Origin of the sequence: Cellulomonas rhizosphaerae (genome assembly GCF_003470205.1) — a bacterium.
Taxonomy (GTDB): Bacteria; Actinomycetota; Actinomycetes; order Actinomycetales; family Cellulomonadaceae; genus Cellulomonas; species Cellulomonas rhizosphaerae.
Genome location: NZ_QWKP01000217.1, coordinates 1 through 57,671, shown reverse-complemented (window position 1 = coordinate 57,671; position 57,671 = coordinate 1). Strand labels below are relative to the sequence as shown.

The 57,671-nt window shown below is 72.7% G+C and carries 52 protein-coding genes and 1 tRNA gene (1 of these 53 running past the window's edge); 9 read left to right on the top strand and 44 right to left on the bottom strand.

Translation table 11 applies throughout. The annotated features are described in order from the left end of the window. From D1825_RS15290 to rpmE, 22 genes are all read right to left on the bottom strand, one after another. Positions 1 to 436: the start of an N-acetylglucosamine-6-phosphate deacetylase gene (locus D1825_RS15290; protein WP_233549931.1), read on the bottom strand. It extends 785 nt beyond the left edge of the window; only the first 436 of its 1,221 coding nucleotides appear in the window; it begins with the start codon at positions 434 to 436; its stop codon lies off the left edge, out of view. Between the two features lie 10 nt (positions 437 to 446). Next, complete coding sequence (locus D1825_RS15285; RefSeq protein ID WP_138067695.1) at positions 447 to 953, bottom strand: hypothetical protein; 507 nt, start codon at positions 951 to 953, stop codon at positions 447 to 449. Beyond that, the gene (locus D1825_RS15280; RefSeq protein ID WP_147356275.1) at positions 940 to 1,293 is read right to left on the bottom strand and encodes a hypothetical protein; all 354 of its coding nucleotides are present in this window, start codon (positions 1,291 to 1,293) and stop codon (positions 940 to 942) included. Before D1825_RS15280 ends, D1825_RS15285 begins: the two co-directional genes overlap by 14 nt. A gap of 83 nt (positions 1,294 to 1,376) precedes the next feature. After that, positions 1,377 to 1,925, bottom strand: coding sequence for a hypothetical protein (locus tag D1825_RS15275; protein ID WP_118768271.1), 549 nt, complete (start codon positions 1,923 to 1,925; stop codon positions 1,377 to 1,379). Beyond that, complete coding sequence (locus D1825_RS15270; RefSeq protein ID WP_199721619.1) at positions 1,922 to 3,253, bottom strand: YndJ family transporter; 1,332 nt, start codon at positions 3,251 to 3,253, stop codon at positions 1,922 to 1,924. Before D1825_RS15270 ends, D1825_RS15275 begins: the two co-directional genes overlap by 4 nt. Beyond that, a complete protein-coding gene (locus D1825_RS15265) occupies positions 3,250 to 3,897 on the bottom strand; it encodes a TetR/AcrR family transcriptional regulator (RefSeq protein ID WP_118768270.1) in 648 nt (215 codons plus the stop codon). The genes D1825_RS15270 and D1825_RS15265 overlap by 4 nt, the downstream gene beginning before the upstream one ends. A 68-nt stretch (positions 3,898 to 3,965) precedes the next feature. Beyond that, complete coding sequence (nucS, locus tag D1825_RS15260; RefSeq protein WP_118768269.1) at positions 3,966 to 4,661, bottom strand: endonuclease NucS; 696 nt, start codon at positions 4,659 to 4,661, stop codon at positions 3,966 to 3,968. Positions 4,662 to 4,668: 7 nt separating this feature from the next. Then, positions 4,669 to 5,073 (bottom strand): DUF2550 family protein, encoded by a 405-nt coding sequence (locus D1825_RS15255; protein ID WP_158580750.1) that lies wholly within the window; start codon positions 5,071 to 5,073, stop codon positions 4,669 to 4,671. 13 nt (positions 5,074 to 5,086) lie between these two features. Then, positions 5,087 to 5,371, bottom strand: coding sequence for a F0F1 ATP synthase subunit epsilon (locus D1825_RS15250; protein WP_118768267.1), 285 nt, complete (start codon positions 5,369 to 5,371; stop codon positions 5,087 to 5,089). Positions 5,372 to 5,471: 100 nt separating this feature from the next. Further along, positions 5,472 to 6,953, bottom strand: a complete 1,482-nt coding sequence (gene atpD, locus D1825_RS15245; RefSeq protein ID WP_118768266.1) for a F0F1 ATP synthase subunit beta — start codon at positions 6,951 to 6,953, stop codon at positions 5,472 to 5,474. A 48-nt stretch (positions 6,954 to 7,001) separates the two neighbouring features. Next, entirely contained in the window at positions 7,002 to 7,895 is an 894-nt protein-coding gene (locus D1825_RS15240; RefSeq protein WP_118768265.1) for a F0F1 ATP synthase subunit gamma, read from the bottom strand. Between the two features lie 3 nt (positions 7,896 to 7,898). After that, the gene (gene atpA / locus D1825_RS15235; RefSeq protein WP_118768264.1) at positions 7,899 to 9,527 is read right to left on the bottom strand and encodes a F0F1 ATP synthase subunit alpha; all 1,629 of its coding nucleotides are present in this window, start codon (positions 9,525 to 9,527) and stop codon (positions 7,899 to 7,901) included. A gap of 88 nt (positions 9,528 to 9,615) precedes the next feature. Then, positions 9,616 to 10,428: a F0F1 ATP synthase subunit delta gene (locus D1825_RS15230; RefSeq protein ID WP_118768263.1), complete on the bottom strand. Its 813-nt coding sequence runs from the start codon at positions 10,426 to 10,428 to the stop codon at positions 9,616 to 9,618. Then, positions 10,428 to 11,000: a F0F1 ATP synthase subunit B gene (locus D1825_RS15225; RefSeq protein ID WP_118768289.1), complete on the bottom strand. Its 573-nt coding sequence runs from the start codon at positions 10,998 to 11,000 to the stop codon at positions 10,428 to 10,430. Before D1825_RS15225 ends, D1825_RS15230 begins: the two co-directional genes overlap by 1 nt. After that, positions 11,000 to 11,230, bottom strand: coding sequence for an ATP synthase F0 subunit C (atpE, locus tag D1825_RS15220; RefSeq protein ID WP_118768262.1), 231 nt, complete (start codon positions 11,228 to 11,230; stop codon positions 11,000 to 11,002). The genes D1825_RS15225 and atpE overlap by 1 nt, the downstream gene beginning before the upstream one ends. A gap of 74 nt (positions 11,231 to 11,304) precedes the next feature. Beyond that, the gene (atpB, locus tag D1825_RS15215; RefSeq protein WP_233549930.1) at positions 11,305 to 12,126 is read right to left on the bottom strand and encodes a F0F1 ATP synthase subunit A; all 822 of its coding nucleotides are present in this window, start codon (positions 12,124 to 12,126) and stop codon (positions 11,305 to 11,307) included. Positions 12,127 to 12,200: 74 nt separating this feature from the next. Further along, a complete protein-coding gene (locus tag D1825_RS15210) occupies positions 12,201 to 12,689 on the bottom strand; it encodes a hypothetical protein (protein WP_118768261.1) in 489 nt (162 codons plus the stop codon). Next, positions 12,686 to 13,831, bottom strand: coding sequence for an MraY family glycosyltransferase (locus tag D1825_RS15205; RefSeq protein ID WP_118768260.1), 1,146 nt, complete (start codon positions 13,829 to 13,831; stop codon positions 12,686 to 12,688). The genes D1825_RS15210 and D1825_RS15205 overlap by 4 nt, the downstream gene beginning before the upstream one ends. Continuing rightward, entirely contained in the window at positions 13,828 to 14,496 is a 669-nt protein-coding gene (locus tag D1825_RS15200) for an L-threonylcarbamoyladenylate synthase (RefSeq protein ID WP_118768259.1), read from the bottom strand. Before D1825_RS15200 ends, D1825_RS15205 begins: the two co-directional genes overlap by 4 nt. Continuing rightward, positions 14,493 to 15,371 (bottom strand): peptide chain release factor N(5)-glutamine methyltransferase, encoded by an 879-nt coding sequence (gene prmC, locus D1825_RS15195; protein WP_233549929.1) that lies wholly within the window; start codon positions 15,369 to 15,371, stop codon positions 14,493 to 14,495. Before prmC ends, D1825_RS15200 begins: the two co-directional genes overlap by 4 nt. Before the next feature lie 20 nt (positions 15,372 to 15,391). Continuing rightward, positions 15,392 to 16,477 carry a peptide chain release factor 1 gene (gene prfA / locus D1825_RS15190; protein WP_118768258.1) on the bottom strand — a complete coding sequence of 362 codons (1,086 nt, stop codon included), beginning with the start codon at positions 16,475 to 16,477 and terminating at the stop codon, positions 15,392 to 15,394. 147 nt (positions 16,478 to 16,624) lie between these two features. Then, positions 16,625 to 16,837, bottom strand: a complete 213-nt coding sequence (gene rpmE, locus D1825_RS15185) for a 50S ribosomal protein L31 (protein ID WP_118768257.1) — start codon at positions 16,835 to 16,837, stop codon at positions 16,625 to 16,627. Between the two features lie 328 nt (positions 16,838 to 17,165). On the opposite strand from rpmE, the gene D1825_RS15180 reads away from it, so the two are divergent. Then, entirely contained in the window at positions 17,166 to 18,296 is a 1,131-nt protein-coding gene (locus tag D1825_RS15180) for a glycosyltransferase family 4 protein (RefSeq protein ID WP_118768256.1), read from the top strand. A gap of 341 nt (positions 18,297 to 18,637) precedes the next feature. Here the strand turns inward: D1825_RS15180 and D1825_RS15170 are convergent, their stop codons facing one another. The 19 genes from D1825_RS15170 to D1825_RS15080 form a co-directional block, all read right to left on the bottom strand. Beyond that, on the bottom strand, positions 18,638 to 18,961 hold the full coding sequence (locus tag D1825_RS15170; protein WP_118768254.1) for a TfoX/Sxy family protein: 324 nt from the start codon (positions 18,959 to 18,961) through the stop codon (positions 18,638 to 18,640). Positions 18,962 to 19,060: 99 nt separating this feature from the next. After that, on the bottom strand, positions 19,061 to 21,133 hold the full coding sequence (gene rho, locus D1825_RS15165) for a transcription termination factor Rho (RefSeq protein ID WP_118768253.1): 2,073 nt from the start codon (positions 21,131 to 21,133) through the stop codon (positions 19,061 to 19,063). A 279-nt stretch (positions 21,134 to 21,412) separates the two neighbouring features. Continuing rightward, complete coding sequence (gene thrB / locus D1825_RS15160) at positions 21,413 to 22,348, bottom strand: homoserine kinase (RefSeq protein WP_118768252.1); 936 nt, start codon at positions 22,346 to 22,348, stop codon at positions 21,413 to 21,415. 5 nt (positions 22,349 to 22,353) lie between these two features. Beyond that, positions 22,354 to 23,424 (bottom strand): threonine synthase, encoded by a 1,071-nt coding sequence (thrC, locus tag D1825_RS15155; RefSeq protein WP_118768251.1) that lies wholly within the window; start codon positions 23,422 to 23,424, stop codon positions 22,354 to 22,356. Continuing rightward, a complete protein-coding gene (locus D1825_RS15150; RefSeq protein WP_118768250.1) occupies positions 23,424 to 24,719 on the bottom strand; it encodes a homoserine dehydrogenase in 1,296 nt (431 codons plus the stop codon). Before D1825_RS15150 ends, thrC begins: the two co-directional genes overlap by 1 nt. 156 nt (positions 24,720 to 24,875) lie before the next feature. After that, entirely contained in the window at positions 24,876 to 27,848 is a 2,973-nt protein-coding gene (locus D1825_RS15145; protein ID WP_118768249.1) for an Ig-like domain-containing protein, read from the bottom strand. A gap of 295 nt (positions 27,849 to 28,143) precedes the next feature. Then, the gene (locus tag D1825_RS15140) at positions 28,144 to 30,576 is read right to left on the bottom strand and encodes an Ig-like domain-containing protein (RefSeq protein WP_118768248.1); all 2,433 of its coding nucleotides are present in this window, start codon (positions 30,574 to 30,576) and stop codon (positions 28,144 to 28,146) included. Positions 30,577 to 30,723: 147 nt separating this feature from the next. Further along, a complete protein-coding gene (locus D1825_RS15135; RefSeq protein ID WP_118768247.1) occupies positions 30,724 to 31,704 on the bottom strand; it encodes a WxL protein peptidoglycan domain-containing protein in 981 nt (326 codons plus the stop codon). A gap of 69 nt (positions 31,705 to 31,773) precedes the next feature. Then, positions 31,774 to 33,441 (bottom strand): HtaA domain-containing protein, encoded by a 1,668-nt coding sequence (locus D1825_RS15130; RefSeq protein ID WP_233549928.1) that lies wholly within the window; start codon positions 33,439 to 33,441, stop codon positions 31,774 to 31,776. Positions 33,442 to 33,523: 82 nt separating this feature from the next. Continuing rightward, complete coding sequence (locus D1825_RS15125) at positions 33,524 to 34,804, bottom strand: hypothetical protein (RefSeq protein ID WP_118768246.1); 1,281 nt, start codon at positions 34,802 to 34,804, stop codon at positions 33,524 to 33,526. After that, positions 34,801 to 35,928 (bottom strand): hypothetical protein, encoded by a 1,128-nt coding sequence (locus D1825_RS15120; protein WP_118768245.1) that lies wholly within the window; start codon positions 35,926 to 35,928, stop codon positions 34,801 to 34,803. Before D1825_RS15120 ends, D1825_RS15125 begins: the two co-directional genes overlap by 4 nt. Continuing rightward, positions 35,925 to 36,719: a heme ABC transporter ATP-binding protein gene (locus D1825_RS15115; RefSeq protein ID WP_118768244.1), complete on the bottom strand. Its 795-nt coding sequence runs from the start codon at positions 36,717 to 36,719 to the stop codon at positions 35,925 to 35,927. The genes D1825_RS15120 and D1825_RS15115 overlap by 4 nt, the downstream gene beginning before the upstream one ends. Further along, positions 36,716 to 37,789: a FecCD family ABC transporter permease gene (locus tag D1825_RS15110; RefSeq protein WP_118768243.1), complete on the bottom strand. Its 1,074-nt coding sequence runs from the start codon at positions 37,787 to 37,789 to the stop codon at positions 36,716 to 36,718. Before D1825_RS15110 ends, D1825_RS15115 begins: the two co-directional genes overlap by 4 nt. Then, entirely contained in the window at positions 37,786 to 38,895 is a 1,110-nt protein-coding gene (locus tag D1825_RS15105) for a heme/hemin ABC transporter substrate-binding protein (RefSeq protein ID WP_118768242.1), read from the bottom strand. The genes D1825_RS15110 and D1825_RS15105 overlap by 4 nt, the downstream gene beginning before the upstream one ends. Positions 38,896 to 39,014: 119 nt before the next feature. Next, positions 39,015 to 40,361: a diaminopimelate decarboxylase gene (lysA, locus tag D1825_RS15100; RefSeq protein WP_199721617.1), complete on the bottom strand. Its 1,347-nt coding sequence runs from the start codon at positions 40,359 to 40,361 to the stop codon at positions 39,015 to 39,017. Then, on the bottom strand, positions 40,358 to 42,037 hold the full coding sequence (argS, locus tag D1825_RS15095) for an arginine--tRNA ligase (RefSeq protein ID WP_118768240.1): 1,680 nt from the start codon (positions 42,035 to 42,037) through the stop codon (positions 40,358 to 40,360). Before argS ends, lysA begins: the two co-directional genes overlap by 4 nt. A gap of 43 nt (positions 42,038 to 42,080) precedes the next feature. Further along, complete coding sequence (locus D1825_RS15090) at positions 42,081 to 43,754, bottom strand: alpha-amylase family protein (protein WP_118768239.1); 1,674 nt, start codon at positions 43,752 to 43,754, stop codon at positions 42,081 to 42,083. Continuing rightward, a complete protein-coding gene (locus tag D1825_RS15085; protein WP_118768238.1) occupies positions 43,751 to 44,782 on the bottom strand; it encodes a TIGR03885 family FMN-dependent LLM class oxidoreductase in 1,032 nt (343 codons plus the stop codon). The genes D1825_RS15090 and D1825_RS15085 overlap by 4 nt, the downstream gene beginning before the upstream one ends. A 63-nt stretch (positions 44,783 to 44,845) precedes the next feature. Beyond that, on the bottom strand, positions 44,846 to 46,093 hold the full coding sequence (locus D1825_RS15080) for an MFS transporter (RefSeq protein ID WP_233549927.1): 1,248 nt from the start codon (positions 46,091 to 46,093) through the stop codon (positions 44,846 to 44,848). Positions 46,094 to 46,208: 115 nt separating this feature from the next. On the opposite strand from D1825_RS15080, the gene D1825_RS15075 reads away from it, so the two are divergent. The 7 genes from D1825_RS15075 to D1825_RS15045 all read left to right on the top strand — a co-directional run bounded on the left by D1825_RS15075 (position 46,209) and on the right by D1825_RS15045 (position 53,845). Next, the gene (locus tag D1825_RS15075; protein ID WP_118768236.1) at positions 46,209 to 46,913 is read left to right on the top strand and encodes a FadR/GntR family transcriptional regulator; all 705 of its coding nucleotides are present in this window, start codon (positions 46,209 to 46,211) and stop codon (positions 46,911 to 46,913) included. Further along, positions 46,904 to 46,976: transfer RNA gene (locus D1825_RS15070), tRNA-Arg, on the top strand. Before D1825_RS15075 ends, D1825_RS15070 begins: the two co-directional genes overlap by 10 nt. A 203-nt stretch (positions 46,977 to 47,179) precedes the next feature. Beyond that, positions 47,180 to 48,892 (top strand): cation:proton antiporter, encoded by a 1,713-nt coding sequence (locus D1825_RS15065; protein ID WP_118768235.1) that lies wholly within the window; start codon positions 47,180 to 47,182, stop codon positions 48,890 to 48,892. Between the two features lie 184 nt (positions 48,893 to 49,076). Beyond that, positions 49,077 to 51,728: a bifunctional acetaldehyde-CoA/alcohol dehydrogenase gene (gene adhE, locus D1825_RS15060; RefSeq protein ID WP_233549932.1), complete on the top strand. Its 2,652-nt coding sequence runs from the start codon at positions 49,077 to 49,079 to the stop codon at positions 51,726 to 51,728. A 154-nt stretch (positions 51,729 to 51,882) separates the two neighbouring features. Continuing rightward, on the top strand, positions 51,883 to 52,377 hold the full coding sequence (locus D1825_RS15055) for a hypothetical protein (RefSeq protein WP_118768233.1): 495 nt from the start codon (positions 51,883 to 51,885) through the stop codon (positions 52,375 to 52,377). A gap of 106 nt (positions 52,378 to 52,483) precedes the next feature. Beyond that, positions 52,484 to 52,603, top strand: coding sequence for a molybdopterin oxidoreductase (locus tag D1825_RS15050; protein ID WP_118768232.1), 120 nt, complete (start codon positions 52,484 to 52,486; stop codon positions 52,601 to 52,603). An 18-nt stretch (positions 52,604 to 52,621) separates the two neighbouring features. Then, positions 52,622 to 53,845 carry a pyridoxal phosphate-dependent aminotransferase gene (locus D1825_RS15045; protein ID WP_118768231.1) on the top strand — a complete coding sequence of 408 codons (1,224 nt, stop codon included), beginning with the start codon at positions 52,622 to 52,624 and terminating at the stop codon, positions 53,843 to 53,845. Here D1825_RS15045 and D1825_RS15040 read toward each other — a convergent pair. After that, the gene (locus D1825_RS15040) at positions 53,842 to 55,113 is read right to left on the bottom strand and encodes a multidrug effflux MFS transporter (RefSeq protein ID WP_118768230.1); all 1,272 of its coding nucleotides are present in this window, start codon (positions 55,111 to 55,113) and stop codon (positions 53,842 to 53,844) included. The two genes, D1825_RS15045 and D1825_RS15040, sit on opposite strands and share 4 nt — an antisense overlap. Positions 55,114 to 55,206: 93 nt before the next feature. On the opposite strand from D1825_RS15040, the gene D1825_RS15035 reads away from it, so the two are divergent. Continuing rightward, positions 55,207 to 55,929, top strand: coding sequence for an SOS response-associated peptidase (locus tag D1825_RS15035; RefSeq protein ID WP_118768229.1), 723 nt, complete (start codon positions 55,207 to 55,209; stop codon positions 55,927 to 55,929). A gap of 4 nt (positions 55,930 to 55,933) precedes the next feature. On the opposite strand, the gene D1825_RS15030 is transcribed toward D1825_RS15035, so the two are convergent. Next, the gene (locus D1825_RS15030) at positions 55,934 to 57,022 is read right to left on the bottom strand and encodes an adenylate/guanylate cyclase domain-containing protein (protein WP_233549926.1); all 1,089 of its coding nucleotides are present in this window, start codon (positions 57,020 to 57,022) and stop codon (positions 55,934 to 55,936) included. A gap of 14 nt (positions 57,023 to 57,036) precedes the next feature. Continuing rightward, positions 57,037 to 57,671, bottom strand: a 635-nt coding sequence (locus D1825_RS15025; protein WP_138067693.1) for a biotin--[acetyl-CoA-carboxylase] ligase, incomplete at its 5' end; no start/stop codon positions are given.

The window sequence follows — 57,671 nt, the reverse complement described above, 5'->3', positions numbered from 1 at the left end:
CCGGGTTCTGCGCGCCGCAGCGGGCCTCGGACAGGAACGGGCCCTCGAGGTGGATGCCCGCGATCTCGCCCGCGTCGGCGGCGTCGGCCAGCAGCGCGGTGCGAGCCAGCAGGACGTCGTGCGGGGCGGTGACCAGCGAGGCGACGAGGCTCGTCGTGCCGTGGCGCAGATGCTCGCGGGCCGCCGTGCGGACGTCGTCGGCCGTCTGCGCGTCCGGCAGGCTCGCGCCGCCGCCGCCGTGGTTGTGCAGGTCGACCAGCCCGGGGAGCAGCGTGTGCTGCGTCGCGGCGGGGAGGTCGCCCGTCACCTCGTCGGCCGGGCCGACCCAGGTGATCGTGGGGCCGTCGACGACGACGACGCCGTCCGGGATCACGCCGTGCGGCGTCACCACGCGGCCGCGGAGCAGGTGGGGGGCTGACGACGTCGTGGCGCTCACGTCGTCATTCTCACCTATCGGTGCGGTCTTCGAGCTGCGCTTCGACGAGCGCATCCTCAGGCTCGGGTCTGGGTGCGCGTGCCGGCCTCGTCGCGGCCCGGGCGTGCGCGCGCCCGCTCCACCAGCGCGCTCCGCCCGCCCCGATCGCGCCCTCGGCGACAGCCGCCGCGCCGATGTCCACACCGGAGTGCCACGCGGTCATGACCAGGGGCGCGAGCACCGCACCGACGACGGCGAACACCAGGACGTGGACCCACTCGCGCTCGCTGCGGCGCAGCACCCAGGCCGTCACCAGCCCCGCGGGGTAGCCGACGAGTGCGATCGGCACGCAGGCGACGAGAGCTGCGAGGAGCACCACGACCAGGCCCCAGCCGAGCGCGCCGGTGGCCGCGCCGAGGACGAGCGCGACCACACCGTTCACCGCCGCAAGGACGACGACGCAGCGCAGGCAGAGCATCGCGATCGCGGCCGGGCCACGCACGGGTGGGATCGGGTTCGGGTGGCTATCGGTCGGCATCTGCCCTCCTCGGCGCGGTGGCCAGGTCCTTCTTCCGACAGGCGGCCCCGGACCACCAGCGGGCACCACCCGCACCGACGGCGGCGAATGCAAGGACGTGGACCCACTCACGGGACTCACCGCGCAGCGCCCGACCGGCGACGACTCCCGCCGGGATGCCGACGCCGGCGACCACCGCGCCGACGGCCACGATGGGCACGGGCAGCTCCACGACGTGAATGGCCAGGTAGACGACCATGGCCGCGCCCGCGACGACGCCGTCCGACACGAGCACGCGGATGCCGACGACGAAGACGGCGCCCAACGCCGTCATCAGGTTCACGACGACCAGGACGACCACGCACCTCAGGTTGAGCATCCCGATCGGGCCCCACCCCCGGATCGGCGCCGCGGGCGTCACCGCTGGGCGAGCGATCGCCGCGATCACTGGTCCGCCGCTACGGCGAGGTGCGCCAGGGGCGCCGCACGCGCGACGCGCTCGCGCTCATCCCTGCGGTACGAGATGCCGGACCACCAGCGCGCACCGCCTGCGCCGACCAAGCCCTCGAGCGCGGCCCACACCGGCGCGGTGCCCATGCCGCCTGCCTGCATGAGGACGACGGCGAGCGTCGCACCCACCAGCCCGAAACTGAGGACGTGCCCCCACTCGTGCGACACCCGACGCAGCGCCCGACTCGCGAGCACGCCGGCGGGGACGCCGACCACGGCGATCGGGACGCAGGCGACCAGCAGCGCGAACACGAGGACGTCGACGGCGAAGCCCCCGGCCGAGAGGGTCGATTCCACCGCGTCGAGACCGCCGCCCGAGGCGAGCAACGCGACGCAGCTACCGGCCAGCGCGGCCGCGCCCACCGCGACGTTCGCCCCGGCGAGCACGACGAGGCACCGCACGTTCAGCATCCCGATCGCGCCCAGGCTGCGGATCTCCGCGGCCGGTATCGCCGAGGCACGTCGGATCGCTGCAGCGGTCATCGGGCCACCGCCGTGGGAGCAGGCGCCCGACGCACCGCCCGCGCGAGTCGCCCGGCGTATGCGCGCTGCGCCACGCCCGCCGCCGGGCCGACGACCCGGACCCACCCCTGCGCCGGCCGGGAGAAGACGCGGACGCGGAACCACAGCGTGCCGTCGTCGTCGAGCTCGACCACGAACGCCTCCTCCCCGACGAACAGGTGCCCCGGGAGCGTGCCGTAGGCGAACCCCACGCGCGCGGCCGAACGCTCGACCCAGACGATCTCGCACGGCTCGGACAGCCGCAGCGGCCCGACGCCGATGCCGCTCGTGACCAGCCCGCCCTCGGCCACCGGCTCCCCGTCGATGCGGACGCCGGCACGCCGGTGCGCGGTCCACGTCAGGAGGTCCTCGCCGTACGCGGCCAGGTCCTCGGTCGTCGCGGCGTCGCGGACCGGGAACCGCACGTCCATGTGGCGGTAGCCCGCGGGCAGGTCGGCGTCGCGCGTCGCCCCGATCTCGGCGTAGGTGAGTCCTGCCGGACGCGGCCGCAGCAGGCGGAGCCCGACGAGGGTTGCCAGCACGAAGCCCAGCGCGTTGGCGACGCCGTGCGTGGCGGCCATGACGGCGATGCCCGGGTGCGGGAGGTCGGTCGCCTCGCCGAGCGCCCACCACACCGCGAGCAGCATCGAGACCAGCACGGTCCCGGCGCCGAGCGCGAGCAGCCGGCGCGGAGCGTGCGCCGGTGGGAGCGTCCCCAGCGTCGCGATCGCCACGCCGTAGAGCCCGACCGTCAGGACGAGCGCGCCGACCAGCTCGGCCGCGTCGCCGACGAAGTAGCCGACCAGCACCAGCACGACACCCAGCGGCACGGTCCAGCCCGCCCACCGGGCAGCCCTGCCGTCTTCGACCCCCAGGCCCGCGACGAGGCACGCGCCGAACCCGGCGAACAGCATGTGCGGCACCGTGAGCGTGAGGTAGTCGCCCGAGTAGCCGAGCAGACCCCACCCGGCTCGCTCGGCGACCAGCGCCAGGGCGCCGACGAGGGGCGTCGCGAGCCCCACCGCGAGTCCCGGCCAGGCGGGCCGGTCGCGCCCGACGAGCACGGCGAGCCCCGCCACCGCGAGCACGCCGCACGCCACCAGCCACGGCAGCGCGACGACGGCCGCCCACCCGCCGACCGGCAGCCAGACCGACGCGGCCCCGCACGCGGCCGCGAGCAGCCACCAGGGCGACGCCGGACGCGGCACGGGACGACCCACGAGCCGGATCCCGACGGGCACCACCACGAGCATCCCGACGCCCACGCACGCGTGGACGGTGGCGAGCGTCGCCGGGTCGAGGCGACTCACGCGCGCACCGCCCGGACGAGGGCGAGCACGTCGTCGGACGCGCCGCGGAGCACGGGGAGACGCGAGAGCCGGACGAGGCGGCCGACGAGCGGCGCGACGCCGTCGATCAGCGTCCGCGTCCGCCTCTGACCGGGCGAGGAGTCGTAGACCCAGAACAGCGTCATCCCGAGCTGAGCGAGCCACAGCAGCTCGGGCAGCTCGGCACGCAGGTGCGCGGGAACGGCGGGATCGGCGCCCGCGACGACCTGCTCGTAGAGATGCAGGCCCATCGACCGCGCACCCTCGGAGTCCTCGGAGAACGGGCTCGCGGCCGAGCCCGGGCGGATCGCGACGGTCACGAACTCCGCGCCGAACCCGTGGTACTCGGAGAACGCGTCGACGCTCGCGTGCAGCACCGCGCGGAACCGGGCGGTCAGGTCGCCGCCGCCGTCGAGCACGGCCTGCGCAGCACGCGCGTGCTCGAGGTTCACGTCGAGGTAGAGCTCCTGGACGAGGTGGTCCTTCGTCGGGAAGTAGTAGTGCGCGAGGCCTGTCGCCAGGCCGGCCTCCTGGGCGATCGCGCGCATCGTCGTCTTGGCGTAGCCGCGCTCGCGGAAGAGGCGCAGCGCCGTGGATCGCACGAGCTCGCGGGTGTCGGCCGTCATGGTTCCTCCGTCGTTTGAACGTGTTCAAAATCGCAGACGTGGAGCTACGACGTCAAGTCGGGGGACGGTCAGAAGAGGCGGGAGTCCACGTCGTCGACGCCGCGCATCGCGTCGTAGTCGAGCACGAGGCAGCCGATGCCGCGGTCGGTTGCGAGGACGCGCGCCTGGGGCTTGATCTCCTGGGCGGCGAACACCCCGCGGACGGGAGCCAGGTGCGGGTCGCGGTTGAGCAGCTCGAGGTAGCGGGTCAGCTGCTCGACGCCGTCGATGTCGCCGCGGCGCTTGATCTCGATCGCGACGGTCGCGCCGCTGGCATCACGGGCCAGGATGTCGACCGGCCCGATCGCCGTGGGGAACTCGCGCCGGACCAGCGTGTGGCCGGTGCCCAGCAGGCCGATCTGCGCGGCCAGGAGCGCCTGGAGGTGCGCCTCGACGCCGTCCTTGACCAGGCCGGGGTCCACGCCGAGATCGTGCGCGGAGTCGCTCAGGACGTCGTACAGGTCGATGACCAGGCGGTCGTCGGACTTGGTGTGCTGCACGGTCCAGACCTGCGTGACGCCGGCCGCGCGCGACTCGTCGTCGGGCTCGCTGACCGCGAGCGTGCAGGGCGGGCTCATCCAGTTCAGCGGCTTGTAGGAGCCGCCGTCGGAGTGCAGCAGGACGCTGCCGTCCGCCTTGACCACCACGAGGCGGGTGGCACGGGGCAGGTGGGCGTTGAGGCGACCGCTGTAGCGCGCGGCGCAGGACGCGACGACGAGACGCACGACCGGCTCAGATCACCGAGTCGATGCGGGAGGGGGTGGCCTCGATCCACGAGGTCAGACCCTCGTACGCCTCGCGGCTCATGAGCAGCGGGACGTCGTCGTTGCCCGCGACGCGGCAGGTCACCACGACGTTCCCCTCCCCTGCGTCGACTCGCTCGAGCACCGCGAGCCCGCGGCGGTCCCAGCGGTGGCCGGGACGCGGCGCGAGCGAGACATGGCGCCACCAGTAGAGATGTTCCGCGCCGTACTGCGCGATGCCCGCGGACCACGGGCCGGAGCCGGTCCGGCCGAGCGCGCAGCGGAACGAGCCGACGCGGTGCCCGAGCGTGCGGCTGCGCGAGACCCAGAGGCCGCCCAGCACGAGCGCGACGACGAGGACCACGACCGCCGCGACGAGGACCAGCGTGGGCACCGGGCGGACGACCTCAGTGCGCCGACGAGGCCGAGGCGGTCCTGCTGACGGCGTCGACCACGATCGTGGCGCGGTTGTCGTCGAAGGACAGGAAGCCGCCCTCGACGTGCCAGCGCTCGACGGGGCCGCCACCCTCGGGGTACACGCGGATCTCGCCCTCACGAAGGATCGTGAGGACGGGGGTGTGACCGGCCAGGATGCCGATCTCACCGTCGCCGGCGGGCGCGATGAGCTGGCGGGCCGTGCCCGTCCAGACCTTGCCGTCGGTGGCGACGAGGTCGACCTCGAGCGATGCCACGGATCCTCCTAGATAGCTGTGTCGCGGCCCTTGCGGGGCGCGTGCGGTGTCCTGCACCCAGTGTGCGCCGGGCCGGGCGGCCCGGCGCACCACGGGGATGTCAGACGCCGTACTCCTTCTGGATGCGGGCCCAGTTGCGCTCGAGGTCCTCGAGGCCACCGATGTTGAAGAAGGCCTGCTCGGCGATGTGGTCGAACTCGCCCGCCGCGATCTTCTTGAACGCCTCGACGGTCTCCGCGATCGGGACGGTCGAGCCGACGACGCCCGTGAACTTCTCGGCCATGTACGTGTTCTGCGAGAGGAACTGCTGGATGCGGCGCGCACGCGCCACGACCGTCTTGTCCTCCTCGGAGAGCTCGTCGACACCGAGGATCGCGATGATGTCCTGGAGCTCCTTGTTGCGCTGCAGGATCTGCTTGACCTGCGTCGCCACGTCGTAGTGCTCCTGGCCCACGTAGCGCGGGTCGAGGATGCGGCTCGTCGACGTCAGCGGGTCCACGGCCGGGTAGAGGCCGCGCGAGGCGATCTCACGGCTGAGCTCCGTGGTGGCGTCGAGGTGCGCGAACGTCGTGGCCGGCGCGGGGTCGGTGTAGTCGTCGGCGGGGACGTAGATCGCCTGGAGCGACGTGATCGAGTGACCACGCGTCGAGGTGATGCGCTCCTGCAGGACGCCCATCTCGTCGGCCAGGTTCGGCTGGTAACCCACGGCGGACGGCATGCGGCCGAGCAGCGTGGAGACCTCGGAACCGGCCTGCGTGAAGCGGAAGATGTTGTCGATGAAGAGCAGCACGTCCTGCTTCTGCACGTCGCGGAAGTACTCCGCCATCGTCAGGGCGGACAGGGCGACGCGCAGACGCGTGCCCGGCGGCTCGTCCATCTGGCCGAAGACGAGGGCGGTCTTGTCGAATACGCCCGCCTCCTCCATCTCGACGATGAGGTCGTTGCCCTCACGGGTGCGCTCGCCGACGCCGGCGAACACGGAGACACCACCGTGGTTGAGCGCGACGCGCTGGATCATCTCCTGGATGAGGACCGTCTTGCCGACGCCCGCACCACCGAAGAGGCCGATCTTCCCGCCCGTGACGTACGGCGTCAGCAGGTCGATGACCTTGATGCCGGTCTCGAACATCTGCGTCTTGCTCTCGAGCTGGTCGAAGGCCGGGGGCTTGCGGTGGATCGGCCAGCGCTCGGTGACCTCGAACTGCTCGCCCTCCTTGAGGTTGAGCACCTCGCCGGTGACGTTGAAGACGTGACCCTTGGTGATGTCACCGACGGGCACGGAGATGGCGGCGCCCGTGTCGGTCACGTGCGCGCCGCGCACGAGGCCGTCGGTCGGCTTGAGCGCGATCGCGCGGACCAGCGAGTCGCCCAGGTGCTGGGCGACCTCGAGGGTCATCGTGAACTTGCTCTCGCCCTCGCCCTGGCTCGACAGGTCGATGTCGACCGTGAGCGCGTTGTACAGCTCGGGGAGCTGGTCCGCGGGGAACTCGATGTCCACGATCGGGCCGATGACCCGGGCGACCCGACCCACGCCGGGCGTGCCGGCGGTGGCGGCCGTCTCGTCGACGGTGGTGGCGGTCATGTCTGGCCTCGCTTCGTTGGCTGTGTCATACGGGGGAAGTGCGGAGGATCAGGAGGCGAGTGCGTCGGCGCCCGACACGATCTCGCTGATCTCCTGGGTGATCTCGCCCTGACGAGCCTGGTTGGCCAGTCGGGTGTACATGCGGATGAGGTCCTCCGCATTCTCGGTCGCCGTGTGCATCGCGCGCTGGCGGGCAGCCAGCTCGGACGCGGCGGCCTGGAGCAGCGACGCGTAGATGCGGCTGCGCACGTAGCGCGGCAGCAGTGCGTCGAGGACCACGGCGGGCTCGGGCTCGAACTCGTAGAGCGGGAGCGTCTCGGCGTCGTCGGCGGGCGCGACGCCCTCGACGATCTCGAGCGGCAGCAGCCGGATCACGCGAGGACGCTGCGTGACCATGTTGACGAACTGCGTGTAGACGACGTGCACCTCGGCGACGCCACCCTCGTCGGCCGGCGCCCGGTAGGCGTCCAGGATCGCCTCGGCGATCTCCCCGGCGACCTCGGTGCTCGGCGCGTCCGAGTGGCCCGACCAGGACCCCTCGATGTCACGGCCACGGAACGTGTAGAAGCTCACCGCGCGACGACCCGAGACGTACAGGGCGACCTGCTTGCCCTCACGCTCGAGCCGCTCGACGAGCCGCTCCGTCTCGCGGATGACGCTCGCCGAGTAGGCGCCCGCCATGCCGCGGTCCGAGGCGATCACGAGCACCGCGACCCGCTTCGTGTCCGTTCGCTCCACCAGGAACGGGTGGGTCACGTTGGAGTGGGTCGCGACGGCCGAGACCGCACGCGTGATCGCCCGCGAGTACGGCGCAGCCTTGGCCACCCGGTCACGCGCACGCCCGATGCGCGAAGCCGCGATGAGCTCCTGCGCCCGGAACATCTTCTTGAGCGCCTGGGTGGACTTGATGCGCTGCTTGTAGACGCGCTGCAGACCGGCCATCGATCAGGCCTTCTTCTGACGGACGATCTGCTCCTGCTCGACGTCGACGTCCTCACCGTCGGACTCGCCACCGACCAGGGGCGAGCCGTCCTGCTTGAGGAAGCCCTGACGGAAGGTGTCGACCGCGTCGGCCAGAGCCTTCTCGGTGCCCTCCTCGAGCTTGCCGGTCGACGCGATCGTCGTCAGCACGTCCGTGTTGCGCTTGAGGTGGTCGAGCAGCTCGGACTCGAAGCGACGCACGTCCTCGATCGGGACGTCGTCCAGCTTGCCCTTGGTACCGGCCCAGATCGAGGCGACCTGGTCCTCGACCGAGAACGGGCTGTACTGACCCTGCTTGAGCAGCTCGGTCAGGCGGGCGCCACGGGCCAGCTGCGCGCGGCTCGTCGCGTCGAGGTCGGACGCGAACATCGCGAACGCCTCGAGCGAGCGGAACTGCGCGAGGTCGAGCTTCAGCGTGCCGGAGACCGACTTCATCGCCTTGACCTGCGCGGCACCACCGACGCGGGACACCGAGATGCCGACGTCGACGGCGGGGCGCTGGTCGGCGTTGAACAGGTCCGACTGCAGGAAGATCTGGCCGTCGGTGATCGAGATGACGTTGGTCGGGATGTACGCCGAGACGTCGTTGGCCTTGGTCTCGATGACCGGCAGACCGGTCATCGAGCCCGCGCCCAGCTCGTCCGACAGCTTCGCGCAACGCTCGAGCAGACGGGAGTGCAGGTAGAAGACGTCACCCGGGTAGGCCTCGCGGCCCGGCGGACGACGCAGCAGGAGCGACACGGCGCGGTACGCCTCGGCCTGCTTCGACAGGTCGTCGAACACGATGAGGACGTGCTTGCCCTGGTACATCCAGTGCTGGCCGATGGCCGAGCCGGTGTACGGGGCGAGGTACTTGAAGCCGGCCGGGTCCGAGGCGGGAGCAGCGACGATCGTCGTGTACTCCAGCGCGCCGGCCTCCTCGAGCGCGCCGCGGACGGCAGCGATCGTGGAGCCCTTCTGGCCGATGGCGACGTAGATGCAGCGGACCTGCTTCTCCGGGTCGCCCGACTCCCAGTTGGCCTTCTGGTTGATGATCGTGTCGATCGCGATGGCCGTCTTGCCGGTCTGGCGGTCGCCGATGATCAGCTGACGCTGGCCGCGGCCGATCGGGATCATCGAGTCGATGGCCTTGAGGCCGGTCTGCAGCGGCTCGTGGACCGACTTGCGGGCCATGACGCCGGGGGCCTGCAGCTCGAGGGCACGACGCGCGTCCGTCTCGATGGCGCCGAGGCCGTCGATGGGCTCGCCCAGCGGGTCGACGACGCGACCGAGGTAGCCGTCGCCGACGGCGACCGACAGGACCTCGCCCGTGCGGCGGACCTCCTGGCCCTCCTCGATGCCCGTGAACTCACCGAGCACGACGACGCCGATCTCGCGCACGTCGAGGTTCAGCGCCAGGCCGAGCGTGCCGTCCTCGAAGCGGAGCAGCTCGTTCGCCATCGCGCCGGGCAGTCCCTCGACCTGGGCGATGCCGTCGCCCGAGAGGGTCACGCGGCCGACCTCTTCCGAGACCACGCCGGTCGGCTCGTAGGACTTCACGAAGCTGTCCAGCGCGGCCCGGATCTCCTCCGGCCGGATCGTCAGCTCAGCCATTGCTCTTCTCCTCGTCAATCGCACGGGGTGCGTGCGGTCTCACATGTCGTGGTGCTCGCCGTGATGCGGCGCGCGGGGTCACGCTGGTTCAGCTGGCCACTCGTCGGCGGGCGTCCGCCAGGCGGGCGAGCACCGTCGAGTCGACGACGTTCGGGCCCACCTGGATGCGCAGGCCACCGAGCACCTGCGAGTCGTTCACCTCGTTGATCTGCACGGCGCGGCCGTAGGCCCGCTCGAGGATCGAGGCCAGTCGATCGCGCTGCGCCGTCGTCAGGGGCGCGGCGGAGGTGACCGTCGCGACCTGCCGGCTGCGGCGCTCGGCGATCAGGTCAGCGATGTGGCCCAGCGTTGCGACGTAGCGACGACCGCGGGGGGCGGAAGCCGCACGGCGCGCGATCGCGGCCGTCGCGGGGTCGGTGCGGTCGGCCAGGATGCGGTCGACCAGGCTCGCCCGGGCGTCGCCCGGGATCTTGTCGTCGAACAGCGTCTGGCGGACCTCGCGCTGCCCGACCAGGGCCCGGGTGAGGCGGAACAGCTCGTCCTCGACCCGGTCCAGCTCGCCCCGCGCGTTCGCCGAGGCGAGCAGCGCGTGGAACGCGAGGTGCTCGACGGCGTCTGCCAGGTCACGGTCCTCGGACCAGCGCGAGGCGACCAGGCCCTGCGCCGCCTCGACGACCGCGGGCTCGGCGCCCGTCAGCAGCTGTGCGACCACGGCGCCCTTGGGGGCCGCCGGGATCGACGGGTCCGCCAGGGTCCGGCGCAGCGAGCCGGAGTGGTCCAGCGCGTCGACGAGCGCGAACAGCTGCTCCCCGAGCACCGAGGCCTTGGCGCCGGCGGCGCCGAGGACCGGCTCGAAGCGGCCCTCCGCGGCATCCAGCGACGCCCGACTCGTCCCACGCATCAGTTCCCCTTACCTGCGTCCGCAGCGGTGCTGGCCTCGAGCTCGTCCAGGAAGCGCTCGACGACGCGCGAACGACGCGCCTCGTCCGCGAGCGACTCGCCGACGATCTTCGACGCGAGCTCCGTGGCCAGCTCGCCGACCTCGTTGCGCAGCGAGACCGAGGCCTGCTGGCGCTCGGCGTCGATCTGGCGCTGGGCGTTCTCGACGATCCGGGCAGCCTCGGCGGTGGCGCGCGTGCGCGACTCCGCCACGATCGCGGTGCCCTCGGCGCGCGCCTCCTCGCGGATGCGTGCGGCCTCCGTCCGGGCCTCCGTGAGCTGCTGCTGGTACTCGTCCTTGGCAGCCGCGGCCTCGGCCTGGGCGGCCTCCGCCTTGGCCAGTCCACCCTCGACCAGCTCGGTGCGCTCGTCGAGCACCGCCTGGATCTTCGGCAGCGCGTACTTGAGGAACACGACGCCGAGGATGATGACGATGAACAGCGACCAGACGATGTCGTAGGTCTCAGGCAGCAGCGGGTTCGGCGTCTCGGCCTCCTCCGCAGCTGTCAGGAGGCCTGCGATGGTCCCGCTGATCACGGGAAGATGAACGGGGTCACGAGGCCGAGCAGGCCGAAGACCTCGATGAAGGCAAGACCGATGAACATGGTCGAACGCAGCTGACCCGACATCTCGGGCTGACGCGCCATGCTCTCGATCGTCTTGCCGAACAGGATGCCCAGACCGATGCCGGGGCCGATGGCGGCGAGGCCGTAGCCGATGACCGCGAGGTTGCCGGTGATCTCCACTGGTGTGGTTCCTTTCATCAGCGCGCCGCTCGGCGCGTCCGTGGGTGGGCGGCTGGTTACCTCGTGCAACCGGCCGCGGTCGCGAGTGCCTGTCAGTGCTCCGGCTCGAGAGCCATCTGCAGGTACACCGCGGTGAGGATGGCGAACACGTACGCCTGCAGTGCGGCGACGAAGATCTCGAGCAGGTAGAACGCGAACCCGCCCGCGAGGGTGACGGCTCCGAGGACCTTGAGGCCCCCCGCCGCCTGGAAGAAGAGGTACGACGTCGCCGAGAAGCACAGGGCGAGCAGCAGGTGCCCGGCCATCATGTTGGCGAAGAGTCGGATCGTCAGCGTCGCGGGCCGCAGCAGGAAGACCTGCAGGAACTCGACCGGCGTCAGCACGATGTAGACGAACTTCGGGACACCCGGGGGGAAGAGCTGGCCCTTGAGGAACCCGCCCACGCCCAGCGAGCGCACCGCGTCGATGAGGTAGAGGAAGAACACCCACAGCGCGAAGATCAGCGGCAGGCCGATCACGGAGGTGCCGGCGACGTTGAGGAACGGCACGACGCCGGTGATGTTCAGGAAGAAGATCGAGAACAGGATCGTGGTGATGACCGGGGCGTACTTCTTGCCCAGCTTCTCGCCGAGGATCTCGTCCGCGATGCCCTTGCGGGCGAAGTTCATGACCATCTCGATGATGACCTGACCGCGGCCGGGCACCAGCTTCGCGCGCTTGGCGGCGAGGATGATGATCGTCAGCAGCACGGCCGTCGCGATGAACCGGACGATCATGATCCGGTTGATCTCGAACGGGGTGCCCTCGAAGAGCACGGCCGGGGGGAAGAAGTCCGCGAGGGACGGCGCGTGGAAACCGCTGTCATCCGCGGCGAGCGGCAGGATCGTCGCAAGGCTGGACAGGGCGGTCTCCAAAGTTCGATGCGCGGTGCCGCGTCAGTGCGGGCACACTCAGCGCGGTCGGCCGTCGTGGTTGGGGGAAGCCTAACCTATGAAACGGATGACTCCGGACCCGGGCCGCCCTCGCCGAGGGCTCCGGCGGAGGGCGTCGGCTCGATGTAGGGGATCCGCCCGCGCTGCACGGCGCGCGCGTCCAGGATCGCCGAGCCCAGGACCCCGGCGAACAGCACGAGACCGAGCACCGTGCGGTTGTAGAAGTCGAACTGGCCGAGCACGGCGAGCGCGACGAAGACGACCACGATCTTGCCCAGCCAGGCGCCCATGATGACCGCCGTGGTGTGGGCCGGCGAGGTGTTCACCGTCCGCAGGACCGAGATCACCGTGGTGCCCGAGAAGATCAGCGCGAGCGCGACGCCGAGCAGCGCACCCCAGACGCCCTTGAGGCCCGCGGTGAGCGCGCCGATGCCGACGCCGAGCACGAGCAGGGCGCCGAGCATCCAGAACATGTCCCGCAGCGCGCGGCGGAACGCGTCGGCAGCGGCGGCCTCGGACAGGGGGGCGGGGCTGGGGGTGGTCATCGAGCTGGCTCCGTGGTCTTCTCGGTCTTCGTGGTCTCGACGGGCGGCGGCGGGCGGCGTCGACGGCCGCGCAGCGGGCCCAGGGTGGCTGCCAGCGCGAGCACGACGCCGACGACGAGCAGCCACACCACGACCGTCGTCGAGAACAGCACGAGGGCTGCGACGCCGAACGCGATCACCGCCGTCCAGACGTACATGATGACGACCGCGCGGCGGTGCGAGTGGCCCAGGCCGAGCAGTCGGTGGTGCAGGTGCATGCGGTCGGGGTGGAACGGGGACTTGCCCGCGCCGACGCGCCTGACCAGCGCGAGCGCCATGTCCAGCAGCGGCAGCAGCAGCACCGCGAACGGCAGCAGCATGGGCAGGAACGCGGGGAACGATGCGCGCTCGGAGACCGACTCGGGGTCGATCTGGCCGGTCACGACGACGGCCGCCGCCGAGAACACGAATCCGAGCAGCATCGCGCCGGAGTCGCCCATGAAGATGCGTGCCGGGTAGACGTTGTGCGGCAGGAACCCCACGCACGCGCCGACCAGCACGGCCAGCACGAGGGTCGCCAGGCTCGCGTAGTCCGAGCTCGTGTTCTTGGTGAGCAGGTAGGAGTAGAGCAGGAACGCGGTACCGCCGATCGCCAGCACACCCGCGGCGAGGCCGTCGAGCCCGTCGACGAAGTTCACCGCGTTCATCGCGATCACCACCGTGAGGATGGTGAGGAACGTCCACATCCGGGTCGAGCCGACCGTCACCCCGCCGATGGGCAGCTGGTAGAGCAGCACGCCCTGCCAGGCGAGGAACCCCGCGGCCAGCACCTGCCCCATGAGCTTGGTGAGCCAGTCCAGGTCCCAGATGTCGTCGGCCACGCCGAGCGCGCAGACCAGCGCCGCTCCCCCGACGATGCCGACGAGAGGCTTGGGGTTGTCGTAGACCGCGGACAGGAACGGCAGCTGGGAGGCCATGACGATCGCGAGCGCGATGCCGGCGAACATCGCCATGCCGCCCAGGCGAGGCGTGGGGATCGCGTGCACGTCGCGGTCGCGGACTGCGGTGATCGCGCCCCAGCGCAGGGCGCACCAGCGTGCCAGCGGCGTCGCCAGGTAGGCGATGGCGGCCGCCATGAGCAGGACGAGCAGGTAGACCCTCACCCGGCGGCGCCCTCGTCGTCGTCGGGCCCGACGACGTGCGCGACCTCGCACAGGCGCTCGAGGCTGATCGCACCCGCGCGCACGAGGCGCAGGGTGGGCGTGGTCGCGTCGACGATGCTCGACGAGACCCCGCCGGGCGCCTGACCGGCGTCGAGGTAGACGTCGACCGAGGCGCCGAGCTGCTCGAAGGCCTCCCCCGCCGTCAGCGCCGCGGGCGAGCCCGTGCGGTTGGCGCTCGAGACCGCGAGCGGGCCCGTGCGGCGTAGCAGCGCGAGCGCGGTGTCGTGGTCCGGCACCCGCAGCGCGACCGTGCCGCGCGTCTCGCCCAGGTCCCAGGCGAGCGAGGGCTGCGCGGCGACGATGATCGTCAGGCCACCGGGCCAGAAGGCCTCGGCGAGCGCGTGCGCCGCATCGGGCACGTCGGTCGCGAGCCCCGCCATCGTGCCGACCGCGGGGATCAGCACGGGCGGCGGCATCTGCCGGCCGCGGCCCTTGGCGTCGAGCAGCGCCTGGACCGCCGTGGGCGCGAAGGCGTCCGCGGCGATGCCGTAGACCGTGTCGGTCGGCAGCACCACGAGGCCGCCGCGGGACAGGGCGTTGACCGCCTCGTCGACCGCGGGGCCCCAGCTCGTCGGGTCACCTGCCGGTCGGATCCGCTCGTTCACGGCTGCGAGTCTGTCACGGAGAGCGGCCCGATCCGGCGCGCGACGAGCATGCGCGGCCGACCCGTGAGGTCCGGGCGGCTCTCGATCGCGGTGAACGCCCCGGCCACGGCCGCCGCGTCGCGCGCCTGCGCGTCCTGCACCTCGGCGTGCTCCATGACGAGCAGACCGCCGGGCTTGAGCAGGCGCGCCGCGGCCCGGATGACCGCGCGGGGGATGTCGAGCCCGTCCGCGCCGCCGCCGTAGAGGGCGAGGTCGGGGTCGTGGTCGCGCACCTCGGGGTCGACGGGCACGGCGTCGGGCGGGATGTAGGGCGGGTTCGAGACGAGCACGTCGACCGTGCCGTCCAGCTCCGCGAGCAGGGTCTCGTCGCGGACGTCGCCCTCGCGCACGTCGAGGTCGGCGCCGGCACCGTTGCGGCGCGTCAGCGCGACCGCGGCAGGCGAGGCGTCGACGGCCCAGACCCTCGCGGCGGGCACCTCGGTCGCCACCGACACCGCGATCCCGCCGGCCCCGGTGCAGAGGTCGACGACGAGCGGTCGCTCGCCGGCGGCGACGAGCCGCGCGGCCTCGTCGACCGCGACCTGCGCGACGACCTCGGTCTCGGGGCGCGGCACGAACACGCCCGCCTCGACGGCCATCGTCAGGTAGCGGAAGCCCGTGCGGCCCGTGATGTGCTGCAGCGGCTCGCGCAGGCGGCGGCGCTCGACGAGCCCGGCGTACTCGAGCGCGAAGCCCTCGGGCGCGGGCGGGGCGAGCACGAGCTCGAGCCGGTCCAGGCCCAGCGCGAACGCGGCCAGCTCGATCGCGTCGACCCGCGGCGAGCCGACGCCGGCCTCGGCGAGGAGCCTGGTCGCGCCCTCGACCAGCTCGCGCACGCCCAGCCTCGCTGCTTCGCTCACTGGTCCCCCGCGGCCGCCAGGCGTGCGGCCTCGTCGGCGTCGATCGCGGACTGCACGACGGGCTGCAGGTCACCGCCGAGCACCGCGTCGAGGTTGTACGCCTTGTAGCCGGTGCGGTGGTCCGCGATCCGGTTCTCGGGGAAGTTGTAGGTGCGGATGCGCTCGGAGCGGTCGACCGTGCGGACCTGCGAGCGGCGCGCCTCGCTCGCGGCGGCGGCCGCCTCCTCCTGGCGCGCCGCGAGCAGCCGGGCGCGCAGCACGCGCATGGCCTGCTCGCGGTTCTGCAGCTGCGACTTCTCGTTCTGCATCGACACGACGATGCCGGTCGGCACGTGCGTGATGCGGACCGCGGAGTCCGTCGTGTTGACGGACTGGCCGCCGGGTCCGGACGAGCGGTAGACGTCGATGCGCAGGTCGTTCTGGTCGATCTCCACCTCGCCCTCGTCGTCCGCCTCCGGGAAGACGAGCACGCCGGCGGCCGACGTGTGGATGCGCCCCTGCGACTCGGTGACCGGCACGCGCTGCACGCGGTGCACGCCCCCCTCGTACTTCAGGTGCGCCCACACGCCGTCCTCGGGGGCGGTCGCGCCGCGGGACTTCACCGCGAGCTGCGCGTCCTTGTAGCCGCCCATGTCCGACTCGGTGGCCTCGAGGAGCTGGGTCGCCCAGCCCATCTTCTCCGCGTAGCGGGTGTACATCCGCAGCAGGTCTGCCGCGAACAGGGCCGACTCCTCGCCGCCCTCGCCCGCCTTGACCTCGAGGATCACGTCGCGCGCGTCGTCGGGGTCGCGCGGGATCAGGACGTTGCGCAGCCGCGCGGCGGCCTCGTCGGCCGCGGCACGCAGCTCGGGGAGCTCGGCGGCGAACGCCGGGTCCTCGGCGAGCTCAGCGGCGGCCTGCGCGTCGTCGGACGCGGCCTCCCACGCCTTGTAGGCCTGGGCGACCCGCCCGAGCTCGGCGTACCGGCGGCCGAGCGTGCGGGCGCGACCGGCGTCGGCGTGCACGGCGGGGTCCGCCAGCTGCGCCTCGATCTGCGCGTGCTCGGCGAGCAGCGGCAGTGCTGCGGCGAAGGCGTCGCTCACGGAGGAGCTCCTGTCATGGGACGTGCGCGGGGGACGACACCGGGCGGTCGCGGGATCGGGCCCGGGAAACGACACAGCGCCGGTGCCCGCACGGACACTGCCATGGAGGGCAGTCGTCCGCGCTGGGGCACCGGCGCTGTGGGAGTGCTAGTCGGCCTTCTTGCCGTAGCGCGCCTCGAAGCGGGCGACGCGGCCGCCGGTGTCGAGGATCTTCTGCTTGCCCGTGTAGAACGGGTGGCAGGCGCTGCAGACGTCGGCGTGGATCTTGCCGCTCGTCACGGTGGAGCGGGTGACGAAGGTGCTGCCGCACGTGCACGTGACCTCGGTGGTCACGTACTCGGGGTGGATGTCAGACTTCACAAGGATCTCCTCGTTCGGGTGTCTCCGGGTCCCACACGTGACTCGCGCGGGTGAACCGCAGACCAGCGGGACATTCTGCCAGAACAGGGCCGGTACCCGAAATCTTCCCGATCCGGCGGCCCGGATCGCCCCGGCCGGCGACACGGCCCGGACTCCCGCCGCGACCTCTCGTCGCCACCCTCCCGCGCCGACCCGGCCCGAGATAGCCGCACTTGGTACGCGAGTCACCTCCTGGGGCCGATTCGCACCCCAGGGGTTCACTCGTGTCACAAGTGCGGCTACCTCGGGCCACCTAGGATGGGGCGGCCCCGAGACCAGGAGGACATCTGTGCCGCGCACGCTCGTCGTGACCAACGACTTCCCGACGCGCCAGGGCGGCATCGAGGCCTTCGTTGCCGCGCTGTGCGACCGCTTCCCGGCGGGCGAGGTCGTCGTCTACACCTCCTCGATGCCCGGCGACGCGGCCTACGACGCGACGCTGCCCTACCCGGTGATCCGCGACCGCACCTCGATGCTGCTGCCGACGCGACGGGTGAGCCGCGACGTGGTGGCGGCGTTCCACGAGCACGGCTGCGACCGCGTGCTGTTCGGCGCGTCCGCTCCCCTGGGCCTGCTGGCTCCGGCACTGCGGGAGGCGGGTGCGCAGCGCGTCGTCGCGATCACGCACGGGCACGAGGTCTGGTGGGCGCGGGTACCCGTGATGCGCAGCCTGCTGCGCCGGATCGGCGACTCGGTCGACGTGCTCACGTACATCTCCGGCTGGTGCCGCGACCAGATCGCCCGCGGACTGTCCGACACCGGCCGTTCGCACCAGCAGCGGCTCGCGCCCGGTGTCGACTCGGCTCGCTTCTACCCCGGCTGCGGCGGCGACACGGTCCGCGCGTCGCTCGGCCTCCAGGACGCCCCGCTCGTCGTGTGCGCTGCGCGGCTCGTGGCCCGCAAGGGGCAGGACCAGCTCATCGCCGCCTGGCCGGCCGTGCAGCGCGCGGTGCCCGGCGCGCGGCTGCTGATCGTCGGCGACGGCAAGCACCGCGCGGCGCTCGACAAGCAGGTCGCGCGGCTCGGCCTCGCCGACGCGGTCACGTTCACCGGGGCCGTCACGTGGGCCGAGATCCCGCCCTACTTCGACGCGGCCGACGTGTTCGCGATGCCGTCCCGCACGCGCCTGGCCGGGCTCGAGCCCGAAGGGCTGGGGATCGTGTTCCTCGAGGCCGCCTCGTGCGAGAAGCCGGTCATCGTCGGCCGGTCCGGCGGCGCACCCGACGCGGTCGACGACGGCGTCACCGGCTACGTCGTGGACCCGACCTCGCCCGACGAGATCGCCGCGCGGATCGTCGAGCTGCTGACCGACCCGGCCAAGGCCCGGGCGATGGGCGTGGCCGGCCGGGCGCGGGCCCGGGCCGACTGGCAGTGGGACGACATCGCCGCGACGTGCCGGGAGTACCTGGGCGCCTCCTGACCGCGCCGATTCGGACGCGCGTCGCCGCAGGTCACTGGCCACGCAGGCCGTGGTATCTCACATCGTGGACGTCCCGCGCTCCCCCGCTGCGCACACGCGCCGGGACGGGTGACCGAGGGCCACGATGGGCTCACCGATCCCACCGAGGAGCTGAGCACCAATGACGGTGTGCCTGCACGTCTACCGCGGAGACCCCGACGGCCGGACGCCCGAGCCCGGAACCCACATCATGCGCACGTTCACCTGCGTGCGCTGCGGCCACAGCCGCGCGTTCGTCCATCACTGGCCGGCCCGCGCGAACGCCGCAACCGCTGCCGAGCTGTTCCACCGGCTGGTGTAGCTCAGCCGAGCGCGCTCGCCCGATCGACACCGAATCCGACCCACCGGGCGAGCTCGTCGTCGTCCTGCGCCGCGCCGGCGTCCACGCGGATCCAGCCCTTCATCGGGCGACCGCGCATCTCCATGGGTCTGGTCCCCGGTTCCCGGAGCAGCTCGGCGGTCTCGTCGGGCGCGACCCGGACCATGAGGCCGCCGTGGCTGCTCACCGCGACGGCCATGCTCCCGCCGACGAGGAACGCGAGCCCGCCGAACATCCGCTTCTCGGTGACCTCGGCAAGCCCCGCGAGCAGGGGCCGCACCCGGTCAGCCAACGCCTCGTCGACCATGACGCCCTCCTTCGTGCTCGGACCTCGATCGTCGCACCGGGGTCCGACAACGCAGATCGGCCCCCACCCCGACGAGGTGAGGGCCGACCGGATTGCGCGTCAGACCGTCCGGCCCGCGTTCTCCTCGCCCCAGCTGCCGGGCGTCGTCTTCTGCACCTGGAGCAGGAACTCCACGTTGGACTTCGTCTCGCGCAGCTTGCCGAGCAGCAGCTCGATGGCCTGCGTCTGGTCGAGCGCGCCCATCACGCGGCGCAGCTTGTAGACGATCTTGAGCTCGTCGTGCGAGAGCAGGACCTCCTCGCGGCGGGTGCTCGACGCGTTGACGTCGACCGCCGGGAAGATGCGCTTGTCCGCGAGCGAGCGGGACAGGCGCAGCTCCATGTTCCCGGTGCCCTTGAACTCCTCGAAGATGACCTCGTCCATCTTGGAGCCGGTCTCGACCAGGGCTGAGGCCAGGATGGTGAGCGAGCCACCGTTCTCGATGTTGCGCGCCGCGCCGAAGAACCGCTTGGGCGGGTAGAGCGCCGAGGCGTCGACACCACCGGACAGGATGCGGCCCGACGCCGGGGCGGCCAGGTTGTAGGCGCGCGAGAGGCGGGTCAGCGAGTCGAGCAGCACGACGACGTCCTGGCCGAGCTCGACCAGGCGCTTGGCGCGCTCGATCGCGAGCTCGGCGACGATCGTGTGGTCCGAGGCGGGGCGGTCGAACGTCGAGGCGATGACCTCGCCCTTGACCGTCCGCTCCATGTCCGTGACCTCTTCGGGGCGCTCGTCGACGAGCACGACCATGAGGTGGACCTCGGGGTTGTTGATCGCGATGGCGTTCGCGATCTGCTGCATGATGATCGTCTTGCCGGCCTTGGGGGGCGCGACGATCAGGCCGCGCTGGCCCTTGCCGATGGGCGCGACGATGTCGATCACGCGCGGTGTGAGGCGCGTGGACTCGGTCTCGAGGCGCAGGCGCTCCTGCGGGTACAGCGGCGTGAGCTTGCTGAACTCGGGGCGCGTGCGCGCCTGCTCGGGGTCCAGGCCGTTGACCGAGTCGAGCCGGACGAGCGCGTTGACCTTGCTCGGGCGGTTGCCCTGCGGGATCTGCTCGCCCTCGCGCGGCTGGCGCACCGCGCCGGTGATCGCGTCGCCGCGGCGCAGGCCGGACTTCTTGACCTGGTTCAGGGAGACGTACACGTCGCCCGGGCCGGGCAGGTAGCCCGAGGTGCGGACGAACGCGTAGCTGTCGAGCACGTCGAGGATGCCCGCGACGGGCAGCAGCACGTCGTCGTCGCTGACCTCGATCTCGTCGAGACCCGACAGGTCCGGACCGCCCGCGCGGGTGCCGCGACCGCGCTTGCGGTCCCGGTCGCGGTAGCGGTCGCGCGAGCGGCGGCGGCGGCCACCGGTCTCGTCGTCGAACTCGCCCTGCGTCTGCTGGTTCGGGTTCGCCTGGTTCGCGTTCGGCTGGTTCTGCGACGCCTGGTTCTGGTTGCCTTGGCCGTTCTGCGCGCCCTGGCCGTTCTGGCCGCCCTGCCGGTTCTGCTGGCGGGTGCCCTGCTCGCCCTGGCGCGGCTGGGCGGCCTGCTGCCGCTGGCCGTCCTGGCGCGAGGTCTCGGGCGCGTCCTGCTCGTCGGCGCCCTGGGGCGCGCCCGTGCCACGGCCCGAGCGGCGCGTGCGGCGCTCGCCCGTCACGGAGCCGACGGCGTCCGCGGCGCGTGCCGCACGGTCGTCGCGCGACTCGTCGGCGTGCGCCTCGGAGGCGGCGGGACGGGAGTCGTGGCCCAGCTTGGCGTCCAGTGCGGCCTCGAGGCCGGCGAGCGCGTCGGGCTGGCGGACGGTCTGGCGCGCGGGCTCGGACTGCTCGGCGGGGGCCTCGACGCGCACGGGAGCCGCGGCGGAGCCGGACTCGCGCGTGACGCGGCGGCGCGCCGGGGCGGCGGGCGGCTCGTCGGCGACGGCGACCGTCTGCTCGCGGCGGGTGTCCAGCGCCGACGAGGCGCTGTGGCGGCTGCCGCCACGGGCGGCCGAGATGGCCTCCACGAGGTCGCTCTTGCGCATCTTGGAGGTGCCCTTGACGCCCAGGCCGCTGGCCAGGGCCTGCAGCTCGGGCAGACGCAGTGCGGAGATCGACTGCGTGGACCCGCCGGACGTGCTCACGGCGGGCTCGATGGTGTCTGTCACGAAGGACCTTTCCCCTCGTCGGTGGCCGGGACCCTGAGATCGGGATTCGGCCGGTGTCCGGTCGGAGCGACCGAGACGGAGATGGAAGCCGCACGTGCTGCGTACGACGACGTCAGCGACGTCCTGCGCACGAGGGCTGGGGTGCTCCCGGGTGACCGGATCTCCGCGGAGTCCGGACGGGCTGTCCCGGCACGGCGGCCGAGGATGCGATCCGGGGAACGCGCCGATATTACCACTGTCGACCCGGCCGACCGCCGCCATGACCGCAGGGCGTGGACTTCACCCGTTCGCGACGCGCGCGACCTGGACCCCGTCGGTGTCGACCGCCAGCGGCAGCACGCGCCAGCCACCCATCGTCGGCCCGAAGGCCGTCGCGATCGCCTCGTCGGCGTCCGTCCCGGCGGCCGTCCGACGCGCCAGCGCGAGGACCGTCGGCCCGGCGCCGGAGACGACCGCTGCGACTCCTGCAGTGCGCAGCGCGTCGACGAGGGCGAGCGAGTGCGGCATCACCGCGCGGCGGTAGTCCTGGTGGAGCCGGTCGGCGGTTGCGTCGAGGAGCAGGTCCGGCCGACGACCGAGCGCCTCGACCAGGAGCGCCGCGCGGCCCGCCTGGAAGGCGGCGTCACGGTGCGGCACGGTGGCCGGCAGGACGCCGCGCGCGGACTCGGTCGAGAGCCGGGTCGCCGGGACGATCGCGATCGGTGCGACGTCGGGGTGGACGACGAGCGGCGCGGCCCCGACTCCCCCGGCCGTGCTCCACGCGACGGTCGCGCCACCGTGGATCGCCGGCGCCGCGTTGTCCGGGTGGCCCTCCATCTGGGTGGCCAGGCCGAGCACGACCTCGTCGGACAGCGCCTCGGGCTCGGACACGAGCCCGCGCGCGGCGGCGATGCCGGCGACGACGGCCGCGGCCGACGAGCCGAGCCCCCGACCGTGCGGGATCCGGTTGTGGCAGACCAGGTGGAGCCCGGCCTGCGGTGCGCCGACCAGGTCGAGCGCGGCACGCAGCGCCTGGACGACCAGGTGACGCTCGTCGTCGGGCACGTCGCCGGCGCCCTCACCCGTGACCTCGACGACGACGTCCGCCGAGCCGAGCAGGCGGACCTCGACGTCGTCGTACAGCGCCAGGGCCAGGCCGAGGGCGTCGAAGCCGGGACCGAGGTTCGCGCTCGTGGCGGGCACGCGCACGCGGACGCGGTCCGCACCGAGCCGCACTCCGATCAGTCCAGGCCGAGCGCGGTCGCGATGGACACGACGTCCGCGGTGACCCGCACGGGCTGCACGTCACCGCCGTCGGGCGTGCGCAGTGCCCACTGCGGGTCCTTGAGGCCGTGGCCGGTGACCGTGATGACGATGCGCGCGCCCGCGGGCACGCGGCCGGCCTCGGACAGGGCCAGCAGCCCCGCGACGCCGGCTGCGGACGCGGGCTCGACGAAGACGCCGACCTCGGCGGACAGCACGCGGTGCGCCGCGAGGATCTGCTCGTCGGTGACGGCCTCGATGAGCCCGCCGGACGTGTCGCGCGCGTCCTCGGCCTGCTGCCACGAGGCGGGGTTGCCGATCCGGATCGCGGTCGCGATGGTCTCGGGCTCGTCGACCGGGAATCCGCGGACGATGGGCGCGGCGCCGGCGGCCTGGAAGCCCCAGACGATCGGCGTCCTCGTTGCCAGGCCCGCCTGGGCGTACTCCTGGAAGCCCTTCCAGTACGCGGTGATGTTGCCGGCGTTGCCGACGGGCAGCACGAAGATGTCGGGCGCGTCGCCGAGCGCGTCGACGATCTCGAACGCGCCCGTCTTCTGGCCCTGGATGCGGTCGGGGTTGACCGAGTTCACGAGCTCGACCGGGTAGGCCTCGGCGAGCTTGCGCGCCGCGACGAGGCAGTCGTCGAAGTTGCCGTCGACCTGCAGCAGCGTCGCGCCGTGCGCGACCGCCTGGCTGAGCTTGCCCATCGCGATCTTGCCCTCGGGCACCAGCACCGCGCAGACCATGCCCGCGCGCGTGGCGTAGGCGGCCGCAGAGGCCGAGGTGTTGCCGGTCGAGGCGCACACGACGGCCTTGGCCCCGCGCGCCGCGGCGGCGGAGATCGCCGCCGTCATGCCGCGGTCCTTGAACGACCCGGTCGGGTTCATGCCCTCGACCTTGACGTAGACCTCGGCGCCGACCCGCTGGGACAGCACCGGCGCGGGCACGAGCGGCGTGCCGCCCTCCCCCAGCGTGACGATGTGGGTCGTGAGGTGCTCGGGCAGGAAGTCGGCGTACTCGGCGATGACGCCGCGCCACTGGTGGGCCATCAGGCTCCCTCGACTCGCAGGACGGACACCACGGCGCGCACGACGTCGAGGCCCGCGATGGCCTCGACCGTGCCGGCGAGCGCGCGCTCGCTGGCGGCGTGCGTGGTGATGAGCAGGCGCGCGACGTGCTCGTCGGGCGCCGGGGTCTGGCGGACCGCCTCGATGGAGACGCCGTGCTCGGCCAGCACCGCGGCGACCTGCGCGAGGACACCCGGCTGGTCGGCGACCTCGAGGCGCACCTGGTAGCGCGTGCGGGCGGCCTCGGCGGGCAGCACGGGCAGGTCCGCGTACGACGACTCGACCGGGCCGCGGCCGCCGAGCACGCGGTGGCGGGCCACGGAGACGACGTCGCCCAGCACGGCCGACGCCGTCGGGGCACCGCCCGCGCCGCGCCCGTAGAACATGAGCTCGCCTGCGGCCTCCGCCTCGATGAACACCGCGTTGAACGCGCCGCGCACGCCGGCCAGCGGGTGGTCGGCGGGGACGAGCGCCGGGTGCACGCGCACCTGGATACCCTCGGTGCCGTCATCGCCCGTGTTGCGCTCGGCGATCGCCAGGAGCTTGATCACGTGGCCGGTGCCGGCAGCCCACGCGACGTCGTCGGCGGTCAGCGAGGTGATGCCCTCGCGCTGCACGTCGTCGATCGAGACCCGCGTGTGGAACGCGAGCGACGCGAGGATCGCGGCCTTGGCCGCGGCGTCGAAGCCCTCGACGTCGGCCGTCGGGTCCGCCTCCGCGTAGCCGAGCGCCTGCGCCTCCTTGACCGCCTGGTCGAGGTCGAGACCGTCGGTGGCCATGCGGTCGAGCACGTAGTTGGTCGTGCCGTTGACGATGCCCAGCACGCGGCGCACGGTGTCGCCCGCGAGCGACTCGCGCACGGGGCGGACGATCGGGATGGCGCCCGCGACGGCGGCCTCGAAGTACAGGTCCACGCCCGCGGCGTCGGCGGCGGCGTAGAGCGTCGGGCCGTCCTGCGCGAGCAGCGCCTTATTGGCCGTCACGACGGACGCGCCGTGCTCGATCGCGCGCAGGATGAGCGCGCGCGGGGGCTCGATGCCGCCCATGACCTCGACGACGACGTCCGCGCCGGCGACGAGCGCCTCGGCATCGGTCGTCAGGAGCGCGGGGTCCACGCCCTCGCGCTCGACCGACAGGTCGCGCACGGCGATCCCGACGAGCTCGAGCGGCGTCCCGACGCGCGACGCCAGGTCGTCGGCCTGCTCGGTGAGCAGGCGGGCCACCTGCGTGCCGACGACGCCGCACCCGAGCAGCGCGATCTTCAGCTTGTCGGGCACGACGGGGACCTCCGGTGATCAGGGCGATGGCTGAGCCACAGGATAGGGGGCCGCGGTCTCCGGCGAGGGCCGACGTCCGCCCCTTGGGGACTGCCGGGACGACGAAGCGGGGCGGCCCGGGAGAACCCGGACCGCCCCGCTCTGGTCAGACGATGATCAGGACAGCTTCAGCGTCTGCGCCGACGACTTCGCGGACTTGACGTCCTTGGTGCCGAGGTACTTCACCGAGACCTTGTACGTGCCGTAGACGACGCGCGGCAGGGTGATGATCGCCTTGCCGTTCTTCACCGTGGCAGTCGTGACGAGGGTCGTGGCGCCCTTGGCGGACGGGTCCACCACGAGCTGCACCTTGCCGGTCACCTTGACACCGGTCGCGGAGACCTTGACGACCACGGTGCGCTTGGCGCCGAGCGTGTAGGAGACCTTCGATGTGGCCTTGGCGACCTTGACCGTCTTGCTCGCCTTCGCCGAGGCGATCTGCGAGGTGCCGGTGTAGACGACCGTCAGCTTGTGCGTGCCGACCTTGAGCGCCTTGGGCAGGGCGATCTTCGCCGCACCCTTCTTCAGCGTGGCCGACTTGAGCACCTTGGTGCCCTCGCGGACCTCGACCTTGCCGGTGGCCGCGAGGCCGTTGGCAGCGGTGACCTTGACCGAGACCGACGACGACGTGCCGTAGGTGAGCTTCTTGGCGAAGGTCGCCTTGACCGACGACGTCGCCTTCGCGACGAAGATCTTGGCCGTGGTGCTCGCGTTCTTGACCGTGGTGGTCGCGGAGGTGAACGAGACCGAGACGGTGTGGGTGCCGGCCTTGAGGGGCAGGAGCTTGACCGTGGCCTTGCCTGCGACCAGGGTCGCCGTGCCGAGGACCGTCTTGCCCTCGGTCACCTTGACGGTGCCGGAGACGACGGCGTCAGGAGCGACGACCGAGACAGCCAGCGAGCCGGCCTTGTTGGCCGAGCCAGCGACGGGCACGGCCTTGACCGTCGCGGTACCGGCGCGGGTGAACGTGTACGTCGTGCCGCCGAACGTGGCGTTCTTGATCACGGTCGAGGCCGCGGAACCGTTCGTGTAGAGCAGGCGGACCTTGGTGACCTGGAGGGTCGGGTTCGCCGTGACGAAGTCGTCGAGCGACGCGAACGAGCGGTAGAACGAGCTGTCCACGCCGAAGTCGGACGTGCTCCACCACTTGCCGTCGTACGAGGCGTCCTTCTCGAACGTGATCTCGCCCTTGGCGGTGGTCAGGTGGATGCCGACGTACTGCGAGGGCGTCGCCTCGAAGTCGACGACCGAGCCGATGGAGGCGAGCGTGCCCGAGTACGAGCGCTCGATCCAGCTCTCGGCCCAGTCACCGGCGACCGCGAGCTTCACGCCACCGGCGACGTACGAGACGTCACCGTGCGCGGTCCAGCCGCGCGTGTTCAGGTCGGTCGCGACCGGAGCGGCGGCGATCGTCGGGTAGACGGTCGCGTGCTTCTGCTTCGTGAAGACGTAGTGCACGCCGCCGAAGGTGACCCCGGTGACGACCGCGGACGCGGCCTGGGGGTTCGTGTAGCTGACGCGGACCCCGGTGACCCGGACGTCCGGGTTCGCGGTGATGTAGTCGTCGAGCGAGGCGAAGGACGCGTAGCCCATGCCGGCGCCGACACCGAAGTCGGACGTGCTCCACCACTTGCCGGCGTACGAGGCCTCCTTCTCGAAGGTGATCTCGCCCTGGGTGGTCTCGACGCGGATCCCGACGTACTGCGCGGGCGTCGCGTCGAAGTCGACGACGTCGCCGAGCGAGGCCAGCGTGCCGTCGTAGGTGCGCTCGATCCACGACTCGGACCAGTCACCGGGGACGTTGAGCTTCAGGCCGCCGTCGACGTACTCGACGTCGCCGTGGGCCGTCCAGCCGCGCGTGTTCGAGTCCGTGGCCGGCAGCGGCGTCTGGACGCCCTCGTACGAGGTCGCGTGCTTCTGGGTCGTGAAGGAGTAGGTGGTGCAGCCCGCGGTGATCGAGTGGATCGTCGCGTCGCCGATGGCGCCGCTGCCGAGCGAGTACCCGACGGCGACGACGCGGACCTCGTGCCCAAAGGTCGCCGAGAGGATCTCGTCGAGCGTCCCGTACGACTTCTGGTAGCTCGGGTTCGGACCGGCCGGGAGACCGGCGATCGCCTTGGTGCCCCAGAACTTGCCGAAGAGGGGCTCGTAGACGAGGTTGCCGGCCCAGGTGCCGTCGATCGCGATCGTCAGGTTGAGGCCGACCTCGGCGCCCGAGTTCGCGGTCACGTCGACCGAGGGCACGCCCGCGTCCTGCAGCAGGAAGTTCGTGGCCTTGTAGCCGGCCGACTTCGACTCGCTGCTGGCGTTGCCGCCGGCGTCGCCCACGGTCGCGATGTGCAGGCCACCGTCGACGTACGCGTGCGAGCCGAGCGTCCGCGACTCGGAGAAGTCCCAGCCGTTGACGTTGACGTCGTTCGAGACCGAGGTCGCCGTGTCGACGCAGGGCGCCGTCTTGGGCGAGGCCGGGAACGTGTAGGTCGTGTCGCCGAGCGACAGCGAGCGGATGATGCCGTCGCCGGTGACACCGGAGCCGAGCGAGTAGCCGATCGCCGTGACGACTGCCGACGGGAAGGCGTCGCGCCACTGGGCGAGCGTGCCGTGGTTCTCCGAGCCGAACCCGCCGCCGTGCTGCGGGGCGCCGGTCTTGACGAACGCTGCCGAGCCGTTCGAGGCCCACCAGTCGTTGCCGTAGACCGACTCGCCGACGAGGATGCCGTCGGGCGAGCCGTTGCCGTCGAAGTCGACGACCAGCTGCGAGCCCGGCGTGATGCCCGCCTTGGCCTCGTACCGGAGGGCCGGCTCGCCGGCGTCCTCGAGCGCGACGTCGGTCACGATGTAGCCGGCGGCCTTGCGGTGGCCGGTCTCGTCGGTCCAGATGTGGAGGCCCTGGTCGACCAGCTCGGCGTGCGAGCTGCCGTCGGAGCTGCTCTGGCTGCGGTCGATGTCAGCGAGGCCGAGGACGACGGTGTGACCGGCGGTCGCAGAAGCGGGCAGCGCGGAGAATGTCGTCGCGGCGAGCGCGACGACCAGCGAGCCGGCGACAGCTGTCGCGCGGCGGCGGCCGGAGGCCGCTCGGGGGTTCTGCATGAAGTGGGGCCCTTTTCTAGGACGAAGGTCATGGGCGGTAGCGCGGAGCAACTTATTAGGGGTTCTGCGAGCCGCCCAGGCCGATTTGGGTAGGTCCTGAGGAATAGCGAAGTGTGATCTGCGTCCCAATTGGCTGATCTTCACCCGTGAGTGGTACGCCAAACCCCTCGCACCGTCCGAACACCGACAATCACCCGTCGTCGCCCATAATCATGCGGAACTGCGACATTGCGTACCGGTCGCGCACGACGAAGGGGCGGCCCGCCCCCGGGCCGCCCCTCGCCTTGCTCGAGCGTCAGCGCACCGTCAGCGTGCGCACCTTCGCGGTCGAGCCCGCCACGTTCGCGGAGCCTGCGTAGGTGGCCGTGACCGAGTACGCGCCCTTGGCCAGCTTGGGCAGCGTCACGGTGACCTTGCCCGCGTTGAGTGTCCCGGTCACCGTCCGGTTCTTGACGCCCTTGGCGCGCGGGTCGATCGTCACGACGACCTTGCCCGTCGCGGTCGCGCCTGTCGCCGCGACGGTCACGGTGACCTTGCCGCGCGCGCCGGCCTTCACGGCCGACGACGACAGCGTGGCCGACGACGTCGACGACGCTGTCGCGACTGTGAGCGTCCGCGACACCGTCGCGCCCGCCGTCTGGGAGTCGCCGGAGTAGACCGCCCGCAGGGCGTGAGAACCCGCCGTGAAGGTCTTCGGCAGCGTCAGCTTGGCGGCGCCCGCCGACAGGGCCGACGAGCCCACGAGCTTCGTGCCGTCGAAGACCTGCACCGTGCCGGTCGGGACCAGACCCGCCGCGGCGACGGCCACGGCCGCGGTGGCGACCTTGCCGTGCGTGGCCGCCGGCCACGTGACCTTCACCGCGGGCGCGGCCTTCGCCACGGCGACGGAGACAGTCGTGTGGCTCGCCAGGAGCGTCGACGCAGTCGGCACGAACGACACCGTGAGCGAGCGCGTGCCCGCGGCCAGTGCGGACACGGCGACGTTCGCGCGGCCCGCGGTGAGGGTGGCCGAGCCGACGACCTTCGCGCCGTCGCGCACGGTGATCGCACCGGCGACGACCGAGCCGGGAGCGGCGACCGCGACGGGGAGCGTGAACGCGCGGCCCGCGGTCGCGGTGGCGTCGAACGCGACGACCTCGGTGGCCGAGGGCGCCGGGGGCTCGACGACCGGGGCGTCGGTGACCGTGAGGACGGCCGTCGCCTGCGACGGGCGCACCTCTCCGCTGCCCGCGTACTTCACCGTCAGCTCGTGGTCGCCGACCGCGAAGTCGGTGGGCAGCGCGACGGTCGCCTTGCCACCCGAGAGCGTGCCGGTACCGACGACGTCGGCGCCCGAGCGCACCTCGACCTCACCGGCGGGCACCTGGCCGTCGGCCGCGTACACCTTGACCTGCAGCGACGCCGGGGTGCCGACGACCGCAGAGGCGTCGGCACCGAACGTGACCGACTCCGTGTGGAACGTGATCGGCGTGAAGGTCTCGTACTGCGCCACCGTCGGGCCACCACCGGCGTACGTGTAGATGCCGTAGTTGCCGGCCGCGCTGGCGAGCCAGGCCTTGTTGACCTTGATCTTCGCGGTGAACGTCCCGTCCGTGCGCAGCTCGGTGTATGACGTCGCGGCCGGGCTCTGGGCGGGCGACGACGCGGCGAAGGACGCGGCGGGCACGGCCCAGACGACGGCCGCGCCGGTGCCGTTGGCACCGGCCGGGTTGGTCCGCGCCGACGGGGGCGCACCGGCCGACGGCCTCCACACGTCGGCGTAGCGGCCGAACGCGATGTACGCCCCCGAGGCCACGCCCGCGAAGGGCGGGCGGGTGCCGGTCGCGAGCGCCGGCGCGAAGCCGGTGCCCTGCACCGTGACCTCGGTCGTGCCGTCGCTCTGCAGGTCGGTCGAGGAGACGGTCACCGACGCGGGCGCGTACCGCTCGAAGGACACGTCGACCGGCAGTGCCGGCTTGAGGTCCTGGTTGCCCGTGCAGCCCGTGGAGTAGAAGTGCGGGCGGACGGATGCCGGGAGCGCGTTGACGAAGGCCGGGTTCCACGAACCCCACCAGCCGGTCGCGCCGCCGTCGGTCGTGCACGAGGCGACCTGGGCGGTCTCGCCCTCGGGCACCGTCACGGCGACACCCTGGTAGGCGGGCGTCGCGGTGTAGCCGTCCGCGTCGAGTCCCGTGACGGCGCCGTTCGCGAAGTTCACGAGCGCGACACGGCCGAGGTCCTGCGCGGGCGTCGGGGCCCCAGCCTGGTCGACACCGGCGCCGACCTCGAAGTGGAACGAGAGCGTGCCCGAGCCCTGCGCGTTCAGCGTGAGCTTGGGGTCGGAGTAGATCTCGTTGGGAGCGTTGTACAGCGCCGGGTAGGCGTTGACCGTGTACGAGCCGGTCCACGAGAGCGTCGAGGCTCCCGTCGCCGGGTCGACGGTGCCGGTGCCCGCGGTGAACCGCACGGCGTTGGGAGTCTTCTGCGGGTCCGAGAACGGCATCGACGTCGCGGGCTTCGGCGCCACGACGTACTCGCTCTGCGACCCGCCGGACACGCTGCCGACGAGCTGCGTCGCGTTGCCCGAGAGGTCCTTGAACGTCCAGGGCCCGAAGATGCCGACCTGCGCGTAGCCGCTCACCCCCCAGGTGAACGTCGCGTTCTTGATCGTCTCGACAGCCGCCGACGCCGGGGTCGCCGCTACGACCGCCGCGCCTCCCGCCACTGCGACGGCGACCGCTGCGGCCACCAGCCTCCGCGCGCCACCGGTCCTGGTGGATCTGCTCGCCAACATCCCTACCCCTTCGTCCTGCACGCGGGCCGCGTGCGGAGTAAGGATAGCCTGTCCTAACTGGGTCGTGGAGCCTGCGGCTGCGCAGTCACCCGATCGCCGCACTCACGCGTGGACCGGCACCTCGGCGGGCGGCGCGCTGCGCCGGCGGCGCTCGCGCACGGAGGGAACGAGGACGGCCCCGACGACAACGATCAGCACGAGGACGAGCAACGACCACGGCATCGCCCACGCCGAGCCCTCGACCGTGAGCGTGGGCAGCGTCGCCCCGCCGACGCCCACCGACTCGGGCAGCACCTCGACGCGAGCCGACAGCCGGACGGTCGGCCACACCCCGGTGACCTCGATCTGCCGCTCGATCGCGCTGCGCGCCGTGAGCTCCGGGGTGTCCTGCTGCGCCGAGCCCGACGAGAGCAGCCCGAGCGGCCCGGCGACGGACGCGGAGTCCGTCGCGGCCGCACGGGTGTTGCCGGTGTTGCGCAGCACGTAGGTGACCGTGGCCGAGCCGGCGGCAAAGGGGTTCCAGCTCGGGTGGTAGTCGACCCGCACGTCCGTCGCGTCGATGGCCGGCGTCAGCTCGCCCGCGACGCGCACGTGCATGCGCGAGCCCAGCCGGCTGTCGAGCGCGACCGTCGACCCGCCCTGCGCGGAACGGAAGGAGGTGACGATGCCGCCCGAGTGGTCCCCCGGCGTCGCGTCGTCGGGCACCGTGACGGTGAACGGGATCGTCGCGGCCTCACCGGCGTCGAGCGTGACCTCGTCCTCGTCGAGCGCCACCCAGGTGCCGACGTCCGTCGAGGGCTCGCCCGCGGGCAGCAGGTCGAGCTGGCCGGACGACGTCGTGAACGCATCGGCGGCGTACACCGCGAGCGTCAGCGGCGCGGCCGTGCGGTTGGTGACGACGAAGGCGTCGTCGAGGGTGTCCCCCGGCTCGACCTCGTACCCGAAGTTCGGCCGTGAGGCACCGAGGTCGTTGTCAGCCGGCGCGACGGCCCAGGTCACCTGACCGTCGTCGGCAGCGGCGACCGGGGACCCGCCCGCGAGCAGCGCGAGGAGCCCGACGACGATCGCGGCGAACGTGCGCACCTGGGGTGTCCTTCCATGACGGGGGGCGCGCCCGGCCGGTCCCGCCGGCCGGGCGCACCCCGAGGAGTGTCAGCTGAGCGCGGTGAGCGTCAGCGTCGCGGAGTAGCTGCCGGGCGCTGCGTCGGCCGGTGCGAGGAGCGTGAGCTGCGCACCGACGTCGACCGCACCGAGCGCGTGGCCGGCGGCACCCGAGACCAACGTGCTCGACGCCTTGAGGCCCGAGGTCGCGACCGACCCCGGGGCGACGGCTCCACCGGCGACCGCGCCGACCGTGTTGGCCGTGACCGACGGCGTCCAGCCGAGCGCCTGACCGCCGAACGAGTGCGCCCCGTCCGCCGTGCTGAAGGTGCCGACCTGGCCCGAGATCGAGAAGGCCGGCGCACCCACGCGGGTGTCCTCCACGGAGATCGCGGGGAGCTGGCCGGACGCGGTGAACCCGGCCGCGGTCGACGCCGCCGTGCCGAGGCTGACCGCGCCGGAGCCGCCGATCGTCCACGAGAACGCGCCGGGCTCGGGCTCGACCGGCGTCTCGGGCACCTCGACACCGACGTTGATGTCGCCGAGGAACGAGACCGGCACGAACAGCTCCTGCGAGGCGTTCGCGGCCGCACCGCCCGCGGCGTAGACGTAGATGCCGTAGTTCCCGCTCGTGGCGGTCGCGGTCTTGACGTCGAGCGTGGCGGTGAAGGAGCCGTCAGCCTCGAGCTCGACGAGCGCGGCGGCCTGGCTCGGGTAGTCCGTCGAGACCTGCGTGAGCGACGCCTGCGGCAGCGCCCACCTCTGGCTCGTGACGGAGCGCGCGGAGCTCGGCGCGCCGGCCGAGGGCTTCCAGACGTCGGCGAACCGGCCGAACGTGACGTAGACGCCCGTGGACTGCCCGGCCGTGACCGGCGGGCGGGACGACACGTTGGCGGCGGGGTCGAACCCCGTGCCCGTGACGGTGACCGACTCGGTCGCGCTCGGGTCGAAGCCCGCGGTCTTGGAGACGGCGATCGCCGGCTTCCACGCCGGCGCGGCACTCTCGTCGAGCGACGTCGTCACCGTGAAGTCGTCCAGGGCCGAGCCGGCCGCGAGGAAGTCCTGCAGCGCCGCCGCGCCGGCCGCGGTCAGCGTGACGCCCGTGCCGGTGACCGTGACGTCATCGCCGTCCGTGTCCACGTCGACCGTGCCGACGTCGCCCAGGACGATGTCGTCGCCGCCGTAGGTGCCGGGCGTGTAGCCGAGCGACGCGCCGCTCGCGGGGATGACCACCGACAGGTCGCCCTCGAGCGCGGCGGTGCCGCCCGTAACGACGACAGCGACGTCCTTGACCGTCACCGTGAAGGCGTGGGACGGGAAGTGGAAGACCGCGCCGCCGCCGGTCTCGATGCGCAGGTCGGTCGCGGAGTCGAACGTCCCGCCCTGCACGGGCAGGTGGTACGGGAGCGTCTCGTTCGGCGTCGAGGTGCTCGCGGCCCAGGCCGGCGTGCCGTCGGTGTCGAACGTGGCGGGCGCGACGAGCGTGATGCGCTGCCCCACCGCGACGGGCCCGACGGGCGGGAGCGCCGCCGTCTGCTGACCCACGTAGTTGCGGAAGCTCTGACGGAAGCCCCAGTCGAGGGTGCCGTCCGCCTGGACGTCACGAGAGTCGGCGGCGCTGGCAGGGACGGCGGCCACGAGGGCGCCGAGCAGAGCGAGCACACCGGCTGCGGCGACGGCGCGACCGGCGTGACCGGCGTGACCGGATCGTGTCTTCACGGATGAGTCCTCTCGGAGAAGGAGTGCGGACCGGGCTGTCGATCCGAGCAAAGGTGAGCCTTACCTAAGCGCAGGCAACAGGTCATGTCCGCCATCCGGTCCACGGCACGACGAGCCATCCGCGCCAGAGCCCGATCGCCGCGAACGCACCGAGCGCGGCGATCGCCGCCAGACCGCCCAGCAGCAGTGGGTCCTGGCCGGTCAGCCAGCCCGCGGCGTCCTGCACGAGCGGGATCAGCGCGGACGCGGCCCCGACGGTGACGGCCTGGGTCGCCGGGTAGGCGGCCGACGCCACGTCCGGCCCGGTCACCGTCGGCGCGACCGGGGTGCCGCCGACCCGCGGAGGGGTCACGCCCTGGGGCGCGGTCGGCGGGGGCGTCGTGACGGGGTTCGACGGCGCAGGGCCGCCCGGCGTGCTGCCGGAGTCGTCGGGGTCCTTCGGCGGCGTGACCGGCCGCGACGAGTCGTAGCTGACCGTCACGGGCAGCGCCGCCTTGAACGGGTCGCGCTCGCCGCCGCTCGTGTACCAGTACGCCGACTGCCCGGTCTGCTGCTGCAGGTCGACGAAGTCCTGCGGGAACGCCCCCCAGTACGCGGCGTTCGCCGACGTCCGCGCGGCCTGCGGGGTCCCCGTGCCCGCGTCGACCTCGACGCCGAGGTAGTCGGGCGTGACGACGAAGCCGTCCTCGCCGAGGTCCACCTGGGCGAACCGCGCGAGCGTGACCGTGCGCGCCGGGATCTTCACCCAGCGCGAGGTGTCGTCCCGGTCGGCGCCGTAGCCGCTCGCCGTCGCGGTCAGCGTGCCAACACCGTCGCGCACGGTCAGCACGGGATCGGTCGCCGACCAGTAGGTCAGGCCGCCGTAGAACGCGACCGTGAACGACCCCGTCCAGGCGATGCGGGCCGAGCCCGCGCCCTGGTCGACCGTGCCGCTCCCGCCGTCGACGACGACCTCGCTCTCCGTCGTCGGCGAGGACGTCGACGCCGTGACCGGCGCGCCGTCGCGGTCGAGGCAGCGCGTCCCCCAGGTCGCCACGCGGTCCCTGCCGTCGGCGCCCGGCTTCTCGATCCGGACGTTGCCTGCCGAGCCGCGGTAGAAGCCGTCCGCCTCGGTCCAGGCGCGCGACGAGCCGGTGTCCCCTGCGATCCCAGCCGACAGGAACTGGCAGCCGAACGCGTAGGCGCCGCTGCTCGCCTCCCGCGACAGGCCCCAGCGCAGCTGCGCGGAGTCGATGGTGAGCACGCCGTCAGCCGGGATGACGACCTGGACGTCGATCGAGTCGCCCGCCGCGGCGGGCGCCCCGGCCAGGAGCAGCGCGGTGGCCGCGCCGGCGAGCGCGACCAGGACGGAGCGAAGCCTCACGAGCGCGCCTCCGCAGGTGTCCGGGCCTGGACGGCAGCGGCCCGACGGCGGCGACGCCCAGCGACGAGTGCCGCGACGACGAACCACAGCATGGCCAGCGCGGCGACGAGCACGGCGATCGCCACGGGCGACGTCCCGGCCCCGGCCTCGTCCTGCGCATTCGCGGCCGCGGCTGCCTCGACCGGGTCCGCGATCGCGGTGAACTCGACCTGAGCCTTCTTCCCGGACGCGGCACCGGTCAGCGTGAGCGCCTGTGTCCCGGCGCGCAGCGTGGCGGGCAGCTGCAGCACGCCCGCGACCTCGCCCTGCGCTCCCGCAGTCAGCGGTCCGACCGCGGCCTGGCCTCCGACGAGCGAGCCGAGGACCTGCTCGCCGGGCGTGAACCCCTGACCCATGAAGCCGAGCACGCGGCCGACGACGATCGTGGTCTGGTCGACCCCGAGGGTCGCGGGCACGGTCGAGGCGACCGAGGGCTTCTCGGCGACCGCGGCGGGCGCGCCCGTGGGAGCCGCGGCGGCCGTCTGCGCCGTCGTCGCAGCGGGCTCAGCCGCCGACAGGTCCGCGAAGGTCACGCGCGTGAACGACTCGTTGCTCGGGTTGACCACGCCGTGCGCCCCGATCGTGATGACGCCACAGGGTTTGGTGCGGCAGTCGACCTCGACGACCTTGCCGCTGCGGTCTGCAGCCTGGAAGGTCGGGCCGGGGATCGTGAGCTTCGTGGACCACGTGCCGTCGGCCTTGACCGTGCCCCCGTTGGCGGACGACGCGGTGTCGGAGCCCGGGAACGCGACGAACCGCTGGAAGCCGCCGTTGTCCTTCGACTCCGAGTCGGGCACGTAGAGGTAGTCGGCGCCGGTCGCTCCACCCTTGCTGGGACGCCACGAGCCGCCGCTCGGGTCGTCGACCCAGCCGAAGAACACGTAGATGCCGCCGAACCCGCCCTTGACGGACTGGAACCCGGCGCCCGAGACCGAGACGGTCGTGGAGTAGGTCGAGTCGGCCTGGGCCGTGCCCGCCGCGTTCGTGATCGTCACGCGCGGCGAGGCCTGAGCGGGTGCGGCGAGCGTGACGACCGTGACGGCGACCGCCGCCATCAGCGCGGCGACGCGGGCGAGGGGCCTCATCGGGTCTCCAGGAGTGCGGCGGTCCGGACGGGCAGGACGACGAGCTCGTCGACGCCCGGCCCGCGGATCACCTCGATCGGGTGGCGGTACACGTCGGTGAGCAGCTCGCTCGTCAGGACGTCGGCCGGCGCGCCGTCGCCCCGGACGCGGCCGGAGTCGAGCACGACGACGCGGTCGGCGTAGGCGGCGGCGAGCGTCAGGTCGTGCAGCACGACCACGACGCTCGCGCCGGCCCGCGCCCAGCGGCGGGCCTCGTCGAGCAGCGCCTCCTGGTGGCGGATGTCGAGCGCCGCGGTCGGCTCGTCGAGCAGCAGGACCCCGGGCTCCTGGGCGAGCGTGCGCGCGAACGACGTGCGCGCCTTCTCGCCGCCGGACAGCGTCGGGAAGCGCCGGGCGGCGAGGTGGGAGACGTCGGCGGTGTCGAGCGAGCGCGCGACGACCTCGTCGTCCGCGTCCTCGCGCGCGGTCCCGCGCCACGGCGCGCGCCCCATCCGCACGACGTCCGCGACCGGGAACGGGAACGAGAGCCGGTTCTCCTGGAGCAGCACCGCCCGGCGGCGCGCGAGCTGGTCGAGCCGCATGGCGCGCACGTCGACCGCGTCGAGCTCGACGCGGCCCTCGTCGGGCGCGGTGTCGCCGGACAGGACGGAGAGCAGGGTGGACTTGCCGGCGCCGTTGGGCCCGACGAGAGCGACGAGCTCACCGGCCGCGACGGCGACGTCGACCCCGTCGAGGATCCGCGCCTGCCCGAAGCGCACGTGCACGCCGTGGGCGGCCAGGACCGCGCTCATGCCCAGCCCCCGGCGCTGCGGCGCGTGCGGCGGATGAGCCAGAAGAAGAACGGGCCGCCGACGAGCGCGGTCAGCATGCCGATCGGCAGGTCCGCGTACGGCACCGCGGTCCGGGCGACCAGGTCGGCGGCGAGCAGCAGCACCGCGCCGCCCAGCGCGCTGGCCGGGATCAGCACGCGGTGACCGGGACCGACCGCCATGCGGATCAGGTGCGGGACGACGAGCCCGACGAAGGCGATGATCCCGCAGAACGCGACCGCACCCGCGGTGAGCAGCGCGACGAGCACGATGCAGACGACGCGCAGCCGCTCGACATCGACGCCGAGGTGGCGCGCGGACCGCTCCCCCAGCGCGAGCAGGTCGAGCCGGCGCGCGACAGCCACGGCCCCGCCGATCCCGAGCAGGACGATCGGCGCGACGACCGCGACGTACGGCCAGCGCGTGCCGTTGAGGCTGCCCAGCTGCCAGAAGACGATCTGCTCGCGTGCCTGGGTGTCGCCGAGGAAGGTCAGCAGCGCGAGCGCGGCGCCCGCGACCGCGTTGACCGCGACGCCGGTGAGCACCAGCGTGACGACCTCGGTCCGGCCGTTCTCGCGAGCGGTCAGGTAGACGAGGATCGTCGTAAGCAGGCCGCCGACGAACGCCATCGTCGCGACCGTCCACGGCCCGGCGAACGCGAGCCCGAACACGATGACCGTGCACGCGCCGACCGCGGCGCCCGAGCTCACGCCGACCACGCCGGGGTCGGCGAGCGGATTGCCGAACACGCCCTGCATGAGCGCACCGCCGGTGGCCAGCGCGGCCCCGACCAGCGCGGCCATGACCACGCGCGGGAACCGGATGGCCCACAGCGCGGCGTCGCCGTTCGGGTGCGCGGGCGACGGCCCCCAGTCGAGGCCGATGCGGTGCAGGATCGAGCCGACGACCTCGCTCGGCGCGACGTGCAGCTGGCCGATCCCGGCGGACAGGACCGCGAGGACGACGAGCGCGAGCGCGAGCCCGACGAACAGCGCGGTGCTGCGCGTGCGGGCGGGCGCGCCCGTCGTCGGGCGCTCGAGCGTCGTCGTCACCGCTGCGAGCCCGGCGCGTACAGGGCGACGGCCAGCGCGTCGAGCACGTCGGCCGTCGACGGCCCGAACGAGAGGACCTCGGTGTCGTCCATGTCGACGATCCGGCGGTGCTCGCCCGCGGGGGTGTTCGCGACGGCGGGCAGCCGCTCGAGCAGCCCGTCGATGCCGCCGACCGACTCGAGCCCCTTGGACATCACGAGCACGACGTCCGGCGCGGCCTTGATCAGGCCCTCGTCGGTGATCGGCTTCATGCCGTCCCAGCCGATCTCGGTCGCCACGTCGACGCCGCCGACCGCGTCGATCAGCGCGTCCGCTCCGGACTCCTTGCCGAACAGGTAGTAGACGCCGGCCTGGCCGCGCACGTAGAGGAACACGATGCGCAGGCGGTCGGCGGGGTCCTTCGGGGCGACGGCCGCGATCTCGTCGATCTTGGCGTCGACCGCCTTCTCGGTCCGCTGCGCGAGCCTCTCGCCCTCGTCGGGCACGCCCAGCGCTCCGGCGACCTGACGGACGAGGCCGCCGATGTTGTCGATGCCGCGGTGGGAGTCGACGACGACGACCGGGATGCCCGCGTCGCGCATCTGCAGGATCACGTCCCACGGGCCCAGGCTGGTGTCGGTGATGATCACGGTCGGCGCGAGCTCGAGGATCGACTCGCCCGACAGCTCGTGGCCGTTCGCGGTGATCAGCGGCTTGTCGGCGATCTCCGCGTAGGACGAAGACGTGTCGCGGCCGACCACGTGGTCGCCGAGGCCCAGGTCGTAGACGATGCGCGACGTCGAGCCGTAGATGTCGAGCGCGAGGATGCGGCTCGTGTCCGTGATCGTGACCGTGGTGCCCTGCGAGTCCGTCACCGTGGCGGGCAGCGTGGGCTTCGGGTCCTGCGCGACCGGGTCGAGGGCGGCGTCCGCGACGACCGCGGTCGACGGGCCCTCGAACGCTCGCGGGTCCGCCAGCGGCGTGCTGTCGGCGAGCGTCGCTCCCCCGCTCGCGGTCTCGCCCGTGGCGCCCTGCGCGGGTCCGGAGCATGCCGCGACGGCGAGGAGGACGACTGCGCCGACCGCGGCGAGCGCGGCGGCCGGGCCGCGGCGGTGGTGGGCGCGCATGCGAGTCCTCGACGGTAGGTCCTAGGTCACGCCCCATCGGCGCGCACATAGGCAATCCTAACCATGCCGAGCCTTACCTAACCTCGCCGCCGTTGTGGGAACCCTCACAGATGCGCTGGTCAGCCCTGGTCGAGCGCGAGCAGGTCGTCGACGGTCTCGCGGCGGAGCAGCACGCGGGCCCTCCCGTCGGTCACCGCGACGACCGGCGGGCGGGGCACCTGGTTGTAGTTGGAGGCCATCGAGCGCCCATACGCGCCGGTCGCGGCGACGGCGAGCAGGTCGCCCGCCCGCACGTCGCCCGGGAGCTGGACCTCGTGCACCACGATGTCACCCGACTCGCAGTGCTTGCCGACCACGCGCGCGAGCACGGGCTCGACCTGCGAGACCCGCCCGACGAGCTCCGCGTGGTACTGCGCGCCGTAGAGCGCGGGTCGGATGTTGTCGCTCATCCCGCCGTCCACGGAGACGTACGTGCGCACGCGCCCGTCGTCGATCCGCACGGGCTTGACCGTGCCGACGGTGTAGAGCGTCAGCCCCGCGGGTCCGACGATCGCGCGACCGGGCTCGATCGAGAAGCGCGGCAGCGGCGTGCCGAGGTCCGCGGAGCTGGCCTGCACCGACGCGGCGACGTCCTTCGCGATGCGGTCCGGGTCGAGCGCGACCTCGCCGGGCAGGTAGGCGATGCCGTAGCCGCCGCCCAGGTCCACCTCGTCGACCAGCACGCCCGTGCGCTCGGCGAGCTCCGCGCGCAGGGTCAGCACCACGCGGGCTGCGACCTCGAAGCCGGACGGGTCGAGGATCTGCGAGCCGATGTGCGAGTGGATGCCGAGCAGGTGCAGCTCGGGCCGCTCGACCGCGCGCCGCAGCGCGGCCATCGCGGGGCTGTCGGCGCCGCCGGCGACCGAGAGCCCGAACTTCTGGTCCTCGTGCGCGGTCGAGATGTACTCGTGCCCGCCCGCGTGCACACCCGTGGTCACGCGGACCATGACGGGCGCAACGAGCCCTCGCGCACCGGCGAGGTCGGCGACCCGCTCGATCTCGACGAGCGAGTCGACGATGATCCGGCCGACGCCCGCCTCGAGCGCGGTGACGATCTCGTCGTCCGACTTGTTGTTGCCGTGCAGCCCGATGTGCGGGCCGGGGACGCCGGCCCGCAGCGCGATGGCGAGCTCGCCACCCGTGGCGGTGTCCACGCGCAGGCCCTCGTCGTGCACCCACCGCGCGACCGCGAGCGACAGGAACGCCTTGCCCGCGTAGTAGACGTCGACGCCCGCGCCGATCTCCGCGAACGCGGCCTCGAACGCGCGACGGTAGCCCGAGGCCCGCGAGCGCAGGTCGGCCTCGTCGAGCACGTAGGCCGGGGTGCCGTGCTGCGCGGCGAGCTCGTGCACGCTCACGCCCGCGACGCGGACGTCGCCCTCGGCCGAGCGGGAGACCCCGCGCGACCAGGGCTCGCCCAGCGTCACATCCGCTCCGGCGCGGACACCCCGAGCAGCGCGAGCCCGTTGGCGAGCACCTGGCGGGTGGCGTCGTTGAGCCACAGGCGCGTGCGGTGCACGTCGCTGACCTCCTCGTCGCCGAACGGCGTGACGCGGCGCTGGTCGTACCACTTGTGGTACGACCCGGCGAGCTCCTCGAGGTAGCGCGCGACGCGGTGCGGCTCGCGCAGGTCCGCCGCCTGCGCGACGATCCGCGGGAGCTCGGCGATCTGGCCCAGGAGCACGGCCTCGCTCGGGTGGTCGAGCAGCGACGCGTCGAACCCGTCCTCGCGGCGCACGCCCGCGTCGCCCGCGTTGCGGCCCACGTTGACCGTGCGCGCGTGCGCGTACTGCACGTAGAACACGGGGTTCTCGTTGGTCGCTTTGGCGAGCAGGTCCAGGTCGAGGTCGATCTGGGAGTCGGCCGACGAGCGCGCCAGGGCGTAGCGGGCGGCGTCGACCCCCACGGCGTCGACGAGGTCCTCCATGGTGACGACCGTGCCGGCGCGCTTGGACATCCGCACGGGCTGGCCGTCCTTGACCAGGTTGACCAGCTGGCCGATGAGCAGCTCGAGGTTGACGTGCGGGGTGTCCCCGAACGCCGCGCACACGGCCATCATGCGGCCGACGTACCCGTGGTGGTCCGCGCCGAGCATGATGAACACGCGGTCGAACCCGCGCTCGCGCTTGTCCAGGTAGTAGGCGATGTCACCCGCGATGTAGGCGGCCTGGCCGTCCGACTTGATGATGACGCGGTCCTTGTCGTCACCGAAGTCGGTGGTCCGCAGCCACGTGGCGCCGTCGGCCTCGAAGATGTGGCCGAGCTCGCGCAGGCGGGCGACCGCGCGGTCCACCGCCCCGGACTCGTGCAGCGAGTCCTCGTGGAAGTAGACGTCGAAGTCGACGCCGAAGTCGTGCAGCGACTCCTTGACCTCGCCGAACATGAGCTCGACGCCGCGCGCCCGGAACGCCTCGGTGGCCTCGTCGTCGGGCAGCGTGCGCGGGTCGGGCTCGCCGGCGGCGATCGCGTCGCCGATGACCTGGTCGGCGATCTCGGTGATGTACTCGCCGCCGTAGCCGTCCTCGGGGGCGGGGCGGCCCTGCGCGCGGGCGACGAGCGAGCGCGCGAAGCGGTCGATCTGCGCGCCGTGGTCGTTGAAGTAGTACTCGCGCGTCACGTCGGCACCGGCCGCCTGCAGCACGCGGGCCAGGCTGTCGCCCACGGCCGCCCAGCGCACGCCGCCGATGTGCAGCGGCCCGGTGGGGTTGGCGGAGACGAACTCGAGGTTGATCCGGACGCCGCTGAGCGTCGCGCCGCGCCCGTAGGCCTCGCCGGACTCGACGACCGAGCGCGCGAGCTCGCCCGCGGCGGCCGCGTCGAGGCGGATGTTGAGGAAGCCCGGGCCGGCGATGTCGACCGACGCGACGCCGTCGACCGCGCCGAGGCGCGAGGCGAGCTCGGTCGCGAACGCACGCGGGTTGGTGCCGGCCTTCTTGGCCAGCTGCAGGGCGACGTTGGTGGCCCAGTCGCCGTGGTCGCGCTGGCGCGGACGCTCGAGGTGGACGGTCGTGGGCACGTCCGCGGCGTCGAGGGCGAAGGTTCCGTCGTCGACGGCCTGCACGAGGGCGGCCGTGATGGCCTGGGCGAGCTGCTCGGGGGTCACCGCACAAGGGTAGGGGATCAGGTCAGCGCGCCCCGGGGGGGCCTCAGACGATGCGGCGGTCGCATTCCCGGACCACGCGCAGCCAGCGGTAGCCGTAGCCGTCGAGCTCGACCTCCGCGCGGCCACGCTCGTCGAGCGCGCACCCGCCGTCCTGCAGCAGGTCCACCAGGCGGACCGTGCCGTCGCAGTCGGCCAGCCGCAGCGGAACTGTCACGGCCTCGGCGCCCAGGTTGTGCAGCGCGACCAACGACCCGTCGTCCCACGTGCTGCGGTGGGCCAGGACGGCGGTGTGCGGCTGGTCGAGGATCTCCGCACGTGTCGTCCAGCCCAGCTCGGGGCACTCGCGGTAGCGCCGCACCAGCAGCTGGACGAACGTGAGGAGCGAGTCGGGGTCGCGGCGCTGGTCGGAGACGTTGACGTGCTCGGGCGCGAAGCCGCCCTCGGTGACCGGCCCGGCCAGCTTGCGCTTCGCCGCCCGGGAGAAGCCGCCGTTCGGCCCCGAGGTCCACTGCATCGGGGTGCGGACCGCCATGCGTCCCTCGGCGGCGAGGTTCTCGCCCATCCCGATCTCCTCGCCGTAGAAGAGCACGGGGGTGCCGGGCAGCGAGAAGAGCAGGGAGTAGACCATCCGGATGCGCCGCGGGTCACCACCGAGCATCGTGGGCAGCCTCCGACGCAGGCCACGGTCGTACAGCTGCATGTCGGGGTCCGGGCCGAAGGCGGCGAACACCTCCTGCTTCTCCTCCTCCGACAGCTTGTCCAGCGTCAGCTCGTCGTGGTTGCGGACGAACGTGGCCCACTGCGCGTCATGCGGGATCTCGGGCCGCTGCGCCAGGGCCGCGGCCATCGGCCGGGCGTCCTGCCGGGCCAGCGCCAGGTAGAGGTTCTGCATCCCGATGAAGTCGAACTGCAGGGTCAGCTCGTCGCTGTCGGCGTCGTCGCCGCCGAAGTACCTCCTCTGCTCCGCGTACGGCAGGTTGACCTCACCCATGAGGATCGCGTCGCCGACCCGGCGGGTGAGGAACGCCCGCAGCTCCTTGAGGAAGTCGTGCTTGTCCTCGCCGGGAGTCTTCGCGGCGTCGGCCAGGAAGAACGGCACGGCGTCCACCCGGAACCCGCTCAGCCCGAGCTCGGCCCAGTAGCCGACGACCTTCGCGATCGCGTCCCTGACCTGCGGGTTGGCGGTGTTGAGGTCCGGCTGCTGGTGGTAGAAGGTGTGCCGGTACCACTCGCCGGTCGCCTCGTCCTTCGTCCAGATGCCGTCCTCCTTGTCCGGGAAGACGACCTTGTCCTTGGTCGACGGAGGCTTGTCCGAGCGCCACACGTAGAAGTCGCGGTACGGGCTGTCCTTGCTCGCGCGGGCGCTGACGAACCACGGGTGCTTCTCCGAGGTGTGGTTCACCACGAGGTCGACGATCACCCGGATCCCGCGGTCCTTGGCCGTGCGGATCACCTCGACGAGGTCGCCCGCGTGACCCAGGCGCGGGTCGACGCCGTAGAAGTCGGCGATGTCGTACCCGTCGTCGAAGTCGGCCGTCGGGTAGAAGGGCATGAGCCACAGGCAGGTGACGCCCAGGTCGGCGAGGTGGTCGATGCGCTGGACGAGGCCCGGCAGGTCGCCGACACCGTCGTCGTTCCAGTCCATGTACGTCTCGACGTCGAGGCAGTAGATGACGGCGTTCTTCCACCACAGGTCACCGGTGTCGTGGATCCTCATGCGTTCACCTGCTTGAGCTGGGGCAGGAGGTGCTCGGCGGCCATGTCGACGAATGCGTCGAGCGTGGCGCTGCGCGGGGTGCTCGTCGGTGCGGCGTCGTCGTGCTTCTCGTCGTCCGGTCCGGGGTCCGTCGCGACCTGGTGGAGGTAGATCGCGTCGAAGCCGATCGCGACGAGCTCGCTCAGTCGGTCGGCGAGACGCGCCGGGTCGTGGTCGACGAGCACGCTGCGGCGCACGGCCTCGTCGCTGACGTCCGCCGCGATCGAGTCGAACGCCTCGGGGGTGTCGAGGTCCCAGGCGGTCGGCGGTCCGTACACCTGGCCGCTCCACTGCTCCCGCGCGAGCTGCAGGGCCGTGGCCTCGTCGGGCGCCCACGACACGTGCACCTGCAGCGCGACCTCGCCGCGGCCGCCCGCCTCGCGGTACTCCTGCACCACCTGCCGGAGGATCTCCGGACTCTGGTTCACCGTGACCAGCCCGTCGGCCCAGTTGGCGTGCGCCCTGGCCGTCGCGGGCGTGACCGCGGGCCCGATGAGCAGCGGCTTCTCGTCGGGCAGCGTCCAGAGCTTGGCGCGGTCCACCGTGACCAGGCCGTCGTGGGTGACCTCCTCCCCGTCGAGCAGCGCGCGGATCACCTCGACGCACTCCCGCAGGCGTGCGTCGCGCTCGGCCTTGGCCGGCCAGCGGGCGCCGGTGATGTGCTCGTTGAGGTTCTCCCCCGACCCCAGCGCCACCCAGAACCGGCCGGGGAACATGGCCCCGAGACTCGCGACCGCCTGCGCGACGACCGCCGGGTGGTAGCGCTGGCCGGGAGCGTTCACGACCCCGAACGGCAGCTGGGTCGTCGCCATCGCCGCGCCGAGCCACGTCCAGGCGTACCCGGAGTGCCCCTGCCGGACCGACCACGGAGCCCAGTGGTCCGAGCACATCGCGGCGTCGAAGCCGGCCTGCTCGGCGCGCTTGGTGGCCGCCAGGAGCGCAGCGGGATGGACCTGCTCGTGCGAGTTGTGGAATCCGACGATGGTCATGGGGACCGGTTCTACCCGGTTCGTCCCCGATGCGCGCGGCGAGCGGCCGGCCGGCGCACGCCGTCACCCGACGGGCGGACCGATCATCGTCGGGCGGCACGCGAACCAGGCGGCCACGAGCAGCACGACGAGGCAGCCGAGCAGCACCGCGATCGGCGCGTGCCAGCCCCCCGTGGCCTCGTAGACGATGCCGATCCCGATCGGCCCGAAGCCCGAGATCACGTACCCGGTGCCCTGCACCATCCCCGAGAGCGCGACCGCGGTCGCGCTCGACGTGCTGCGCAGCCCGATCAGCGCGAGCAGCACGGGGAACGACGACGGGCCGATGCCGAGCAGCACCATCCACACCGCGGTGCCGTGCGCGGGCGTGAACCACAGGCCCGTGTAGCCGATCGCCCAGCACGCGACGAACGCGACGACGAGCGGGTAGGGGTTGCGCATGCGCTGCGCGAGCACCGGTCCGAACAGCGACATCGGCGCCCCGAGCACCGCGAACAGCGCGAGCCAGCGGCCGCCCTCGTCGCTCGGCAGGCCGGCGTCGGCGAGCAGCGTGGGCAGCCACGCGAACCCGACGTAGGTGCCGAGCGAGTTCATGCCGAACATCAGCGCCATCGCCCACGCCTGCCGCGAGCGCCACACCACGCGCACCTCGTCGCCGCCCGCACCGCCCAGCGCCCCTGGCCCGCCGGGCTGCGGCGCCCGGCGCAGGATCGAGCGCAGGTGCGCCCGTGCGGAGGCCGACCGCGCGATGACGAACAGCCACGGCACGGCGGCTGCGAGGCCGACGACGGCCCACACCCCGACGGCCACGCGCCAGCTCGTCGCGCGGGCGAGCGGCAGGGCGAACAGCGGCGGGAGCGCCGTGCTGATCGACAGCGCGACCGAGTACGCGGCCGTCACGGCGCCGATCCGGTCCGGGAAGTACCGCTTGACCAGAGGCGGGAGCAGCACGTTGCCCATGCCCATGCCCGCGAGCGCGATCATCGACCAACCCAGGAAGCCCGGGGCCGACGACGTCAGGGCGCGGGCGACCTCGCCGACCGCGGACAGCAGCAGCGCCGCGACCATCGTCGGCTCGAGCCCGAACCTGCGGGCCAGCGGCGTGGCGAGCGACCCGAACAGCGCGAACGAGATGACCGGGATCGTGCCGAGCAGGCCCACCTCGGCCGCCGTGAGGTCCACGTCGGCGCGAACCAGGTCGAGGATCGGCGAGACCGAGGCGACCGCGATGCGCAGGTTGAGCCCGACCAGGACGATGCCGACGAGGACGACGATCCGCCCGCGCCAGGGCGCGGGCACGGCGGACGGCACGGTTCTCCCGGTTCCGGCACGCGGGAAAGGGAAGATGACCTGGACGGGGTCTGGCGGAGGCCGGACCTGCCGGTGTTGACTGCACCGCATGCCTGGACACGGAGCCTAACCGCGCATGCCCCGACGCACCGGACTCATCGACTCGACCGTCAGCCAGCTCCGCGACCGCATCGCCTCGGGTCAGTGGCCCGTCGGCGCGCGCATCCCGCCCGAGCCCGCGCTCGTCGAGCTGCTCGGCGTGGGGCGCAACACCGTGCGCGAGGCGGTCCAGTCGCTCGTGCACGCGGGGCTGCTCGAGCGTCGGCAGGGATCGGGCACGTACGTGCTGTCCACGTCCGAGCTGGCCGCGTCGATGGGCCGGCAGATCGCCGACGCGCGGCAGCGCGACGTGGTCGAGGTGCGCCGCGCCCTGGAGATCGAGGCCGCCCGGCTCGCCGCCCGACGACGCAACGCGACGGACGCCGCCACACTGCTCGACCAGCGCGACGAGCGCTCCGCGGCCTACGTCGCCGCCGACCTGGAGTCGATGGTCGCGACCGACCTGGCGCTGCACCGCACGATCGTCCGCACGGCCGCCAACCCCGTGCTCCTGTCGCTGTACGAGAACCTGCTGGACGCCATCGGCGAGAACATCCGGTTCAACTTCGTCACCGACGTCCACGGGCACGACTCGCACGACGCGCTCGTCGACGCGATCGTGGCCGGGGACAGCGATCGCGCGGCGGCCGAGACCTCCCGATACCTGTCCGCGCTGCTGGGCGAGCAGCGTTCGGCTGGTAATGTCGTCGCCGCACCGCACGCCGGTGCCCCGCGCCCGTAGCTCAGTGGATAGAGCGTCTGCCTCCGGAGCAGAAGGTCGAAGGTTCGAATCCTTTCGGGCGCACAGCAGAAGGCCGCATCGACGCGATGCGGCCTTCTTCGTTCCTCGCGTGCCGTCGAGTGGTGGGCCACGCACGCCCGGCGAGCCCGTCCCGCGTGGCAGGCACCGTTCGGCCGGGTACCCAGGGCGGTCGGGTGCGCACAGGCCGGTCGTGAGCGCGCACGGTTGAATGGGGCGTCCCACCGCCACCCGACGAAAGGACCGACGTGCACCACGTCGAGGTCTTCATCCTGGTCGCCGGGGCCGTGCTGGTCACGGCCGCGTGCCGCCGCCGCGGCTGGCCCGCGCCGCTCGTCGTGGTCGGTGCAGCGATCGGCGTCTCGTTCCTGCCGTTCATCCCGCGGTTCGAGGTCGACTCCGAGCTGCTGCTCGAGTTCGTGCTGCCGCCGCTGCTGTACTCGGCGGCCCTGTCGTCGTCGTACCGCGACTTCCGGGCGTCGCTGAACTCGATCACCCGCCTCGGCGTGGGGCTCGTGCTCGTCAGCGCGCTGGCCGTCGCGGCGGTGTTCTGGTGGCTCGAGCCCGCGGCGCCGTTCGCCGTCGCGCTCGTGCTCGGCGCCGTGGTCGCGCCGCCGGACGCGGTGGCCGCGTCGGCCGTCGGACGCCGGCTCGGCCTCCCCCGGCGGGTGATGACCCTGCTGTCCGGAGAGTCGCTGATCAACGACGCGACGTCGCTGACCCTCTACAAGGTCGCGCTCGCGGGGGTGGCGACGGGCGCGTGGGCGTTGGGCGACGGGCTCGCGACGTTCGGCATCGCGGTGGTCGTCGGCGTGGCCGTGGGGCTCGGGCTCGGCTGGGTCGTGCACCGCGTGCGCACGCACCTCGACGACCCCGTCGTCGCCTCGGCCATCGGGCTGATGACGCCGTTCGCCGCGTACTGGGCCGCGGAGGAGCTGCTGGGCTCGGGCGTGCTGGCCGTCGTCACCGCGGGCCTCTACCTGGGCCACACCTCGCCGCGCGCGGGCTACGCGACGCGGCTCTACGAGGGTCCGCTGTGGTCGACGCTCGACATCATCCTGGAGTCGTTCACGTTCGCGTTGATCGGCCTGCAGCTGCCGTGGGTCGTGCGCGACGTCATCGAGTCCGACCAAGGGCTCGCGCACGGGATCGTGCTCTCGGTCGCCGTGCTCGCCACGGCCGTGCTGATCCGGCCCCTGTACGTGTTCAGCACCGCGAAGTTCGACCACCTCCGCATGCGCGGGTCGCACCGGCCCGAGCACGACTCCCTGTCGGCGAGGGAGTCCGCCGTCGTCTCCTGGGCGGGCATGCGGGGGGTCGTGACGCTCGCGGCCGCGGCCGCGATCCCCGCGACCATCGACGGCGAGCCCTTCACCGACCGCGCGACGATCCAGCTCGCGGCCTACACCGTCGCGATCGGCACGCTCCTGCTGCAGGGCCTGACGCTGCCGTGGGTCATCACCCGGCTCAAGGTCGGGTCCGGCTCGGAGATCGCCGACGACGCGGCGCAGGAGGCGGCGATGCGGGTCGCGACCGCCGACGCGGTGCAGCGGGTCCTCGAGGACCAGCGGCCGGAGTGGACCGCGATCATGGGCGAGGAGAGGGCCGAGAAGGCGATCAGCCGGCTGTCGACGATATGGCGCGGCCGGGCAGCCGCGGCAGCGGTGATGCTGGACCCCGAGAACGCGGACGACCACCTGCCCGACGACATGGACGCGGCCGAGAGCGTGCACGGCCTCGGCCCCGCGGGGCGGCCCGCGACCGGGCAGCTGCCCGGCGTCGAGGAGGCGAGCCGCGCGCAGCGGCTACGGCGCGACATCGTCGCAGCCCAGCGCGGTGTGCTCATGGAGCGGCGGGACGCGGGCGAGCTCGACGAGACGGTCATGCGGCGCATGCTGCGCGAGCTCGACCTGGAGGACGAGTCGCTCTCGTCGTCCTGGGTGGAGCGCATCGAGGGCTGATCGGGACCTTCGCCCCACGGCGTGAGGTCCTGGGATGAATAGCGTGAAGGAGTCGTCGAGAACGAGCCTCCAGCGCCCGTCGAGACGGCCTCTGACCACCTCGACTTCGGGAGCCACGGTGAGCACCACCGGCACGTCGTCCAGCACCACCACCACCTCGCGCAAGACGCGTGACGTCGCCCCCGTGGTCTCCACGGCCGACGCCATCGACCAGCTGGTCGCGAACGCCACCAAGGCGCTCGCCGAGTACGCCCGCTTCACGCAGGAGGACGTCGACCAGCTCGTCAAGAAGGGGTCGGTCGCGGCGCTCGACCAGCACGGCGTGCTCGCGCAGCTCGCGGTCGCCGAGACCGGCCGCGGCGTGTTCGAGGACAAGGCCGTGAAGAACATCTTCGCGTGCGAGCACGTGACGAACTCGATGGCCAACCTCAAGACGGTCGGCGTCATCCACCGCGACGAGCTCAACGGCATCACGGAGATCGCCGAGCCCGTCGGCGTCATCTGCGGCGTCACGCCGGTCACCAACCCGACGTCGACCGCGATCTTCAAGTCGCTGATCTCGCTCAAGACCCGCAACCCGATCATCTTCGCGTTCCACCCGAGCGCGCAGGCCTCCTCGGTCGCCGCGGCCCGCGTGGTCCGCGACGCGGCCGTCGCCGCCGGCGCACCCGAGCACTGCATCCAGTGGGTCGAGTCGCCCTCGATCGAAGCGACCAACGCGCTGATGAACCACCCCGGCGTCTCGATGATCCTGGCCACCGGCGGCAACGCGATGGTCCGGGCCGCCTACTCGTGCGGCAAGCCCGCGCTCGGCGTCGGGGCGGGCAACGTCCCCGCGTACATCGAGAAGACGGCCAAGCTCAAGCGCGCGGTCAACGACGTGGTGCTGTCCAAGGCGTTCGACAACGGCATGATCTGCGCGTCCGAGCAGGCCGTGATCCTGGACGACGAGATCTACGACGCCGCCATGGCGGAGTTCGCGATCCTGCACGCGTACCGCGCCACCCCCGCGGAGAAGACCCAGCTCGAGAAGTTCATCTTCGGCGTCGAGGCCGGCTCGGAGAACTGCGCGGGAGCCAAGCTCAACGCGAGCGTCGTCGGCCAGACGCCGCAGTGGATCGCCGAGAAGGCCGGCTTCAGCGTCCCCGCCGACACCTCGATCATCCTCGCCGAGGTCTCCGGCGTCGGCCCCGACGAGCCGCTGACGCGCGAGAAGCTCGCGCCGGTGCTCGCGGTGCTGCGCGCGACGACCACCGAGCAGGGCATCACGCTCGCCGAGCAGATGGTGGAGTTCGACGGCCTGGGCCACTCGGCCGCGATCCACACGCGCGACCACGCGCTGACCGAGCGGTTCGGCAGCCGGGTCAAGGCGATCCGCGTCATCGAGAACGCACCGAGCTCGCTCGGCGGCATCGGCGACATCTACAACGCCTTCATCCCCTCCCTGACGCTGGGCTGCGGCTCGTACGGCCACAACTCCGTCTCCAACAACGTCTCGGCGGTGAACCTCATCAACATCAAGCGCGTCGGCCGCCGCAACAACAACCTGCAGTGGTTCAAGGTCCCGGCCAAGACGTACTTCGAGCGCAACGCGATCCGCTACCTCGCGGACATGCCCGACGTGCAGCGCGTCACGATCGTCACCGACGCGACCATGACCACCCTCGGCTTCGTCGACAAGATCATCGACGTGCTCAACCGGCGGGGCGAGAAGGTCGCGCTGCAGATCATCGACCAGGTCGAGCCCGAGCCGTCCGTGCGCACCGTCCAGGCGGGTGCCGCGCAGATGCGTCACTTCCGGCCCGACACGATCATCGCGCTGGGCGGCGGCTCGCCCATGGACGCCGCGAAGGTCATGTGGCTGCTGTACGAGCACCCGGAGATCAACTTCTCCGACCTCAAGCAGAAGTTCTTCGACGTCCGCAAGCGCGCGTTCAAGTTCCCGGTGCTGGGCGAGCTCGCACAGCTCGTCTGCATCCCGACGACGTCCGGCACGGGCGCCGAGGTCACGCCGTTCGCTGTCATCTCCGACCCCGACGCGGGCAAGAAGTACCCGCTGGCCGACTACGCGCTGACCCCGTCGGTCGCGATCATCGACCCGGTGCTCACGTCCAAGATGCCGGCCTCGCTCGCGGCGGACTCGGGCTTCGACGCCCTGACGCACGCGACCGAGGCGTACGTCAGCGTTTACGCGAACGACTTCACCGACGGCATGGCCCTGCAGGCCATCCGCCTCATCTTCGACAACCTCGCGGTCTCGGTGAACGGATCGCCCGACGATCCCGCCACCACGGACGCGCGCGAGAAGATGCACAACGCCGGGACGATCGCGGGCATGGCGTTCGGCAACTCGTTCCTCGGCATCGTGCACGCGATGGCGCACGTCGTCGGCTCGACGTACCACCTGGTGCACGGCCGGACCAACGCGACGCTGCTCCCCCACGTGATCCGCTACAACGGCACGGTCCCGACCAAGCTCACGAGCTGGCCGAAGTACGAGCACTACGTGGCCCCGGAGCGGTTCCAGCAGATCGCCGCGATGCTCGGCCTCCCGGCCGAGACGCCGGCGCAGGGCGTCGAGTCCTACGCGCTGGCCGTCGAGGCGCTGCGGGCCAAGGTCGGCATCCCGTCCTCGTTCCAGGCGCAGGGAGTCGCCGAGCAGGAGTTCCTCTCCCGGCTCGACGAGGTCGCGATGGGCGCCTACGAGGACCAGTGCGCACCCGCCAACCCGCGGATGCCGATGATCGACGACATGAAGGCCCTCCTGACCGCGGCCTACTACGGAACGTCGCTGGAGGACGTCCGTAGCCGCGAGCGCGCGCACGCCGAGGACTGACCACCTCCCGGCGGCGCCCGCCCTCCCTTCCGCGGCGCGCCGCCCGTGCCCGCGTCGACGCCCCGTCTGGTTCCCCGACCAGGCGGGGCGTCGGTTTGCCCTGGGACGGCCGATGCCGCACCGTGGTGTCCCTCGAACCCCCTGGAGGTCCGCCGTGCCCCGATCGCCCCGCCTGCTCGCCCTCGCCGTCACCGTCCCCCTCGCCGCCGCGCTCACGCTCGCGGGCTGCTCGGACGGCGACATCGACAAGGCGGCCGACCAGGCCAAGGACGTCGCCGCGAGCGCGCGTGCCACCGTGGACCGGATCAAGGAGAACGCCGCGAAGGCCAACGTCGCCGCCGACGAGGCCCGCGCCAAGCTCGACGAGGTGCACAGCACCCTCTCCGGCGCCGACGAGACGTCGAAGAAGGCCCTCGCCGACGCGGACGCCGCCGTCAAGGACGCCCGGGCCGCGCTCGACGAGGCCAAGGGCAAGGCACAGGCCGACGCGGACGAGATCCTCTTCGCCGCGCAGTCCAAGGTCAGTGACGCGCAGATCGAGCTCGACGAGGCCAAGAAGAAGGCGCAGGGAGCCGTCGCCGACGACCTGGACGCGCTCTCGGCCGCGCTGATCAAGCTCCAGTCGTCGTTGGACGGCGCGCAGAGCTAGGTTCACGTTTCTCGCACGCTCGCTTTCTTGCACGGCAGACGGGTGAATTCCACGCTCGTCGGCGCGGGACGTTGTACCTGAGGCGCCACGTGCCGATCTTGGAGGTATGGCCGCTCGCCGAGAGATCCGTCGCCACCACCCCGTGGAGTGGTGGGTCGTGGGCGCGTTCCTCTCCGTCGGGCTGATCGTCGTCGCCGGCCTGGCCGCGGCCACCGGGATGTACTGAAGCCCCTAGCCTCAGGGCATGACCTCTCGTTGGCGTGACGTCGCTGCCGCGACCGGGCTGCTCGGCTCCGACGGCTCGGTGCGCGCCACGGTCTTCGCCGAGATGAGCGCGCTGGCCGCGCGCACGGGCGCGATCAACCTGGGCCAGGGCTTCCCCGACGTCGACGGGCCGGCATCCGTCGCACAGGCCGCGTCGGACGCGATCGCCGCAGGCGCCAACCAGTACCCGCCCGGGCCGGGCATCCCCGAGCTGCGCCGCGCGATCGCCGACCATCAGCGCCGGCACTACGGCCTCTATCCCGACCCCGACCGCGAGGTGCTCGTCACGACGGGCGCGACCGAGGCGCTGGCCGCCGCGGTCCTGGCGCTTGTCGGCCCGGGAGACGAGGTGCTGACCCTCGAGCCGTTCTACGACTCCTACGCCGCGGTGATCGCGATGGCCGGCGCGGTCCACACGACCGCGGCCCTGCGCGCGACGCCCGACGGCTTCCGCCTCGACGAGGCCGCGCTGGCCGCCGCGTTCAGCGACCGGACCCGGGTCGTCCTGCTCAACACCCCGCACAACCCCACGGGCACGGTGCTGACGCGCGACGAGCTCGCCGTGGTCGCGCGATTCGCCCAGCAGCACGACGCGATCGTGCTCACCGACGAGGTCTACGAGCACCTGACGCTGGCCGGTGCCGCCGGACGTCCCGAGCACGTGCCGATCGCGACCCTGCCGGGCATGGCGGAGCGCACGCTGACGGTCTCGTCGGCGGGCAAGACGCTGTCGTTCACCGGCTGGAAGGTCGGCTGGGTCAGCGGGCCCGAGCACCTCGTGACCGCGGTGCGGACCGTCAAGCAGTTCCTCACGTACGTCTCCGGCGCCCCCTTCCAGCCGGCCGTCGCGTTCGCGCTCGGCGACCCGGGCGTCGCGGCGTGGGTCGACGAGCTCGCGGCGTCGCTCGCGTCACGGCGGGACCTGCTGTGCGACGGGCTCACCGCGGCCGGATTCGCCGTCGTGCGCCCGCAGGGCACCTACTTCGTGCTCGCCGACGCGGCGGGGCTCGGGTACGCGGACGGTGCCGCGCTGTGCCGGGACCTGCCGGCGCTGGCCGGCGTGGTGGGGGTGCCGGTGACGGCGTTCACGCACGACGGCTCGTCGGCCGACCGGGAGCTGCGGTCCTGGGTGCGGTTCACGTTCGTCAAGCGCGAGAGCGTGCTGCGCGAGGCCGTCGAGCGGCTCGCCGCGCTGCGGACCTAGCCGCCGACGCCGCTCCACGCGCCGCCGCGGCGGTAGGCCGGCGTGGCCAGGGCGAGCACGAGCAGCGCCGCCGTGGCCGCGCCGACCATGACGGCCGCCATCGCGACGGCGTCGCCGCCGAGCAGGCCGCTGAGCGGGCTGATGAGGCCGCCGATCGCCGCACCGGTCGCGCCGGTGAACGCCGCCGCCGTGCCCGCGATCTCGCCGTGGCGGGACAGGGCGATCGCCGAGGCGTTGGGCGGCGCGAAGTTCACCATCGCGAGGATGAGCCAGAGCATGACGAGCAGCGCGGGCAGGCCACCGGCACCCGTGATCGCGAGCGCCAGCAGGCCGAGCGTGAGCGCGAGCGAGACCGGCAGCACCACGCGCACGATGCGGATGGGCGAGACGCGCTTGACCAGCACGGCGTTGATCTGGGCGCCGCCGACGAGGCCGATGCCGTTGATCGCGAACAGCAGCGAGAACTGGTGCGCGGTCAGGCCGTAGCCCTCCATCAGCACGAATGGGGAGCCGACGACGTAGCTCATGAGGATCGCGGTGCCCAGGCCGGGCATGAGGGCGAGCGCGACGAAGTGCCGGTCGCGCAGCAGCGTCGCGTAGCCGCGGGCCGCGGTGCGCAGGCCGCCGTCGCGTCTCCGCGCGGCGGGAAGCGTCTCCGGCAGGCGCCGCCAGACGACGAGCCACAGGACGACCCCGAACACGCCGAGCGCCAAGAACACCGACCGCCAGCCCCACTCGCCGGCGATCAGCCCACCCACCGAGGGCGCGAACAGCGGCGCGATGCCGATGACGAGCATGAGCCGCGAGATCAGCCCGGACGCGTCCGCGCCGACGAACCGGTCGCGGATGACCGCCATCGCCACCACGGTCGCGGCGGCGTTGAAGAAGCCCTGCATCACGCGCAGCGCGATGAGGGTCTCGATGGTCGGAGCGACCGCGCACAGGATCGAGGTCAGCACGTGCAGCGCGACACCGATCAGCACCGGGCGACGCCGGCCGAACCGGTCGGACAGCGGGCCGATGACGAGCTGGCCGACCGCGCCGCCGATCATCATCGCGGTCATCGTCAGCTGCGCCGCGGTCGCGGACGTGTGCAGGTCCTGGGCGACCTCGGGCAGCGACGGGAGGTAGATGTCGTTCGAGATGGCCGGCAGCGCGCACATCATGCCGAGGAGCAGGACGTACTTCGCGTTGGGGCGGAACACCGGGGTCGCCTCGGCCGTCGCGGCGCGTACCGCGACCTGCTCGGGGTGGCTGCGCACGGTCATCGCCGTCCATCGTCGCACCGACCAGCCGTCAGGACGAATCGATTCGACTAGACGTTCGCCACATGTGTCGGCGGTGGGTGCGAGGCTGGTCACATGTGCGGTCGCTACGCCTCCTTCCGTGAGGACCAGGCCCTGGCCGACGAGTTCGCGATCGCGACCGTCGCCGACGACGTGCGCCTGCTCCCGCCCTCCTGGAACGTCGCCCCCACCGACGGCGTCCGGATGGTCGTCGAGCGTGCGGACAAGGAGACCGGGGAGATCACCCGGCAGCTGCGGGTGGCCCGCTGGGGGCTCGTGCCCTCGTGGGCCAAGGACCCGAGCGTCGGCAACCGGATGATCAACGCGCGCGTCGAGACGCTGACGGAGAAGCCCGCGTTCAAGCGCCCGTTCGGCACGCGGCGCGCGCTGTTGCCTGCCGACGGCTACTTCGAGTGGCAGAAGCCCGCCGAGGGCGCGACCACCAAGCGCAAGCAGCCGTTCTACCTGCACCCGGGCGACGGCTCGACGGTCGCGCTGGCCGGGCTCTACGAGTTCTGGAAGGACCCGAACAAGGCCGACGACGACCCCGAGCGCTGGCTCGTGAGCACCACGATCATCACGCGCCCGGCCCGCCCGGACCTGGCCCACATCCACGACCGGCAGCCGCTCATGCTGCGCCGCGCGGACTGGGACGCGTGGCTCGACCCGGCGGTCGGCCTGGACGGCGCACGGGCGCTGCTCGAGTCCACGCCGCCGGAGATCGTCGCGACGCCGGTGTCCACGCAGGTCAACGCAGTGGCGAACAACGGGCCGCAGCTGGTCGAGCCCGAGGTCTAGGGGCTCAGACCCCCGAGCTCAGCCGCACGGGCTGCACCAGACCGAGGCCGTGCAGCTCGACGGGCTCGAGGTGCTCGAGCACCAGGCCGGGGTCGCCGGCGAGGACGCGGGCCGTCTCGGTGTCGACGAGCACCGTGCTCGGCTCGGCGATGTCGGTGAGGCGGGCGGCGAGGTTGACCGTCGGGCCGAACACGTCGCCGAACCGCGACAGGACCCGCCCCCACACGAGCCCGACGCGCACGGGGGTGACGCCGCGCGCGCCGTCGGCCAGCCCCGCGAGCCGGACCACGTCGCTGTCGAGCTCGCGGCCGAGCGCGTCGGCCAGGCCGATCGCGACCCGGGCTCCGGTGGCCGCGTCGTCGGCGACGAACAGCACGGCATCGCCAATCGTCTTGACGACCCGGCCGCCCGCCGCCGTCACCACGTCCCGGGCCGCGGTCTCGAAGCGCTGCACGAACTGCGAGAGGTCGGTCGAGCCGAGCCCCGCGGTACGCCGCGTGAAGGAGACCATGTCCGCGAACCCGACCGCCCGGGCCAGCGGGAGCGCGGTGCGGTCCGGGCCGGGGTCGCCGAGCTCGGCGAACTCCGCCGCGTACCGGCCGGCGATCGCCGCGAGCTGGCGGCGGTAGGAGTGCAGGAGCTGGGCCTCGAGGATGGGGGCCAGCTCCGCGAGCCGGTCGAGGACCAGCAGGCGGGCCGTGGCGTCGTCGAGCTCGTACCGCGTGGACATGTCCTCGACCAGCGCCTCGACCTGCCACAGCGCGAGGCGGTCCGAGGTGTGGCCCAGCGCTCGGGTCAGCGTGATGACCGTGCGCAGGTCGAGGCCGCTGTCGCGGACCAGGCCGACCGCGCGGTCCACGGCCTGCGCGTCGCTCTCGGTGTACACGTCGTCGTCGGCGTCCGCGTGCGGCAGGCCGAGCGTGCTCCAGAAGCCGCGGACCACGTCCAGGCCGATGTCGGCGCGGTCGGCGAGGTCCTGCGCGGAGTGGGTGCGAGGGCCGCCCAGCAGCGCGGCGTCGATCTCCTCGACGGTGGACTCGACGGCTGCGCGCTCGGCGGCGTCGTGGGGGGTCGTGGGACCTTCGTCGGGCACGGGACGAGGGTAGTTCACCCCAGGTCTCGAACGTGGTGCACGTCACCCGCGAGCACGCGGTGCGTCGCACCGGCGGCGTCGACGACGAGCAGGGCACCGTGCTCGTCGAGCCCGGTCGCCTCGCCGTCGATCTCGGAGCCGCCCGGCAGGCTCACGCGCACCTGGGTGCCGATCGTGCGGCAGACCGCGGCGACGTCGTCGGCCAGGCCGGCAGCGACCGCGTCGCCGTCGGCGTCGCGCCACCGCTCCGCGATGTCCGCGAGCGCGCTGACCAGGGCGACGAAGACGCCCTCGCGGTCCACGTGCTGCGCGCCCGCGAGCGCGAGCGACGACGCCGAGGGGACGGGCAGCTCGTCGGCCGTCTGCGACACGTTGAGGCCGATGCCGACCACCACGGCGATCCCGTCGGGCGTGGGCACGGCCTGGGCGAGGATGCCGCCGACCTTGCGCACAGGCCCCCAGCCCTCGATCGCGTCGTCGGCCGGGACCAGCAGGTCGTTGGGCCACTTGAGGACCGCGGGGACCCCCGCGGTCGCGCGGATCGCGGTCACGGCACCGAGGCCCGCGAGCAGCGGCAGCCAGGCCAGCCGCTCGGCAGGGACCTGTGGGCGGACGACGAACGAGCACGTGAGCGAGGTCCCGGCGGGGG

Bases quoted from the DNA above. Each gene is read 5' to 3' on its own strand.
- D1825_RS15275 (WP_118768271.1), bottom strand. From the start codon at position 1,925: ATGACCGCTGCAGCGATCCGACGTGCCTCGGCGATACCGGCCGCGGAG.
- D1825_RS15265 (WP_118768270.1), bottom strand. From the start codon at position 3,897: ATGACGGCCGACACCCGCGAGCTCGTGCGATCCACGGCGCTGCGCCTC.
- D1825_RS15105 (WP_118768242.1), bottom strand. From the start codon at position 38,895: ATGCGCGCCCACCACCGCCGCGGCCCGGCCGCCGCGCTCGCCGCGGTC.
- D1825_RS15035 (WP_118768229.1), top strand. From the start codon at position 55,207: ATGTGCGGTCGCTACGCCTCCTTCCGTGAGGACCAGGCCCTGGCCGAC.
- D1825_RS15050 (WP_118768232.1), top strand. From the start codon at position 52,484: ATGGCCGCTCGCCGAGAGATCCGTCGCCACCACCCCGTGGAGTGGTGG.
- thrC (WP_118768251.1), bottom strand. From the start codon at position 23,424: ATGGCCCACCAGTGGCGCGGCGTCATCGCCGAGTACGCCGACTTCCTG.
- D1825_RS15040 (WP_118768230.1), bottom strand. From the start codon at position 55,113: ATGACCGTGCGCAGCCACCCCGAGCAGGTCGCGGTACGCGCCGCGACG.
- D1825_RS15170 (WP_118768254.1), bottom strand. From the start codon at position 18,961: ATGGTCGACGAGGCGTTGGCTGACCGGGTGCGGCCCCTGCTCGCGGGG.
- D1825_RS15210 (WP_118768261.1), bottom strand. From the start codon at position 12,689: ATGACCACCCCCAGCCCCGCCCCCCTGTCCGAGGCCGCCGCTGCCGAC.
- D1825_RS15230 (WP_118768263.1), bottom strand. From the start codon at position 10,428: ATGCGTGGGACGAGTCGGGCGTCGCTGGATGCCGCGGAGGGCCGCTTC.
- D1825_RS15285 (WP_138067695.1), bottom strand. From the start codon at position 953: ATGCCGACCGATAGCCACCCGAACCCGATCCCACCCGTGCGTGGCCCG.
- D1825_RS15045 (WP_118768231.1), top strand. From the start codon at position 52,622: ATGACCTCTCGTTGGCGTGACGTCGCTGCCGCGACCGGGCTGCTCGGC.
- D1825_RS15145 (WP_118768249.1), bottom strand. From the start codon at position 27,848: ATGCAGAACCCCCGAGCGGCCTCCGGCCGCCGCCGCGCGACAGCTGTC.
- atpE (WP_118768262.1), bottom strand. From the start codon at position 11,230: ATGAAAGGAACCACACCAGTGGAGATCACCGGCAACCTCGCGGTCATC.
- D1825_RS15115 (WP_118768244.1), bottom strand. From the start codon at position 36,719: ATGAGCGCGGTCCTGGCCGCCCACGGCGTGCACGTGCGCTTCGGGCAG.
- D1825_RS15120 (WP_118768245.1), bottom strand. From the start codon at position 35,928: ATGAGGCCCCTCGCCCGCGTCGCCGCGCTGATGGCGGCGGTCGCCGTC.
- D1825_RS15085 (WP_118768238.1), bottom strand. From the start codon at position 44,782: ATGACCATCGTCGGATTCCACAACTCGCACGAGCAGGTCCATCCCGCT.
- D1825_RS15075 (WP_118768236.1), top strand. From the start codon at position 46,209: ATGCCCCGACGCACCGGACTCATCGACTCGACCGTCAGCCAGCTCCGC.
- D1825_RS15090 (WP_118768239.1), bottom strand. From the start codon at position 43,754: ATGAGGATCCACGACACCGGTGACCTGTGGTGGAAGAACGCCGTCATC.
- atpA (WP_118768264.1), bottom strand. From the start codon at position 9,527: ATGGCTGAGCTGACGATCCGGCCGGAGGAGATCCGGGCCGCGCTGGAC.
- D1825_RS15240 (WP_118768265.1), bottom strand. From the start codon at position 7,895: ATGGCCGGTCTGCAGCGCGTCTACAAGCAGCGCATCAAGTCCACCCAG.
- atpD (WP_118768266.1), bottom strand. From the start codon at position 6,953: ATGACCGCCACCACCGTCGACGAGACGGCCGCCACCGCCGGCACGCCC.